Consider the following 54,942-nt stretch of genomic DNA (forward strand, 5'->3'; position numbering starts at 1 on the left):
TCGTTGCCGAGCAGCCAGTCGAAGGACTCGGTCTGCAGGGCGAGAAGGTCAGGAACTTCGAGGGGCTCCTGGATGCGCGAAAAAGAGACGCGACGGGGACCGGCGGGTACGGCGGAGGCGTTGCGCGAGGCTGCCAACAGATGTCCTTCCGAGGGCTCGCGGCGGACTGACTACACGCACGCCAGACAACCTCGCAACGTGAGCAAGCGGAGCGGGTCGTCAAAGGGCAGCGCAAAGGGGCAGTGTAGCCGAACGGCACACGCCTGTCCACTTCGCTCTCGCTGCATGCTTCACGTTGGTCGCAGCATCGCCCGTTCGAGCGGATACGTCAAGCCCGCTAGCCGTACTTTTCGCCGACTATGGGCCCGGACGCTGGGTTTTCTCCCCTGTGTGACCGGGCGCCTACCGTCAGGCCCAAGACGATACCCGCGAACGGGGACGGCTAACGCTCCGTCACACCGAGGGTCGAACCCATGCCGACAACCGGTGTGGTCGTGACTCAGGTACCCCTTGCATGGCGTTCACCAAACTCGTTTTTTGGTAACAATTGGAGGACGCGGCACGCCCGAGGCCCTCATGCGGTGCCGATCAGCGTCGACAGGTCGGCCACGAGCCAGCGGGCCTCCTGCCGGACCATGACGAACCTGGCTCGGTTCTGACTGATCTGCCGCTGGGGCTCCGCCTTGCCCGGGACCTCCTTGACGGTGCCCGTGTTCACGAAGAGCAGAATCTCCGCCCGGTCGGCTTCGGCCCGCTCCACGGCCGCCGCGATGACGGCCGCCGTCTGCACCGTCTTCTGTGCCCTGGCCTTGCTCCCCAGGGTCGCGACGAGCTCTCTGTACTGGGCGGTCAGCGGGCCCGTGGTGTGCCCGGCCGCCCGGGCCAAATCCTGCTCGATCGTCCGGAAGTCGTACGAGAGCAGGTCGGGCGCCATCGAGCGGGCCGCGGCCAGCGCCTCCACCCCCGCGGCGTCGGCGTCGCGCATGGCCTTCAGGTCGAACCACATCATCCCCACCACCACGCCCAGAACCGTGACGACGGCCATCAGCGCGATCGTGACCGCCCTCACGGCACTTGCACCGCCTTCGACACCAGCCAGACGCCGCCGACCTTGGTCAGCTCCATCGACCACCGGTAGAACCGGTCCTGCGGGGGTGTCCTGGACCCCTCCCACCGGATGTCCACGTCGGCCACGACCAGCACCCTGGCGCTGCCCTCCGACAGCGAGACCAGACCGGTCGCACGCAACACGCCGTTCTGCGTCACCTTGTTGGCGACCGTGGTGCTCTTCAGGCGCTGGAGGTTGCTCTCGTACTCATCGCGGGCTCCGCCGGTCGAGGTGGCCAGAATGCGTCGTACGTCGGTGTCGATGGTCTTGTAGTTCAGTGAGAGCAGGTTGACCGCGTGGGTGCCCGCCGCGTCGAGGACGGCCCGCCGGTCGTCCGCCCTCGCCTGCTCGTCGCGCGCCTGCGCGCCGAGCCACACACCCGCCCCCACCAGCAGCACCGCGAGCACGGTCAGCACGGCGACGAGCACCCGAGCCGGCCGAGCGGGGACGTCTGTCACGTTTGCTCACCCCTTCCGGCCGGTCGCCGGGATCATAACGCGCGAGCCGCCCCCAGACCGGCATTCTGCCGAGGTGGTAAGAGAGGCGGCGGCTACCTGACGCCGTTGAGGTGAGCATTGATCAGGCGGGGATACTCCTCCAGCCAGTTGCGACCGCGGTCGTCCACGAACGAGCCCTGGGGCGGGATCACCCCGTTGGCGGCCAGCCAGGTGCCCGGCGGACGCTGGGTGCGGCGCAGCCGGTTGCCGCTCGGCATCAGCTGCGGCGGGATCGGCGGCAGCGTGCCCGGGTCATGGCCCTGCTGCGCCTCCGCCTCCAGCTCGGAGATGTCCTTCTCCTCCGACATGCCGATGGGCCCGTGCTTGCGGGCGTTCAGGAACTGCCGCACCACCGGCTCGTCGCTGGACAGCAGCATCTCGCGCGGCCCGAACATGACCAGCTCGCGTCTGAACAGCAGCCCGATGTCGTCGGGGACCGTGCGCGCGGTGTTGATGTCGTGCGTGACGATCAGGAACGTCGCCTCGGTCTCGGCGTTGAGGTCGACGATGAGCTGGTTCAGGTACGCGGTGCGCACCGGATCGAGCCCTGAATCCGGCTCGTCGAACAGGATGATCTCCGGGTCGAGCACCAGCGCCCTGGCCAGACCGGCCCGCTTGCGCATCCCGCCGGAGATCTCGCCGGGCAGCTTGCCCTCGGCCCCGACCAGGCCGACGAGCTCCATCTTCTCCATCACGATCTGACGGATCTGGGACTCGGACCTCTTGGTGTGCTCGCGCAGCGGGAAGGCGACGTTGTCGTACAGGCTCAGCGAGCCGAACAGGGCGCCGTCCTGGAACAGCACGCCGAACAGCCGGCGCAGCTCGTAGAGCTTGTTCTCGTTGCAGTTGGCCAGGTCGTGGCCGTCGATCCAGATGTGCCCGCGGTCCGGCCTGAGCAGCCCGACCAGCGTCTTCAGAAAGACCGACTTGCCCGTGCCGGACGGGCCCAGCAGCACCGAGATCTCACCCGCGGGCAGGGTGAGCGAGACGTCCTCCCAGATGACCTGCCGTCCGAACGACTTGGTCAGCCCGTCGACCACTACTTCGACGCCCACCGGTCACCTTCCCGTCGCGGGGGATACAGGTTGCCATCACGCTAGCGACGTTCGAGGAAATTGGAACCTATTCTAATAACTTGTTGCTGGGTGGTTATCAGGCGTCTCAGGGCCGGCCCGAACGGGCATTGAACGGCCCGCGGAAATCCGGGCACGCAAAAGGGGCGGCACACCCGGCACCTGGGTGTGACCGCCCCTCCTGGATGAAACGATCTCGGTGAGCGCCGGGAAACGGCGCCGCGAGAGGTGTTACTTGACGGTGACGGTCGCGCCGGCGCCCTCAAGAGCGGCCTTGGCCTTCTCCGCCTGCTCCTTGTTGACCTTGCCGTCGAAGACGTTCTTCGGAGCGCCGTCCACCAGGTCCTTGGCCTCCTTGAGACCGAGGGACGTGAGGGCGCGGATCTCCTTGATGACCTGGATCTTCTTGTCGCCGGCGGCCTCGAGGATGACGTCGAACTCGTCCTGCTCCTCGGCGGCGGCGGCCTCGCCACCGGCAGCGGCCGGGGCGGCGGCGGCGACCGCGACGGGGGCGGCGGCCTTGACGTCGAAGACCTCCTCGAACTGCTTCACGAACTCGGAGAGCTCAAGGAGGGTCATCTCCTTGAACGCGTCGAGCAGCTCGTCGGTGCTGAGCTTCGCCATGATGATTTCCTCCGTATGGGACTTGCGAAATTTAGGAACGGGACCGCGGAATCTGCGGCAATCCCCGTGTTACTCGCCCGCCTCTTCGCGCTTGGCGCGAAGGGCGTCGGCCAGCTGAGCCATGTTGGTGGGCAATGCGGCGAACATCGCGGCAGCAGCGCTCTGCTTCGCCTTGATCGCGCCAGCAAGCTTCGCGAGGAGGACCTCGCGGGACTCGAGGTCGGCGAGCTTGGTGATCTCGGCTGCGTCCAGCTTCTTGCCGTCGAGGACGCCGCCCTTGATCACCAGAAGGGGATTGGCCTTGGCGAAGTCACGCAGACCCTTGGCCGCCTCGACAACGTCGCCGTTGACGAAGGCGATCGCGGTGGGACCGGTGAGCAGGTCGTCGAGACCCGACATACCCGCCTCATTGGCCGCGATCTTGGTCAGGGTGTTCTTCGCCACGGCGAACTTCGCATTCTCACCGAGAGAGACGCGCAGCTGCTTGAGCTGGGCGACGGTGAGACCGCGGTACTCGGTCAGAACGGCGGCAGCGCTGCCTTCGAACTCGTTCTTGAGCTCGGCAACCGCTGTCGCCTTATCCGCCCTCGCCATGGGCCTCCTTCCAGATGTGCCGCCGGCGAAGTCCCGAGAATGAGAACAGCCCCGGGCGCAGGGCGCACACGGGGCTCGTACGCATGGATCACCATGCGGGAAACTCGTATTCACACCTGCGTGGGCCGTCCGCAGAAAGCGGATCCTTCGGTCGCCAGGTCATGAGGCACCTGACGACGACCGACGGTCTTTGGCATCGACCAGACTACGGCCTGGTCGCCGAGTTTCCAAATCGTTCTCAGTTGGTGGTGCCCTTCGGCAGCTCACCGACCTGGTCGGCAGGCGGAGCCTCGATCTTCACCGGCTCGTTGAAGCCCTTGAAGAACAGGGTGGCGTTGAGCGTGGCGCCCTCCTTGGCGCCGCTCAGCGCGAGCTTGCGGGGCAGGCCGTCACCGTCGACCCAGATGTCGAACTTGACGTCCTTGAGCTCCGCGAGGTTGCGGCTCGCCTGCTCCCGCTGGTCGGCGGGGAGCTGCTGGACCGCCACGTCCACGGGGAACGTGCCGCTGTAGTGGGTGGTGTCGGCGCCGTCGACGCTCTCGGTGCCGACGGACTTCACGTCCTTCGACGCCGTGACCATCTTGGTGACGCTGGCCAGGTCGAACTGCTGGATCTGGTCGAGGTACTGCTTCACCTCACCGGAGCCGCCCATCTCGGAGAGCGACACCTTGATCCACGGCTTGGTCGCGCCGACGAGCTCCTTGAGGGCCTCGACCTTGACGTAGACGACGTCGCCCTGCAGGACGGCGCGCACGCCGCCGGGCAGGCCCTTGCCGCCCATGTCGAGGGTGTCGAGGGTGAGGTCGGCGGCGAGCTGCGGCTTGCTCTGGTAGAGCATCCGGCCCTGGACCTTGCCCTTGCTCTCCTGGGGATGCGCCGTTTCGACGACGGCGTCGACGGTGTAGCTGGTGACCTCCGCGGTCTTCTGCGCGGCCTGCGCGAGCACCTCGGAGGCGGCCAGGTTGACCTGGATAGGTTGCGCGTTCGACCCGCAACCGGCTACGGCGACCGCGACCAGTGCGGCGCCGGCCGCGGCGGTGGCGAGATTAATCCTGCGCTTCAGCATGTTTTGACCCTACGTGTAGGCGCTCGGAACATGGCGACTTCCCGCAAGATCTCGGGGAAAACCCAGGGTCATCCCGGACCGCCGGGATGCCGGGGAACGCGAACGGCCCCCGCCCGGACGATCGGGCGGAGGCCGTTCAGGGGAGCGCGTTGACCCGCTCACGCCTCCAGGTCGGCGGTGAGGCCGCGGGTGGCGTTGGGGTCGACCGGGACGCCGGGGCCCATGGTCGTCGAGAAGGTGACCTTCTTGACGTAGCGGCCCTTGGCGGCCGACGGCTTGAGCCTGAGCACCTCGTCGAGGGCGGCGGCGTAGTTCTCGATGAGCTGGCGGTCACCGAACGACGTCTTGCCGATGATGAAGTGCAGGTTGGCCTGCCGGTCGGTGCGGAACTCGATCTTTCCGCCCTTGATCTCGGTCACGGCCTTGGCGACGTCAGGCGTCACGGTGCCGGTCTTGGGGTTGGGCATGAGACCGCGGGGGCCGAGGACCCGGCCAAGACGGCCGACCTTGCCCATGAGGTCGGGCGTGGCCACGACCGCGTCGAACTCGCCCAGGCGGTTGCCCTTGGCGATCTCGTCGATCAGCTCGTCGGCGCCGACGATGTCGGCGCCCGCCTCGCGGGCCGCCTCGGCACGGTCACCGGTCGCGAAGACCAGGACCCGGGCGGTCTTGCCGGTGCCGTGCGGAAGGTTGACCGTGCCGCGCACGATCTGGTCGGCCTTGCGAGGGTCGACACCCAGTCGCAGCGCCACCTCAACGGTGGCGTCGAACTTGGTGGCCGAGGTCTCCTTGGCGAGCTTCGCCGCCTCGGCGGGTGAGTAGAGCTTGTCGCGGTCGATCTTCGCCGCGGCGTCCTTGTGCGCCTTGCTGCGCTGCATGTCTGTCTCCTAGTGGTGCGCGGGCCGTGCCGGCCCTCCCACGGGTCGAAAAAGTCTCAGTCGGCGACGGTGATGCCCATCGACCGGGCGGTGCCGGCGATGATCTTCTCGGCGGCCTCGACGTCGTTGGCGTTGAGGTCGGGCATCTTGGTCTCGGCGATGCTGCGAAGCTGCTCGCGGCTGAGCTTGCCGACCTTGTCCTTGTGCGGGACCGCGCTGCCCTTGTCGATGCCCAGTGCCTTCTTGATCAGCTCGGGCGCCGGCGGCGTCTTCGTGACGAAGGTGAAGCTACGGTCTTCGAAGATGGTGATCTCAACGGGGATGATGTTGCCCCGCTGGGCCTCCGTCGCAGCGTTGTACTGCTTGACGAAGTCCATGATGTTGACGCCGTGCGGACCGAGGGCGGTGCCGACAGGCGGAGCGGGCGTGGCCTGGCCAGCGGGAAGCTGGACCTTGACCAGGGCCGCCACTTTCTTCTTTGGAGGCATGGCTGAACTCTCCGGGTCCTGGATTACATGAAACCCCCACAGGCGTGGAGTGAGGCCGGGAGCCGGACGTTGGCGACGCCGAACTCGGCTCACTCCCACGGGCGTGAGGACGACTAACTAGTGTATGTGATCGTCTTAGATCTTTGAGACCTGGTTGAACGACAGCTCCACCGGGGTCTCGCGGCCGAAGATCGAGACGAGCACCTTGAGCTTCTGCGACTCGGGGCTGATCTCGCTCACTGAGGCGGGCAGCGTGGCGAACGGGCCGTCCATGACCGTGACCGACTCGCCGATCTCGAACTCGACCGTGGGGCCGGTGGCGGTCTTGGCCGCGGCCTTCTTGCTCTCCTCGGAGGGCTCTGGGGCGAGCAGCTTGGCGACCTCGTCGATGCTGAGCGGGCTCGGCTTGTTGGACAGGCCCACGAAGCCGGTCACACCGGGCGTGTTGCGCACCGCGGCCCACGACTCGTCGGTCAGCTCCATGCGCACCAGCACATAGCCGGGCAGCACACGCTCCTTGACCGGCACCTTCTTGCCGCTCTTGAACTCCTGGACGGTGTGCGTCGGCACCTCGACCTGGTAGATGTAGTCCTCCATGTTGAGCGACACGTTGCGGCTCTCGATGTTGGACTTCACGCGGTTCTCGTAGCCGGCGTAGGAGTGGATCACGTACCACTCGCCGGGCTGGCCGCGCAGGGAACGCTTGAACTCTTCGATCGGGTCGACGTCGGGCAGGACGTCACCGTCTTCGTCGACGGCGGGAGCCTCGTCGGTGGCCTCGTCGCTCTCCGCGACCTCGGCGTCGACGGTCTCCTCAGTGGCCTCGACGGCCTCTTCCGACTCGTCGCCCCACTTGTCGCGGGGCTCCTCCGCCGGCACTGAAGACTCGGACACGGTGACTCTTCCTCTTTCGTCGAATCGAACGGCGACTCCGTCAGGTGTCTCCGGCGGCGTCAGGTCAGGCCCCGCCGAAGATGCGGAGCACGGCCCACCCGAGAGCGCTGTCGAGTCCGTACACGATGGCAACCATGATCAGAACGAATATCAGAACGACCGTGGTATAGGTGATGAGATCCTTGCGTGTCGGCCAGATGACCTTGCGGAGCTCGTTGACGACCTGCCGGTAGAAAAGGGCAGGGGTCGTGCGAGTCTTCTTCTCGCCACTAGGCTTGTCTGCGGTCTCGCCGCGCGTGTCGATCGCCACAGTCCTCACCTGAATCTGTCGGTATCCAACGCAGGTTGCGGCGCGCTTACACGCCTTCATTGCGCGGACCGCACTCGCAGGGCACGAGGGACTCGAACCCCCAACCGCCGGTTTTGGAGACCGGTGCGCTACCAATTGCGCCAGTGCCCTATGTCGCCAACCACATTACCCTGATCGGCTCACTGCCTGGACCGAACCGCACGTCGACATGCGGCGGCACGACCAGGCCAAAGTGTATCGGGGTAAAGGCCGTTCCGTCGAACCAGAACCGATCGCGCAGGTCATGCCGCTCATGAGGGCCGCGTGGGAGCATGGAGACATGTCCACTCGACCCCGTGTCTCCACACGGATCTCCGCGATTTCCGAGTCCGCCACGCTCGCCGTGGACGCCAAGGCCAAGGCGATGAAGGCGGCGGGCCGCCCGGTCATCGGTTTCGGGGCGGGCGAGCCCGACTTTCCGACACCCGGCTACATCGTCGAGGCGGCGGTGGCGGCGGCGCGCGAGCCCCGTTTCCACAAGTACACCCCGGCCGGCGGGCTGCCCGAGCTCAGGCAGGCGGTGGCCGCCAAGACGCTGCGCGACTCCGGCTACCGGGTCGAGCCGTCCCAGGTGCTGATCACCAACGGCGGCAAGCAGGCCGTCTACGAGGCGTTCGCCACGCTGCTCGACCCGGGTGACGAGGTCCTGGTCGTGGCGCCCTACTGGACGACCTACCCTGAGGCGGTCAAGCTGGCCGGGGGCGTCCAGGTCGACGTCGTCACCGACGAGACGACCGGCTACCTCGCGAGCGTCGAGCAGCTGGAGGCGGCGCGCACCGCGCGTACCAAGGTGCTGTTGTTCGTCTCGCCGTCCAACCCGACCGGCGCCGTCTACTCGCCCGAGCAGACCGCGGCGATCGGCCGCTGGGCGGCAGAGCACGGCCTCTGGGTCGTCACCGACGAGATCTACGAGCATCTCGTGTACGGCGACACCGAGTTCACCAGCATCGCCACGGTCGTTCCCGAGTTGGGCGACCGGGTCGTCATCCTCAACGGAGTGGCCAAGACCTACGCGATGACGGGCTGGCGTGTCGGCTGGCTGATCGGCCCGCCCGACGTCGTCAAGGCGGCGACCAACCTGCAGTCGCACGCCACCTCCAACGTCGCGAACGTGTCCCAGATGGCCGCGCTGGCCGCCGTCTCGGGTGACCTGTCGGCCGTGGAGCGGATGCGCGAGGCGTTCGACCGGCGCCGCCAGACGATGGTGCGCATGCTCAACGAGATCTCGGGCGTGTTCTGCCCCGAGCCGAAGGGCGCGTTCTACGCCTACCCGTCGGTCAAGGAGCTCATCGGCAAGGAGCTGCGCGGCAGGCGTCCGCGATCGTCGGCGGAGCTGGCCGAGCTGATCCTGGAGGAGGCCGAGGTCGCGGTCGTCCCGGGCGAGGCGTTCGGCACTCCCGGCTACTTCCGCCTGTCCTACGCGCTGGGCGACGACGACCTGGTCGAGGGCGTCAGCCGGCTGGCCAAGCTGCTCGCCGAGGCGCGCTGACCGCTCAGGAGTCCTCCTTGGGGGCGACCCCCGCGGCGACGCGGTCCAGCTCGCGGGCGAGCCCTGGTGTGACCGAGACGTAGACGGCGGTGCCGGGCCGTTCGAGCCACATGTAGTTGCGCACGTCGCCGCGCGTGTGCCAGCGCAGCGCGGGCTTGCCCAGGTGGGCGGTGAGGGCGGAGCGGGTGACCAGCGAGGCGAACCTCTCGGCCGAGCGCACCCCGCACACGACGCCGACGCGCAGCTCCTCGCCGCCGCCACGCCAGGACGCTCCCCGCACCTTGAGTCGTTCGGTGAGCGAACTGATCTGCGCGAACCCCCGGCCCCGGGTCAGCCCTTCGGGCAGGTAAGTGATCGTCAAGGGCCCGGACCCGCAGGTCAGGGCGGGCCCCTCCTCGGCGGCGGGTGCCGGGACGGGGCTGGAGCGGGCGAGGCTGGGCTCGGCCGCCGGCGCGCCGCATCCGGACAGTGCCAGCACGAGAACGACCGGTGCCAGGCGCCGCATCAGCCCCCCTTGGCTATACGAGTGGGTGACCAGGGAAAAGCCTTAGTCTCCTACAGGAGCCCGCACCGAGGCGGCAAGAGGGAGAAGCTCCCTGCCGAGTGATTCGCTCACCCGGATCCACGCTCCGGTGCCGACCCGCTCCAGCCAGACGATCATCCGGCCACCGCTCGGGGGCCGGCCGACCATGGCAGGGCGGCCGCGGATCGTGGTGCCCCTGGCGTCCGCCAGGGAGACCCGCTCGCGGTAGGACTCCCAGTCCGCTGCCACCGTACCGCGCTCGACCTGCGCCTCGACGTACCTGCCGGCGGAGCCGAACCTGGCCCAGGCGCCTTCGACGCCTGGGCCGGGCGGGATCGCTCCCCCGCCCGTACGCCGCAGACCGGCGGGCAGATAGGTGAGCCAGAAGTCACCGGCGACCACCGCGAGCGTGGCCTTCGGGGCGGCGACGCCGCCGGGCCGCCCCACCGCGGCCCTGCCGGGACCGCCGGTCGCCGCCGGAACCGGCTCGACGGCCGGTACGGGCGTGGGCGACGCCGCGACCGTCGGCGTGGGCCGCCCGAACCCCGAGGAGAACAGCCCGTAGATGATCAGGGCGGTGACGCCGAAGGCGCCGGACGCGAGGGCGGCCCGCCGCCACTCATCACTCCTCGGCCCCTCAGGCGTCATGGACGACCGATCCCCCGGCTTGACATCAACTGCCCCAGGAGTTTACTCGCGCAGTTCGATCCCTTCGGCGACCTTCCTCAGTTCGGCGGGTCCGTCGACCGTTCCGGCGTACATCGGGCTCATGTACACCTCGACGGCCAGCCCCGCGCGCGGCACCCAGCCGATCGTGAGCGTCGTGTCGTCGGCGGCCTCCGGCACGGGCTTGCCGCCCTCGGTGACGTTCGTCAGGTAACCCTTCTCGCCGCCGATGTCCACGCGGCCGGGGAAGGTGCTGAGCCGCTGCCGGACGGAGCGGGCCGCCTGGCCCTCGAACACCACGACCTGGATGCCGTAACCGTCCTTCTCGTCACCGCCCGGGGCGAACGAGGTGGTGTAGCTCTTCTTCCCGAACCCGTCCTTGCCCGACCACCTGCTCCAGGCCAGGCCCTCGGGCAGGTAGCCGAGGTGGATGCCGCCGAACGTCCGTCCGTCGCCCAGGTCGCCCAGGTCCTGTGGCATCGAGCTGGGCGGCTCGACGGTCAGCATGACCACCTCTCCCTTGCCCACTTCGGTCTCCGGGGCCGGGTCCTGCCGGCTCACGTTCCCCTTGGCTGTCTCCGTCTCGGGGTCGTTCACCACCAGCCCGGCGTCCCTCAGGGTCCTGACCGCGTCGGCGACGTCCATGCCCACGACTGACGGCACCTTCACCGGCGCGACCACCGCCCGGTTCTCGCCCGTGGTGAGCGGCGCGGTGGCGGGCCGCGCCGCCGGCTGGCCGGTGGTCAGCACCAGCGGGACCGCCACGGCGACGGCGGCGGTGGCGAGCGCGGCGCCGGCCGTACGGAATCTGACCACGTGCGCGCGGTGGCCGCGGCGCACGGCCCCGCCCAGCGTGGGAGAGGCCTGCACGTCGGCGACGTGGTCGGCCATGGCCTGCGCGAGCGCCTCCTCTGCCTTCATCGCAATGCTCCTTCTGTGATGTCCATGCGTTCGCGGATCCGGGCCAGGCCACGCGCGGCCTGGGACTTCACGGTGCCGACCGAGCACCCCAGCTGGGCGGCGGTCGACGCCTCCGACTGGTCCTCCCAGTAGCGCAGGACGAGCACGGCTCGCATCTTCGGTGGCAGCCTGCGCAGCTCCTCGATGAGCGCGTCACGCAGGTCGAGGTCGGGAGAGTTCGCGGGGGTGTCGGGTGGCCGGGCGAACGTGATCTCCCGGATCACCCGGTTCCGGCGCGCCCTGCTGATGGCCGCGTTCACCACGATCCTGCGGGCGTACGCCTCGGGGTTGTCGCGCCGGATCCGGGACCAGTGCCGGTAGGTCTTCTCCAGCGCGTGCTGGACGAGATCCTCGGCGTCATGCCTGGTCGCACCGCAGACCAGGATCGCCGTGCGCAGGAGCGAGGTGCTCCGCGCGGCGAGGAACTCGTCGAATGCCGCTTCGTCTTCGTCCGTCATAGGCAAGGGTCCCCTTTCGCCCTCCCCAACGCACGAATCCTCCCCCGGGTTGAGTGGCAGGATATGGAAATGCCACGTCCGCTAGACAAGCTGCCCAAGGCACATCTGCACCTGCACTTCACCGGGTCCATGCGGCACTCGACGTTGATCGAGCTGGCCAGGGAGCAGGGGCTGCACCTGCCCGACGCGCTCGAACAGGACTGGCCGCCCCGGTTGCGGGCCACCGACGAGCGGGGCTGGTTCAGGTTCCAGCGGCTGTACGACATCGCCCGGTCGGTGCTGGCCAAGCCCGAGCACGTCTACCGGCTGCTCCTGGAGACGGCCGAGGACGAGGCGACCGCCGGGTCGAGGTGGCTGGAGATCCAGGTCGATCCCTCGGGCTACGCGCAACGCTTCGGCGGGCTGACGGCCACGCTGGAGCTGGTGCTGGACGCGGCGGCCAGGGCGGCCGAGCGGGCGGGCATCGGGGTGGCCGTGGTCGTCGCGGCCAACCGGACCAGGCATCCGCTCGACGCCAACACGCTGGCCCGGCTGGCCGCCCAGTACGCCGGCAAGGGCGTCGTCGGGTTCGGGCTGTCCAACGACGAGCGGCGGGGGCAGGCGCGCGACTTCGACCGGGCGTTCAGGATCGCCAAGCGGGCGGGGCTGCTGGCCGTGCCGCACGGGGGCGAGTTGCTCGGGCCGCGCAGCATCGCGCAGTGCGTCGACGACCTGGAGGCCGACCGCGTGGGCCACGGGATCCGGGCGGCCGAGGACCAGCGGCTGATGGAGCGGCTGGCCGACCGGCAGATCTGCTGCGAGGTCTGCCCCACCTCCAACGTCGGGCTCGGGGTGGCCGAGCGGGCCGCCGACGTGCCGGTGCGGCGGCTGTTCGACTCGGGGGTGCCGATCGCGCTGGGCTCCGACGACCCGCTGCTGTTCGGTTCGCGGCTGTTGCGGCAGTACGAGCTGGCACGCGACGTGTACGCCTTCCGCGACGGCGAGATCGCCGAGCTGGCGCGGCAGTCGATCAGGTCGTCGTCCGCGCCGGAGGCGCTGCGCAAGGAGCTGATGAAGGAGATCGACGACTGGCTGATGACTCCCCCACCGGAGTCGTCAGCCGAGTCGTCACCCGAGTGAGGCGGCTCGTCAGCGGAGTGAGGCGGCGATCTCAGCGGCTCGTTCCTTGGTCCCGGCGCCTTCCAGGCGGTAACCGACGGCGCCCGACTGCCAGATGAGGGTGGGGGCCGCCTGACGCAGCGGGACCGAGGTGCCGTCCTCGCGCTCGATGTAGCCGAGCGGGTGGCTGCCGCCGATCCACCAGGCCGTGGTGGTGCCGAGCGGCACGTCCTGCGGGTGGGGCGGGCCCAGCCGCTTGAAGAAGAAGGGCTCCATGGTGCCGTCGAACTGGTCGAGCCGGATGCCGTCCGGCCAGAACATCGACGCCACCCGCCCGTCGTCGCCGACCGTGGCCGCGGTGGGCGGGCCCAGGGCGGCCGGGGTCCTGACGGTGAAGGCGACCAGGGAGCCCAGCCTGCCCGGCTCGACCTCGCGCTCCCCCGGCAGCGTGGTGGGGGTGATCACCGGTGCCGGGGTCTCGCCCAGGCGCAGCTCGATGCCGGCGTACCTGAGGATCGCGGCGACCGCCGCCCGCCCCTGGGGGGTGGCGGCCGTGACGGCGACGACGGCGAGCACCACGGCCACGACGACCGTCCACCTCCTGCGCCGGACGCCGGGCCGAGCCGGCCGCCGCTTCCGGGCAGGTTCACGAGCGGGTTTGGGCGCGGGTGTCTCGGGAGCGGGCGTCTCGGGAGCGGGCGTCTCGGGAGCGGGCGTCTCGGGAGCGGGCGTCTCGGGAGCGGGCGTCTCGGGAGCGGTCCCGGAGGCGCTCTCCGGGGTGGCGCCGGTGGCGAGGCGGGCGCGGACCGCGGCGGCCACGTCGGCGGGCGGCGGCGCGGGGACGTCGAGTGAGGCGCCCAGGTCGAGAAGCCGGGCTTCGAGGTCGTCGAACGACTCATGCGAGCTCACCGCCCACCCCCTCTCTGAGCCGGGCCAGACCGCGATGGGTGCTGGACTTGACGGTGCCCAGGGGCCAGTCGAGCACCTGGGCGGTCTCCGCTTCGGACAGCTGTAAGAAGTACCGGCAGACCACGGCCTGGCGTTCCCGTTCGGGCAGCCGGCGCACCGCGTCCAGGAGGCGGGCGCGGCGGTCGGTGGCCACCGCGGTGCCCGCCGGGTCGTCCGGGGCCGCGACCTCGGCCGTGGCGCCGAGGCGCGCGGTCAGCTCGGACCTGCGCCCGCGCGAACGGTTGAGGTTGTGGGTCTCGTTGGCCACGATGCGCAGCAGCCACGGCCGGAACGGCGCGTCGCGGCGGAACGACGACAGGTGCCTGAACGCCTTGACGAACGCCTCCTGCACCACGTCCTCCGCCTCGTCCCCCGCTCCCAGCAGGGCGGCCGTACGGTGGGCGAGCGCGCTGTAGCGGGTGACCAGCGCCTCGTAGGCGCTCAGGTCACCGGCGAGTGAGCGGCCGATCGCCTCGTCGTCGTCCATGGCGAGTCAGATTCCATCCCAGAACAGGCCACCATGGGAAGGGCGTCGAGTCGATCAGGTGAGCCCGAAGCCGCGCCGGGCACTAGACTCTGGCAGATTCACGAGCCCTCGAAGGAACGGGACTATGTCTTCTGGGTATGACCGCGTAGTGCAACCGGCGGCCGGTGACGAGGCCCTGGAGAACCACCTCGGCGGGGACGAGGCGAAGAACTACCGGCAGTACGAGTTCGACATGGTCGCCCCGCATGTCGGCCGTTCGATGCTGGAGATCGGCTCGGGGCTGGGCCACTTCGCCGAGCAGTTCCTGCCGCGGCTCGACCGGCTCGTGGTGTCCGACTTCGACCCCTACTGCGTCGAGCAGCTCCGGCAGCGGTTCGCCGGGCGCGACGACATCGACGTGCTGCAGTTCGGCCTGCCGACCGACATCCCCCTTGAGGACAAGGTCGACACGGTCGTGATGATGAACGTCCTGGAGCACATCGAGGACGACGCCGAGGCGCTGCGCTCGCTGGCCCGCGTCACCCAGCCGGGCGGGCGCATCATCATCTGGGTGCCCGGCTACATGCAGCTCTACGGAGACTTCGACCGCAAGGTCGGCCACGTCCAGCGCTACACCCCCAAGACCCTCTCCGCGACGGTCGCCAGGGCGGGCCTCGACGTCGACGTGCTCAAGCCGATCAACTTCCTGGGCGGCATCGCCTGGTGGGCCGCGGTGCGGCGCGGCGGGGTCGGCTATCCCGACCCGCGCCTGGTCAAGATCTACGACCGCACGGTGGTGCCCGCGACCCGGCTGATCGAGCGGTTCATCCGGCCGCCGTTCGGCCAGACGGTCTTCTGCGTGGCCCGGGTGCCCTCCTGAGCACCCGGGGCCTGCCGGTCACTTGATGGAGCCGGCGGTCAGGCCGCCGACGACCTTCCGCTCGATCAGGGCGAAGAGGATGATCACCGGGATGGTGGCGATCACCGAGCCGGCGAACAGGTTCTGCCAGTCGACCTGGTACTGCCCGATGAACGAGTTGAGCGCCACGGTCAGCGGCTGGTTGGCGGGAGTGGTGGTCAGGGTCAGGGCCACCACGAACTCGTTCCAGGCGGCGATGAACGTGAAGATCAGCGCGGTGATCACGCCGGGCATGGCGAGCGGCAGCGTGATCCGGAACAACGCCCCGAACCTCCCGTTGCCGTCGATGAACGCGGCCTCCTCCAGCTCACGCGGGATCGACGAGAAGTACGCGTTGAGGATCCACACCGCGAACGCCAGGTTGAACCCGCCGTTGACCAGGATCAGCGACCAGATCGAGTCCACCAGCCCGAACTGGAAGAACTCCCGGTAGATGCCGACGAGCATGGCCGTCGGCTGGAACATCTGGGTGATCAGCACCAGGATCAGGAAGGCCGTACGCCCCCTGAAGTTGTGCCGGGCCGAGTAGTACGCCGCCGGCAGCGCGACGAGCAGCACCAGGATCGTCGACCCGGCCGCCACCTGGAGCGTGACGACGAGGTTGCCGGCCAGGCCGCTGCTCCAGAAGTTGGCGAGGTTGGACCACTCCCACTCCGACGGGAGGAGCGTGGCGTCGCGCAGTGAGTCCTGTGGCCGCAGCGAGGTGAGCAGCATCACCAGGTACGGGAACAGGAAGATGAACGCGACGACGTACGCCAGGCCCGCGACGAGCACGGTCCTGACCCTGGGCAGCCGCCGGGCGGGCGGGGGCCGGAGCCGGGCGTGGTGGTGCGCGGCCGGGCGGGAGGCGGTCTTGACGGCCATCACGCCACCTCCTTGTTCCAGCGGGACACCTTGAGGAAGATGACGGTCAGGATGATCACCATGCCGAAGTTCACGACCGACATGGCGGCGGACTCGCCGATGTCGGAGCTCTTGAGGATGAACATGAAGATCGTCGAGGTGGCCGTCGAGTAGCCGGGCTGGCCGTGCGTCATCGCCCAGATGATCGGGAAGCTGTTGAAGACGTTCATCACGTTGATCAGCGCGGCCACGGTGAGCGCCGGGCGCAGCAGCGGCAGCGTGATCGACCAGTACGTGCGGATCCGGGAGGCGCCGTCCATCTTGGCCGCCTCGTAGACGTCGGCCGGGATCGTGGCCAGCCCGGCCAGCAGCGCGTACGTGGTGAACGGCACCGACACGAACACCGCGACGAACACCAGCCACGGCATCGCGGTGGAGGCGTCGCCCAGCTGGTCGGCCGAGGCCCCGCCGAGCGCGTCGATGAGCCCGAGCTTGAGCCGGATCTGGTTGATCACCCCGACTTCGGGGTCGAGCATCCACTTGAAGATGATCGCCGTCATCAGCACCGAGGCGGCCCACGGCGCGATCAGCGCCCAGCGGGCGAACTTGCGGCCGGGGAAGCTTTGGTTGAACAGCTGGGCGAGGGCCAGCGAGATCAGCACGGTGAGGACGACGACGGCCACCACCCAGATCACGCTGCGGAGCATGATGTCCGCGAAGTCCTTCTCGCCGAACAGCTTCTCGTAGTTGGCCAGGCCGTTGGAGCCCTGCACCACGCCGAACCGGCTGATCTTCAGGAACGACGACCTGATCATCTCGACGACCGGCCAGAGCACCACCACCGCGATCAGCACGATGGCGGGCCCCACCCAGACGAGGGGCTCCAGGGGGCGCAACCTTCTCATGCGGAACCTTCCATGAACGGTACGGCCGGCGGCCCCGGGAAACTGGGCGCCGGCCGTACGGATCCCCGTTGGATCAGCTGCTCTCGGCGGTCTTCTGGAGCTCGCCGAGGACCTTGGCCGGATCGTCCTTGACGGCCCCGCCGATGGTCTGCTTGATCTGCGGGTTCACCACGGCCCACTTCGGGTCCTGGAACGGGTAGAAGCTGGCGTTGGGCAGCGCGTCGAGGAACGGCTTGAGCTTCTCGTCGCCCGACAGCTTCTCGATGCCGCCGTTGGTGACGGGCAGCAGCTTGTAGGTGTCGCTGATCTTCTGCGCGGCGGAGCCGGTGTAGAAGAAGTCGAGGAACTTCTTGATCTCGGCGGGGTGGCCGTTCTTGTTGAACGCCATGATCCAGTCCATGACGCCGAGGGTGGTGTCGAGCGGTCCGGCCTTGCCGGGGATCGCCGTGACGCCGTAGTCCTTCAGGCCGGCCGCGTCGAAGATCGGGATCGACATGGGGCCGCCGTTGACCATGCCGACCTTGCCGGCGCCGAAGTCCTCCCAGACCGTCTTGCGGTCCTTGGTGCCGGGGTTGGGGGTGGTCAGGCCGGCGTCGACCAGGCCCTTGACGTAGGTGAAGGTCTCGACGTTCTGGGGGGAGTTGATCGCCCACTTGCCGGAGGCGTCCTTGTAGCCGCCGCCGTTGCCCAGCATCCACAGGAACGACTCGCCCTGGGCCTCCTCCTGGCCGAGCGGAAGGCCGAACGGCTGGCTCACGCCGGCCGCCTTCAGCTTCTCGGCGGCGGCCTTGAGCTCGTCCCAGGTCTTCGGCGGCTCGGCGATGCCGGCCTTGGAGAACAGCTCCTTGTTGTAGAACATGGCGCGGGCCGAGGAGACGAACGGGATGCCGTAGGCGGTGCCGTCGACCTTGCCGAAGTCGGCGAACTTCTGCAGCAGGTCACCGGAGACGTTCGGCGAGAGCACCTCGTCGACCTTGTGCAGCAGGCCGTCCTGGACGAAGCCGGAGTAGTCGCCGGTCTGCAGGATGTCGGGCACCTGGCCGTTCTGGACCATGGTGGCGACCTGCTTGTCGATGTCGTTCCAGTTGATGACCTGGACGTCCACCTTGATGCCGGGGTTGGCCGCCTGGAACTCGTCCACGACGCCCTTCCAGAACGTCTCACCCGAGTTGGGCTTGCCGGGGCCGTCGCCGTAGTCGGCGGCGACCATCTTCAGCGTGACCTGGCCGCCGTCCGCGGCCTGGTCGCCGGTCGCCGTGCCGGAGTCGCCGGAGCCGCAGCTGGACAGGACCAGCATGGTCGCCAGGCCGAGAGCGGCGCCGCCCACAAGCTTGATGTTCACCGTTAAGTACCGCCTTCTCGTCGGACGGGTCCCCGCTGGTCCGTACCAGCTGCCGACGCCGCCCCGTGGAACTGGGGGCGTGTGGAGCCGTGGCCCCACACGTGTGCGCCAGAGTAAGCCTCTATTCGGCAGCCGGTCTATACCGGCTGGTTGCGGTTCCACAACATCGAGGCGGTTCCGGCCGCACATCCGGTCTAGACCACATGTCAGATGATCGTACGACGGAGGTTCTCCCCGCTCTCCGGCACGCCGATCCACGGGCCCTCGATGGACGGGTCGAGAATGCCCTCCTCCACGAAGGTGTATCGGCCCTCCAGCACGTACCGGGCGAGCCGCGCGTCCTCGCTGTCGCTGTTGTCCCAGAGCCGGTCGAACAGCGTGGCGACCCGTCGTCTGGCCTGCCCGCAGAACGTGTCGGCCAGCTCGTACGGCCGGCGGCCGAGGTCGCCCGAGTCCTCGTCGGCCCTGACGCACACGGCCGTCATCGCGAACAGCTCCGCCCCGATGTCGACGATCCGGCCGAGGAACGCCTGCCGGTGCTCCAGCCGCCCCTGCCAGCGGGACATGCCGTAGAAGATGGACCGGGCCAGTTTCCTGCTGGTCCGCTCCACGAAGCGCAGGTGAGCCGCCAGCGGCCCGAACGAGGCGTAGGCCGTGGGCAGGTTGCCGCCGCCCGCCAGCAGGGTCGGCAGCCAGCGGGCGTAGAAGCCGCCGGCCCGCCTGAGCGCCTGGGCGCGTTCCTGGCGGGACGCCTCCGGGTTGATCAGCTCCCCTGCGGCCGACAGGTGCGCGTCGACCGCCTCGCGGGTGATCAGCAGCCGCATGATCTCGGAGGAGCCCTCGAAGATGCGGTTGATCCGGGAGTCGCGCAGCATCTGCTCCACCGGCACGCCCCGCTCACCGCGCGCGGCCAGCGACTCGGCGGTCTCGTAGCCGCGCCCGCCCCTGATCTGCACCAGCTCGTCGAGCGCCTGGTAGGACAGCTCGGTGGCGTACAGCTTGGCCAGCGCGGCCTCGATCCGGATGTCGTTGCGCTGGTCGTCGGCCATCCGGCCGGTCAGGTCGCTGACCGCCTCCAGCGCGTAGGCCGTGGCCGCGATGAAGGCGATCTTCGTGGCCACCGCCTCGTGCTCGCCGACCCTGCGTCCCCACTGCACGCGCGCGTTGCCCCACTCGCGGGCGATCTTCACCGCCCACTTGGCGTTGCCCGCGCAGGTAGCGGGCAGGGACAGGCGGCCGGTGTTCAGCGTGGTGAGGGCGATCTTCAGCCCCTCGCCCTCACGGCCGATGAGGTTGCGCGCCGGCACCCTGACCTGGGCGAACTCGGTCACGCCGTTCTCGATGCCGCGCAGGCCCATGAACTGGTTGCGCCGCTTGACCGTGATGCCGGGAGAGTCGGCCTCGACGACGAAGGCGCTGATCTTCTTGCCCGTTCGCGCCATCACCACCAGCAGGTCGGCGACGACGCCGTTCGTGGTCCACAGCTTGACGCCGTCGATCACGTACTCGTCGCCGTCCCTGACCGCGGTGGTCGCCAGCCTGGCGGGGTCGGAGCCGACGTCGGGCTCGGTCAGCAGGAACGCCGAGATCTCCCCGCGCGCGCACCGGGGCAGGAACTCACGCTTCTGCTCCTCGGAGCCGAACAGCTTCAGCGGCTGCGGCACCCCGATCGACTGGTGCGCCGAGAGCAGCGTCGCCAGCGCCGGGCAGTAGGAACCGACGAGCATCAGCGCCCGGCAGTAGTAGAGATACGGCAGGCCCAGCCCGCCGTACTCCTCGCTGATCGTGATCCCGAACGCGCCGAGCCCGGCCAGCCCCTTCACCACGTCGTCGGGCACCTGCGCGGTCCGCTCGATCGCGGCCGGATCGACGTGCGCGTCGAGGAACCTGCGCACCGCCCTGACGAACTCCTCACCCCGCTTGGTCGCCTCGTCACCCAGCGTGGGCGCGGGATGGACCAGATCCAGCCGGAAATCCCCCAGGAACAGCTGTTTCGCGAAGCTCGGCCGCGTCCACTCCTGTTCGCGGGCCTGCTCGCCGAGCTCTCTTGCCTTGGCGTACTCGCTCATGGCATCCTCCCGCCGACGCTACGCGTCCCGAGCTTTCCTGTGTAGACAGGATTAATCGGTTGCGCTCTGTCGAAGCGTGTCCGTAGTGTCTGGGACATGCGCCTTTACCAGTAGAACGCCGGGGCTGACCTGGATCAGCCCGGTTACTCAGCCGAACCGCCCGGCGGTGTTCACACCCCGCCGAAGTCCGTCCCGACGCGGCAGCTGAGCTTGTCGACCGGCCCCGGCCGCGTCACGAGTCACGTAAAGGAGCACTCCATGCGAGTACGCGCAGGCAACAAGAAGAATGGCAAGAAGAACATCCCCGGAGTTCCCGGACGGAACCTGCCCCCGGCACCACGGCAGCTGCCCCAGCGGCCGATCGCCCCGCCGAGGCGCATCCCGCCCAAGGGACGCTAGACCACTGCCAGGATGGTGGTGAGTGCGGCGCGCGGCCCCCATACGCCCGGGCCCCCGCACACCCCGACGCCCCGGTTCCTCATCCCCGAGGAACCGGGGCGTCCTCGTACCCTGAAAACCAGCCGACATGGAGGCTACCTACGCCGCGCCTCGACACCAGGGCGCTCGGCACCGAGGCCACTGAGGCGACTGAGGCGACTGAGGCGACTGAGGCCGTTCAGGCGGCCCAAGAACACGCCGGTCGGATCACCGACGAGGTGGCGCCCCGGCCCTCCTGATTCGGAGGGCCGGGGCACCGTCACGCCAGGGACGGTCCGGGCGAACCCGGCGCGAGGGGAGCCCGCCGGAGCCCCCGGCGAGGGCGCCCGCTCCGCCCTGACGAGCCTTCGCCCGAGGTCAGAGACGCTCGATGATGGTGACGTTGGCCTGGCCGCCGCCCTCGCACATCGTCTGCAGGCCGTACCTGCCGCCGGTGCGCTCCAGCTCGTGCAGCAGCTTGGTCATCAGGATGGCTCCGGTGCCGCCGAGCGGGTGACCGAGGGCGATGGCGCCACCGTTGGGGTTGACCTTGGCCGGGTCGGCGCCGAGCTCCTTGATCCAGGACAGCGGCACCGGCGCGAACGCCTCGTTGATCTCCGTCACGTCGATCTCGTCGATGGACATGCCGGCCTTCTTGAGCGCCTTCTGGGTCGCCGGGATCGGCGCCGTGAGCATGTACACCGGGTCGTCGCCGACCAGGGCCAGCTGGTGGATGCGGGCCCGCGGCGTCAGGCCGTGGTCGCGTACGGCCTGCTCGGAGGCGATCAGCACCGCGCCCGAGCCGTCGGAGATCTGCGAGGAGGTGGCCGCAGTGATCTGGCCGCCCTCCTTCAGGGTCTTGAGCGAGGCCAGCTTCTCCAGCGTCGAGTCGGGCCGCGGCCCCTCGTCGTCGGAGACCCCGTTGATCGGGGCGATCTGGTCCTTGAAGTAGCCGTTGGCGATGGCCTTCGCCGCCCGCTGGTGGGACTCGTAGGCGAACCTCTCGAGCTCGTCGCGCTTGAAGCCCCACTTCTCGCACATCAGCTCCGCGCCGCGGAACTGCGAGATCTCCTGCTTGCCGTAGCGCTCGACCCATCCCTCGCCGAACGGGAAGGGCATGCCCTTCTCCAGCGCGGCGGTGATCGAGGCGCCCATGGGCACGATGCTCATCGACTCGACCCCGGCCGCCACGACCAGGTCCTGGGTGCCGGACATGACGCCCTGCGCGGCGAAGTGGATCGACTGCTGCGAGGAGCCGCACTGCCGGTCGATCGTGACGCCGGCGGTGGTCTCCGGCAGGCCCGCGGACAGCCACGCGTTGCGTGCGATGTCCATGCTCTGGGGCCCGAACTGCATGACGCAGCCCATGATGACGTCTTCGACCGCCGCCGGGTCGACGCCGGTGCGCTCCATCAGCGCCTTGAGTGTGTGAGCGGCAAGATCAGTGGGATGGACGGTGGAAAGGCCGCCCTTCTTCTTGCCGACGGGGGTCCGGACGGCCCCGACGATGTACGCCTCTGCCACAGTGCCTCCTGAAACCGAGCATTATTCGGTTATTAAGGGAGAGACTACAACAGAACGATGCTCTGTGCCCTCTCACGTCGGCGGTAGAACATCCTCCGCCGCGTCCACCCGGAACCGCCACCGGTCCACGACCAGGCCGTTCAGGCCGTCGGCCAGCCGCAACGCGAGCGCGCCGAGCCGGGCCGGATCGTCACCGCGCAGCTCGATCGCGGTCAGCTCGGTCGCGAACGGCAGCAACTCCCGCGCGGCCGGCGGCCGGCCCTTCTCCGGCACGACCAGGACCCGGACGCCGTCGACCGTGTAGACGAACTCCTCCTCCTGCTCGACCTCACCGTCGAGCAGCGGCAGCAGCTCCTCGTCGGTCGGGCGCACCGGCAGGATCACCGCGGGCCCGCCCCGGTCGGCCTCGCCCGGCTCGGCCGGATCGGTCACCTCGCCCCTGCAGACCGACAGCCCGCCGAGCCGGAACGCGATGCCCTCGGCCAGGTAGCGGTCGAAGAAGTCGAACGGCATCGGGCCCTCGGCCGTCACCCGGCACGCCCAGACCTTCTCCAGCTCGCCGCCCACCAGCTCGGGCTCAGCCTCGACCGGGGCATGGACCCGGACGTCCACCGCCAGCACGTCGTCGCCGTCGGTTCGGGCGTCGGGATCGGCCAGCCGTACGATCCGCAGGAGCTCCGACTGGCTCGGCTTGGCGGGCAACGCCGCCGTGGGGCCAGTCCGCAGTCTCCGCTTCGCCATCCAGCCCATGCGCGCCTCCGCGATCAGCTTCGATAGGAGCTCGTCATCGTCGCATACACGATGACGTTGTCGGTGTAGTGACCGGTGTTGCGGTTGTACGTGCCGCCGCAGGTGATCAGGTGGAGCTGGGCGTTGGCCTGGGTGCCGTAAACGCGCTGGGTGGGGAACGTCTGCTTGCTGGCCTGCTCCACGCCGCCGACCGTGAACACCGCCGTCGTGCCGTCCTGGCGCTTGACCTCGATGGTGTCGCCGTGGCGCAGCTCGTGCACCCGGCTGAACACTGCGCTGCGGGTGCGGGTGTCCTTGTGGCCCAGGATCACCGCCGGGCCCACCTCGCCTGGGGTGGACATGTTGCGGTACCAGCCCGCGAGGTTGGGATTGTCGGCCGGCGGCACCTGGATCGTGCCGTTCTTGGCCAGGCCGACCGACTTCACGGGGGCGTTGACGCCGAGCTTCGAGATCACGATGCGCATCGGGGTCGAGGGCTGCATCGGCGGCGCCGCCTGGATCTGCGGCAGCGGCGGCGGCACCGTGGGCGCCGCCTGGAACAGGGCCTGCGCCGGCTGCCCTCCGCCGGGCTGCGCGTCGACCGTCAGCTGGTCGCGCTGACTGGCCAGGCCGTACTCCTCGGGCGAGCTCACCACGATCAGCATCCCGGCGATGACCGTCACCACTCCGGCGACCGCCGCCAGGATCAGCACGGACCTGAGTGCGGTGCCGGACTTGGGGTCGGGCCCGCTGTCATACGGATACTGGGGCGCCATCACCGGTCAGCCCTTGCCGATCGTACGGCGACGCATCATCAGGCCCCCCGCCCCGGCGGCCACGATCAGCAGCGACCCGGTCAGGACGAACAACCTGCCGTCAGGCCCCGTCTCTCCGCCCGCCCCGGTGTCGGCCCCGGCCTTCGGCGTCTTCGACGACCGCGTCGGCGTCTCGTCGGCCGGCGTCTCGGTCACCGTGACCGTCGTCGTCTTGGTGGGCTTCGGGCTGTTGCTCGTCGAAGGACTCGGCGACGGGCTCGGCGAGGGCGACGGGCTGGGCGAGCCGTTGCCCACGGTCAGGGTGTAGGTCTTGAGCCCGGTCGTGGGCGCCGTGCACTTGAGCGCCGGCGCGGTCGCGGAGGTGCCGAATGCCAGGTCGCCCGGCGTGATGGTGACGCTGCCCGTGGTCGTCGGCCTCAGCTTGACCGTGACGGCCGGGAGGGTCGTGATGTCCTGGCCCGCCGTGGTGGCGGGCATCGCCACCTCCCCCGTGGCCGTCGCGGGCGCTCCGGCGCCGCTCGCCTTCAGGGTGGCGAAGAGCTTGCTGCCCGTGGGAAGGCCCGCGGCGGGCGCCTTCAGCGGGTCGCCCGTGGTCTGGATCGTGCTGGTCCAGGTAATGGACGCGTCCTCGTTGGCCTTCGCGCTGGTCGGCACCGTCAGCACGACCTTGATGTCGACGGTCGCCGGGTCGGTGTCGGTGACGCCGAGAGAGCAGGTGTAGGCGAGGATGTCGGTCCCCGTGCCGCCCCCACCGCCGCCCTGCTTGACCTCGATGGCCAGGCTGGCGGGGGTGGCGCCGCCGGTCTTGAACGTGCAGCTGGTCGTCTCGGGCGTCGTGCCTCCGGCGGTCGGCGTGTAGGCCAGGGTCAGGCTCGGAGTCGTGGGCACCGGGGTCAACGTGAGGGTCCCCGCCGTGGCCGGGGCGGTCAGAGTGCCCGTCATCTCCGGCGGGGTGTAGGTGCCGGACGCGGCGACGGTGACCGTGGGCGACTGCGTCGCGCTCAAGGTCGCCGCAGAGCCTCCGGCCACCGCCAGGCTGCCGTCGATCTTCAACGTGCCCGCCAGGGCCTTGGAGGCGGTCAGCTGAGGAAGCTTCCACTTCACCGCCGCGGTCCCGCTCAGCGCGGCGGACTCAGGGGCGGTGATCGTCACCTTGAGCTCCGCCGGGGTGAACGTGGTCCCCGTGCACGTGTAGGTGACTTCCATCGTCTTGTCGACCAGCGCGGAGGCGGGAGACGAGAGGGCGACGACCGCGCCCACGAAGAGGACCAGTGTGGCCATCAGTCCCAGGGCGGATGTCTTGGGGGCGAGGCGGCGACACCGCGCCTTGGACGTCAGCACTGTCCTTCTCCGTTTCAGCGGGCAGGTTCCAACAGGCGTACCAGACTCGCAGCCATTGGTCACGGTTAGGTTGAGATCTTACGAGGTCTCTCTGTGAATCTCCTGCAAACGGCAAAAACTACATTAACTTCCCATCAGCCCTTTTTCTTGGACAACGTCGCGTACACCACGATGTTGTCGGTATAGCTGTGGGCCTTCTTGTTGTAGATGCCGCCACAGGTGATGAGCCGGAGCTGGGAGCCGTCGGTGTTGCCGTAGACCCGGGCCGTCGGGAACGTCGACTTGCTGACCTGCTCGATCCCGCTCACCGTGAAGCGGGTGACCTTCTTGTCCGACCGGTAAACGTAGATGTGGTCACCCTTGGCCAGCTCCCGGAGCCGGCTGAACACGGCCGCGCCCTTGCGGGTGCTGACATGCCCGTTGATCACTGACGGGCCCAGCTCGCCGGGCAGCGGCGAGTAGCGGTACCAGCCGGTGCGGTTCGGCTTGCTCAGGGGCGGGGTGGTCAGGTTGCCCTTCTTGTCGAGCGTGACCGCGCCGATCACCGCGTTGACCTTGAGCTTGGGGATCTTGATCCGGGTCGGCCTGACCTTCGTGGCCTTGACCCCCACCTTCTTGGGAGCCGGGATGGGGGCCACGAGCGGCTCCGCGGCCAGCGGTGGCGGCGCGTCCAGACGGGCCGGGGTCAGCGGGGTGTTCTTGCCGCCCGGGCCGACCGTGGGCGGGAGCACGAACGCGCCCGCGTTCTGGATCTGGACGGTGCTGGGCTCGGGCTGCGCGACCGGGCCGGGGCCCGAACCGTCGTCGACGGCGGGGGCCAGCGACAGCAGCCCCACCATGATGGCGCCCACGCCGCCCAGCGAACCGGCGATCAGCAGGGCCGGCATGGCCCTGTTCGTCGGCGACTTCTGCTCGGTCATCGGTTCGCTCCTCCCGCGTGTGCGGCACGCCGCCGCCGTAGCAGCAGCCCGCCGGTGGCACTGCCCATCAGGAGCAGCGACCCGCCCGCTATCAGCCCGTACGACCCGTTCTCCGGCTCCTCAGGCGCCTGTCCGGTGTCCACCCCGCCCTTGGGGGTCTTGACCACCTGCGGCTTGACGGTCTTGGTCACCGTGGTCGTCGGCTTCGGCGAAGGGCTGACGGTCGTCACTCCCCCGATCACCACGCCGACATGGTCGCCGATGGGCTGGCCCTGCGACGTCGTCGGCGTGGCACTGCCGCTGGTCGTGGGCGTGCCGCTGGGAGTGCTGGTCGGGTCGTCGGTGGGGTCGTCGGTGGGGTCGCCGGTGCCGGTGGGAGAGCCCGAGGGCGTCGGCGAGGTCGCACCTCCCACGGTGATCTCGACCGCGCCGGGGTTGTTGGTGACCACACAGGTGGACCTGTGCTCGGTCGGCGGGTCGATCATCTCGCGCGTGTGCAGCTTGAAGGCGTCCAGGTGGACCGGCTTGCCGTCGTCGATGCTCCTGATCCGGAGCGTGTGCTGCCCGTAGGACAGGTCCTTGCGCTCCCAGAGGGAGATGTTGCCCTTGGTCGCGTTGGTGGGGTTGCCGTTGCCGTCCTTCGTTGGGTCCACGATCGCCGAGGCGTCGTGGCCGTCGACCCCGTCGATGATCACCCGCACCCGGCCCACGTCGGGCATCTCCCGTCCGATGTACTCGAACCCGGTACCCCGGAAACGGATGATCGCCTCGTCCGAGCGCGTGGTGGTGGTGTGGACGTCGCGCAGCCAGTCGCCGTACTCGGGACGGGTGGCCTTGTCGTGGACCCACGAATCGCGGTAGATCACGCGGGGGTCGTCGTTGTTGACCACGACCTCTCCGGCGGGCGGGACGAAGTCGACGGTCATCGCCTGCGGCCTGAGCTTGATGACCCCGGTCTCGGTCATGTGCGCCTCGGAGGACATGCCCTCCGGCGAGGTGAGCGGCTGGTTGGGCTTGAGCGCCCCCTGGTCCTTGCTGCCGTGCGCCTCAAGTGTGCCGTTCCACGCCCCGTCGAGCTTGACGTTGCCGATCAGTGAGACCTTGGCGCCCTCGGCGTAGTAGTCGGGCGACTTGAACCTCGGCGCGTTGACGTGCTCGATCGCCCAGCCCAGCTTGAGCATGCCGCCCTGCTGGACCGTGGTCGGGATCTGCACCCGGGCCCGCAGCTTCACCTCGTCCGACCCGGCGATGCCGCCCGTGCAGCTGTAGTCGACCACGAGGCTGAACGTGTCCGCTCTCGCAGGTATCGCCACCAAGGCGGCGGATGCCGCCGCTCCGACCGATGCGGCGATCAACGCCTTGCGCCACCGTTTCACCGGACACTCCGCTCACACCTAGACCGAAGGTAGATCTTAGGGCCCTCAAGTCCGACGATCAGAGCGCCTCGGGACACTTGTGATGAACCCGTGTCCCCTGCGAACCCGTACCGGAAACCGGGTATACCTCGCAGTAACAGAATCGTATTCTGTCGTCCATCACACCCCTGCTTGGAGGCGACCGATGGAGCGAGACCTCTTCGACGAGGAGCACCTGCTCTTCCGTGAGACCGTGCGCGAGTTCATGGCCCGTGAGGTCATGCCCCACCACGGTGGCTGGGAGAAGGACGGCGTGGTCCCCCGCGAGGTCTGGAAGAAGGCCGGCGAGATCGGCATGTTCGGATTCTCCGTCCCCGAGGAGTACGGCGGAGCGGGCATCACGGACTTCAGGTACAACACGGTGATCGTCGAGGAGATCATGCGGAACGGCGCCTCCGGCCTCGGCTTCACCCTGCACAACGACGTCATGGCCCCGTACTTCGTGGACCTGACCAACGAGGAGCAGAAGCAGCGCTGGCTGCCCGGGTTCGTGAGCGGCGAGCTCATCACCGCGATCGCGATGACCGAGCCGGGCGCCGGGAGCGACCTGCAGGGCATCCGGACCACCGCGGTCCGCGAGGGCGACCACTACCTGGTCAACGGTCAGAAGACGTTCATCACCAACGGCATCAACTCCGACCTGGTCGTGGTGGTGGCCAAGACCGACCCGGACGCCGGGGCGCGGGGCACCACGCTGCTGGTCGTCGAGCGCGGGATGGAGGGGTTCGGCCGCGGCCGCAACCTCGACAAGATCGGGATGAAGGCCCAGGACACGGCCGAGCTGTTCTTCGAGAACGTCCGGGTGCCGGTGGCCAACCGGCTCGGCCCGAACGACGGCGAAGGCTTCTTCCAGCTGATGCGCAACCTGCCCCAGGAGCGCATGTCGATCGCCGTGGCCGCGGTGGCCGCGGCCGAGGCCGTGCTGGAGCAGACCATCGAATACTGCAAGACCCGCCAGGCGTTCGGACGCACCATCGGGTCCTTCCAGAACACCCGGTTCGTCCTCGCGGAGCTGGCCACCGAGACCGAGATCGCCCGCCACTACGTGGACAAGTGCGTCCGGGCGCTCAACGCCGGCACGCTGACCGTGGTCGACGCGGCCAAGGCCAAGTGGTGGACCACCGAGCTGCAGACCAAGGTCATCGACCGCTGCCTCCAACTGCACGGCGGCTACGGCTACATGATGGAGTATCCGGTCGCCAAGGCCTGGATCGACAGCCGCGTCCAGACGATCTACGGCGGCACCACCGAGATCATGAAGGAGATCATCGGCAGGTCCTTCGGCTTCTGAGAGCGCGGGCCGCGACCCGACGACGCATACTGGTCAGATGGACAGCGGCCTGATTCTCCTTGTTTTCCTGGCCTTGTTGTTCGCCTGGGGCCTCAACCGGGTGCGCCGTGCGCTGCGACTGGGGCCCGTGGGCTACGCCGGGGTAGTGATCGTCTTCGTCATCGTGATGCTGCTCATCTATGGCCAGCAGTACGCCTAGCCCCCAGACCGGCTAACCGGCACTGCCCTCCAGCAGCACCTTCGCCACCAGCTCGGGGTCATCGCTCATCGGCACGTGGCCGCAGCCCTTGAGCAGCTTGACCCGCTGCCCCGACCACTTGGCGGCCCGTACGGCCTGGCGGCGCAGGAGCAGCCGGTCACGCTCACCCCAGGCGATCGTGATGGGCGCCTTCGGCGGCGCGGGCGGCATCATGCCGGCGAACGACTCCAGCGTCTCGTCGAACCCCGCCGAGGCGCCGAGCGCCTGGGTGGCCGCGAGCAGCGCGGTCGGCGGAAGCCGGGACGGGTGGGCGACCAGCAACGCCGAGGACAGCGCCCGGCCGATCGGGTTCTCGGCCACCTTGATGGCCTGCTCGGGCGGCATCGATGTGGCGGAGGCGCGCACCCCGCGCAGCACCGTCTGACAGTAGAGCAGCTCCGGACGCGACCAGAAGCCCGCGGGCGACAGCGCGGTCGCCGTGCGGACGACCCCGCGCGAGGCCAGCTCCAGCGCGATGTAGCCGCCGAGCGAGTTGCCCGCCACATGCGGCTCGCGCACCCCGAGCAGCGCGCAGAACGACTCGACCGCGTCGGCCAGAGTCTCCGCGGTGTAGGGGGTGCCGTGCGGCAACCCTGGCGAGACGCCGAAACCGGGCAGGTCAAGGGCGATCACCGTACGCGAGGCGGCGAGCCGGTCGAGGACCGGGAGCCACGCCTGCCAGTGATGCCCGATGCCGTGAATGAGGATCAGCGGCGCGCCGGCGCCACGCCGTTCGAAGGCCAGGTCCATGGCGACGAGTGAACCACTAACGACTGCGTGTGGGAATCTCGAACCAGACGGCTTTGCCTTCCCTGGTGGGTCGCGAGCCCCAGCGCCGGGCGAGCTGGTCGACCAGGTAGAGCCCGCGGCCCCCCTCGTCGTTCTCGCCCGCGCTGCGGATGCGCGGCAGGCGGAGGTCCTGGTCGAACACCTCGACCCAGACCGACTCCTCGCCCCTGCGCAGCCTCAGCGTGAACTCCTTGTCGCTCACCACCTCGTCCTCGAAGCCGGGCACGTCCCAGGACTCCTCGAACGGCAGCGGCGGCCCCTCGACGACCAGCTCCCGGCGCGGCACGCTCGCGGTCGCGGCGTGCAGCACCACGTTGGTGACGACCTCGGAGACGAGCAGGCAGGCCAGCTCGGCCCGCTCCTCGGCCACATTCCAGCTGGAGAAGGCCTCGGACGCCATCCGGCGGGCCTCGCCGACCATGATCGGCTGGGCGGGGAAGGTGCGCTCCTCGACGTCGAGGTCGGTCTGGGTGGAGCGGACCACCAGGATCGCCATGTCGTCGTCGATCTCGCCGGGCACCGCGACCGTGGCGGCCTCGGCCACCCGCTCGACCTCGGCGTCGGCCACCCTGGCCAGCTTCTCGCGGAGCACCGCGAGCGTCTCGGCGTCGCTGGGCATCCGGCCGTCGCGACCGGGACGCCGGTCGATCAGGCCGTCGGTGTAGAGGAGCAGCGCCGCGCCCGGTGGGAGGGTCCGCGTCTCCTCCTTGTAGACCAGATCGGCGTGCAGGCCCTTGGCCCGCACGCCGAGCGGCTGGCCGACCTCCTCGATCTCCAGCTCCACGCATTTGCCGTCGACCAGCAGCAGCGGCGGGGCGTGGCCGGCGTTGGCGAAGGACAGCTGCCGCGACCAGGCGTCGTAGACGAGGTACTGGCAGGTCACGATGGGCGGGATGCTGACGTCGGCGCCGCTGTCGTCCTTCTCGGGAGTGGCGATGATGCGGGTCCACTCGTCGAGCCTGGCCAGGATGTCGGCGGGTGACTTGTCGTCCTGGGCGAAGGCCCGCAGCGCCGCCCGGAGCTGGCCCATGATGGCCGCGGCCTTGGCGCCTCTGCCCTCGACGTCGCCGATGACGATGCCGACCCGGCCGGCCGAGAGCGGGATCACGTCGTACCAGTCGCCGCCGACCTGGGTCTGGATGCCCTGCCCGTGGGAGGCGAGCGGCGCCGCAGGATAGTAGCGGACCGCGATGTCGAGGCCGTCGAGCTGCGGCAACGCCCGGGGCAGCAGGTGCTTCTGGAACGACTCGGCGGTGTGTCGTTCCTCCTCGAACAGCAGCGCGTTGTCGATGGCGAGCGCGACCCGGGTGGCGATGGCGCCGACGAAGTCGCGGTCGAACGCGTCGTAGTGGGGGCTGCGCCGGTCGGTGAGGTTGGACAGCCCGAGATACATCTGGCCGAGCGTCTCGCCCCGCACACAGAGCGGGGCCACGATGGCCGAGGTCATGCCGACCTCGCCGCACAGCTTGGCGCCGCTCTCGGAGGGGCTGGGGTAGTTGCTGGTGGCGAAGTCCTCGACCAGGATCGTCTCCTGGCGGCTCATCGCGGTGCTGGCGTAGTGGGCCGGCGGGTAGCGGATCTCCGCGCCGACCGGCTTCCACGTGCCGGGCGGAGGCGTCCAGCCTTGTACGTGCTGCGACACCCGGCGGACCAGCCGGTCGCCCTCCATCAACTCGATGAAGCAGTGGTCGGCGAACTGCGGGACGAGCATCTCGGCGACGCGCTTGAGCGTCTCCTCGACGTAGAGGGAGCCGGCGAGCCGCTCGCCGATGCGTTCGAGCAGGCCGAAGCGGTCCTTCTCGCGCTCGTTGCTGCGCAGCGCCTCGCGGGCGGTGATGACGATGCCGGTCACCGAGCCGGAGGGGTGGCGCAGCGGCACCGCCTGGGCGCGCACGTAGACGATGGTGCCGTCGCCGCGGCGCACGTCGAAGGTGCCCTCCCAGACACCGCCCTTCAGCACGTGCTTGGCCAGCTCGACGGCGAGCGGGTGGTCCTTCTCCATGATCCCGAGAGACAGCACCTTCGTCTCCCGGGAGGGCGACTTGCCGGAACGGCCGAACAGCTTTTCCGCGAAGGGATTCCAGTAGAGGAGGTTGCTGAAGCGGTCCGTCACGACGACGGCCATCTCCGCATGATCAAGTACGGATGCGGCGGCGAGATGATCAGCCGCATCCTGTGACAGATCCCCCCAACGCTTCATCCGGAGACCACTCCTAGGGGAGGCATGTGCGCAAAGCGAACCACGGGCGCTCCTGCAACAGTCTTGACCGGCGGGGAGTTGGGGGTCTCCCTGGAGGAATTCAACCAAGCAGCAGCGCTGGCGTCACCGCTTGGAGACGAAAACGTGCGCGGCGACATCCCGCGGAAGCTCCGCAGGAGTGTCCTTTGCGTCTCCGTCACCTGTCACCCGCACACCGTCGTCGCTCGCCGCGAGCGTGACCTCGCGTCCGGGTTGTATCCCAACTTGCTTGAGTTTAAGCATCACGGCGGGATCGCTTTGCACTTGTTCGCTAATTCGTCGCACCACCACCGGGATGTCACGCGGCCCGGCAAGGTCGGACATCGACATCAGCACACCGGTGCCCCCCTCACCCGCCTCGGCCACGCCCAACTCGGCCAGCCCGGGAATGGGGTTGCCGTGCGGGCAGACCGTGGGGTTGTTGAGCAACATCACCAGCCGCGCCTCCACGGACTCGGACATCACGTGCTCCCACCGGCAGGCCTCGATGTGCACCTCCTCCCAGGGCAACCCGACAACGTCGATCAGCAGGCACTCCGCGAGCCGATGCTTGCGCATCACGCGGGTGGCGAGGACGCGTCCGAGGTCGGTCATCGACAGGTGCCGATCACCTTCGACCCGGACCAGGCCGTCGCGCTCCATGCGGGCCACGGTCTGGCTCACGGTGGGGCCGCTCTGCTGAAGCCGCTCGGCGATGCGCGCGCGGAGGGGGACGATGCCCTCCTCCTCGAGCTCGTAAATCGTACGGAGGTACATCTCCGTCGTATCGATCAGGCCGTGTGCGGTCAAGGCTCCTCCCAACTCAAATGCTACGCCGCTGGTGGCAGGGACTGGGCCCGTCCGCCTCGGGCACAGGGGTCACCCGAGACCCTACTTGTGAGAAGGACCCACGATGGCACCGGACGAGAACAACGCGGCGGCCCGGTTCCTTCCCCGCCACCTCGCCTGACCCCGCCGGTACGGGCTCAGCGCGACCGGTACTCCCGGAACCGGGTGACGGACAGGCCCACCGCCAGCACGACCGCCGCGCACGCGAGGCCGCCTCCGACCCAGGCGCCGGTCACGCCGAACGCCACGGCCGAGGCGCCGGCCCGCAGGTCGCCCAGCCTGGGGCCGCCGGCCACGACCACCATGAAGGCGCCCTGCATCCGCCCGCGCATCTCGTCGGGCGCGTACAGCTGCAGGATGGACTGCCGCCACACCGAGGACACCACGTCGGCCGCGCCGCCCACCGCCATGAACGCCACCACCAGCCACAACGCCTGGGCGAGCCCCGCCGCCGCCACCGCGAGCCCCCAGACGGCGATGACGACGACCAGCGCGAGCCCCTGCCGGCTGACCCGGCCGACCCAGCCGGAGAACACCGCGCCGGCGACCGAGCCGATCGCCATGGCGGAGTTCAGCCAGCCGAGCGCGATCGGGGAGCCGCCGAAGCGCTCGGCGACCAGTTCGGGGAACAGGGCCTTGGGCATGGCGAGCACCATCGCGATGATGTCGACGACGAACGACATCAGCAGCACCGGGCTGGCCAGGATGAACCTCAGGCCCTCCAACACCGACCTGGCGCCCGGCCTGGCGACCTCGCCGAGCGGGGGCAGGGCGGGCAGCCGCAGCGCGGCGTACAGGCTGGCGCTGAAGAGCAGGGCGTCGACCGCGTAGGCCGCCGCGAAGCCGGCGACGGCCAGCACGACCCCGCCGATCATCGGCCCGACGACCGCGCCCATGCTGTAGACCAGCGAGTTGAGGGCGTTGGCGGCCGGCACCTGCTCCGGGCTCAGCAGCCTGGGGATGATCGCGCCCCGGGCGGGCGAGGTGATCGCGAAGCCGGTGGCGCCCAGCGCGACCGCGCCGAGCAGTACGTACACGTTGTCCAGGCCGAGCAGGGCCTGCGCCAGGATGAACAGTGTGCTCGCCCAGGCGATGAGCGAGCCGACGATCAGCAGCCTGCGCCGGTCGACCGCGTCGGCGATCGCGCCACCCCACAGCCCGAACACGACCAGCGGGATCAGGTTGGCCAGGCCCAGCAGGCCGACCCAGAGGGAGGAGTGGGTGAGCTCCCAGACCTGCTGGCTGACGGCGACGACGGTCACCGCCAGGCCGGCGTGCGAGACGGCCTGGCCGAACCAGAGCCGGCGGTAGGCGGGGACCGCCAGGGGCCGGGTGTCCACCAGGTGTCGTTTGACCAGTTCGGCTAAATGCACCTAGGCAGGTTAGGGGGCGAGTCTTTCCAGGATCCAACCGGAGTCGGCCCGCCGGTAACGGAGCCGGTCGTGCATCCGGTCGAGCTGTCCCTGCCAGAACTCCAGCTCGGACGGCACGACCCGGAAGCCTCCCCAGAAGTCGGGCACCGGCGGCTCCTCCGGCCAGCGGGCCGCCAGCTCCTCGTAGCGGGCGTCGAGCTCCTCCCGCGAGCTCACCACCTCGGACTGGCGCGACGCCCAGGCCCCGATCCGCGACCCGTACGGCCTGGAGTGGTAGTAGTCGGCCGACTCCTCGCGCGCGAGCGTCTCCACCGAGCCCTCCACGCGCACCTGGCGGCGGATCGGATGCCACGGGAACAACAGCGAGGCGTACGGGTTGGCGGCCAGGTCGCGGCCCTTGCGCGAGGCGTAGTTCGTGTAGAAGACGAAGCCGCGCTCGTCGTAGCCCTTGAGCAGGACGGTCCTCGCGCTGGGGCGGCCCTGCGCCGAGGCGGTGGCCAGCACCATCGCGTTGGGCTCCGGCAGCCCGGCGGCCAGGGCCTCCTCGAACCACACGGTGAACTGCGTGACGGGGTCGGCCGCCATTCCGGACTCGAGCAGCGGCTGACCTTCGTAGGTGCGGCGTAGCCCCGCCAGGGAGGGCGGCCGAGAGGATGTATCCACGAGAGGGTATTGTGTCGCGCTTAGTGGCAGATCCCACGCAACGCCTCCTACCAGCGGTTATGCCGTTCGGCCGGGTCCGGAGACCGAGCATGAACTGGCAGGGGGTTAAATTGACCCGCCGGTATCTCGACATCAAGGCATTGCCGGAACATGGCAAGAAAGGGAGGCGGCCAGACATGTCCGACTTCAAACCCGGCCTCGAAGGTGTTGTGGCTTTCGAGACCGAGATCGCGGAACCGGACAAGGAAGGGGGCGCCCTGCGTTATCGGGGCGTCGACATCGAGGAGCTGGTCGGTCGCGTCCCCTTCGGGCACGTGTGGGGCTTGCTGGTCGACAACAAGTTCCAGCCGGGCCTCCCCCCGGCGGAGCCGTACCCCATTCCTGTCCACTCCGGTGACATCCGGGTAGACGTGCAGAGCGCGCTCGCCATGCTGGCTCCGGCCTACGGCTTCCAGGCGCTGCACGACATCAGCGACGAGGAGGCCCGCGACCAGCTCGCGCGCGCCTCCGTGATGGCGCTGTCGTTCGTGGCGCAGTCGGCCCGTGGCCTCGGCCTGCCGATGGTGCCCCAGAGCCGCGTCGACGAGGCCAGCACCATCGTCGAGCGTTTCATGATCCGCTGGCGCGGTGAGCCTGATCCCAAGCACGTCAAGGCCATCGACGCCTACTGGACCTCCGCCGCCGAGCACGGCATGAACGCCTCCACGTTCACCGCCCGCGTCATCGCCTCCACCGGCGCCGACGTGGCCGCCGCGCTCTCGGGCGCGGTCGGCGCCATGTCCGGCCCGCTGCACGGCGGCGCACCGGCCCGCGTCCTGCACATGATCGAGGGCGTCGAGCAGATGGGCGACGCCAAGAAGTACGTGCGGAGCGAGCTCGACAAGGGCCAGCGCCTGATGGGCTTCGGCCACCGCGTCTACCGTGCCGAGGACCCGCGGGCCCGGGTGCTCCGCCGCACCGCCAAGGAGCTCGACGCGCCTCGCTACGAGGTGGCGGCGGCGCTGGAGCAGGCGGCGCTCGAGGAGCTGTCCGCGCGCAAGCCCGACCGTGTGCTGGCCACCAACGTCGAGTACTGGGCCGCCGTGGTCCTGGACTTCGCCGAGGTGCCCTCGCACATGTTCACCTCGATGTTCACCTGCGCCCGCACGGCCGGCTGGGCCGCGCACATCCTGGAGCAGAAGCGTACGGGCCGGCTCGTCCGTCCCAGCGCCGACTACATCGGCCCGGCCTCGCGGCCGCTGTCCGACGTGCCCGGCGCCGCCGAGGTCGCCGGCACCGTCTGATTCACGCGTCTGATTCACGCGTCTGAATCCCCCGCCTGACTTCGACCCCGCGAACGGCCCGCCGACCCATCGGCGGGCCGTTCTCGTACGTCCGGCTGTGAAAGTTTCACGCCACGCGTCTCACAATCCGGACTTGGTCCAAGGCACCAGCGGCACGTCAGTACCCTGGTCAGGTGGCTGACATCGTGATTCCCGCTGACATCAAGCCCGCCGACGGCCGCTTCGGCTGCGGGCCCTCGAAGGTCCGTACCGAGCAACTGGCCGCGCTCGCCGCCTCCGGCGCGAGCCTCATGGGCACCTCCCACCGCCAGAAGCCGGTCAAGAACCTGGTCGGCCGGGTGCGTTCCGGGCTCGCCGACCTGTTCTCGCTGCCCGAGGGCTACCAGGTCGTGCTGGGCAACGGCGGCACCACCGCGTTCTGGGACATCGCCGCCTTCGGGCTCATCCGCGACAGGTCGCAGCACCTGTCCTTCGGCGAGTTCTCCTCGAAGTTCGCCACCGTCGCCAAGAAGGCGCCGTGGCTGGGCGAGCCCACGGTGATCGCCTCCGAGGTCGGCACCCACCCCGCCGCGGTGGCCGAGGACGGCGTCGACGTCTACGCGCTCACCCACAACGAGACCTCGACCGGCGTCGCGATGCCGATCACGCGGGTGGGCTCCGACGACGCGCTGGTGCTCGTCGACGCCACCTCCGGGGCGGGCGGCCTGCCCGTCTCCGTGTCGGAGACCGACGTCTACTACTTCGCGCCGCAGAAGAGCTTCGCCTCCGACGGCGGCCTGTGGATCGCGCTCATGTCGCCGCGCGCCCTGGCCAGGGTCGAGGAGATCGCCGCGTCGGGCCGCTACGTGCCCGAGTTCTTCAGCCTGCCGGTCGCGATCGACAACTCCGCCAAGGACCAGACCTACAACACCCCGGCCGTGGCGACGCTGTTCCTGCTGGCCGACCAGCTCGACTGGATGAACGGCAACGGCGGCCTGGCCTGGACCACCGCCCGCACCGCCGACTCCGCCCAGCGCCTCTACACGTGGGCCGACAAGACGTCCTACACCACGCCGTTCGCGGCACCCGAGTTCCGGTCCCAGGTGGTCGGCACGATCGACTTCGCGGACGGGGTCGACGCGGCGGCCGTGGCCAAGGTGCTGCGCGCCAACGGCATCGTCGACACCGAGCCCTACCGCAAGCTCGGCCGCAACCAGCTGCGCATCGCGATGTTCCCGGCGATCGACCCGGCCGACGTCGAGGCGCTGACGGTCTGCGTCGACTACGTGGTCGAGCGCCTCTGACGCGTCTCGCGTGACGACTCATCGAGGAGGGTGACGCGTCGCCCTCCTCGACGTCCCGCGTGAGGAAGGCTCCTGGCGGCCCGCCACGGGGCGCGTACGGCGCCTCCGGCTCCACGCCGCCCCTCAACGCGCCCGGCGGCGGCGCCTCGCGCCGCAGGTGGATCAGTAGGCGGGATAGGGGCTCTCGGACCGCTTGCGCCGCAGGAACCAGGCGGCGATGACCCCGCCGATCAGCCCGAACAGGTGGCCCTGCCACGAGATGCCCTGCTGGTTGGGCAGCAGGCCCCACAGGATCGAGTAGTAGGCGATCGCCACCCCGATGGCGATCACAATGTCGAGGATGCGGCGGTCGAACAGGCCACGGGCCACGACGAAGCCGAAGTAGCCGAACACCAGCCCGCTTGCCCCGACCGTGATCACGCCGGGGCTGGTGAACCAGGTGCCGAAGCCGCCGACGACGATGATGACCGCGCTGGCCGCCAGGAACTTGCCGACGCCGCGGAGCGCCGCTAGGAAGCCGAGGATGAGCAGCGGCAGCGAGTTGGCCATGAGGTGGCCGAAGCCGACGTGCAGGAACGGCGCGAAGACGATGCCGAGGAGCCCGTCAGGATCCCAGCCGACGATGCCGAACTGGTGGTCGAGGGTGCCGTTGAGCATGTAGTCGACGATCTCGACGCCCCACATGACACCCAGCACGCCGACCATGATGACGAGCGCGCTCACGGCTCCCGTCAGGAGGGTGCCCGCGCCGCGCTTGGCTGACTCGAACGCGGACCTCGAATAGTCGCTCATGCGCTCCTCCTGCTAGACCGTCCTCTCTTTTACCGTACGGGCCGCAAGTCATGCATGCGTAAAAGAAACCCCCTCCCCGGCAGGGAGGGGGTATGGCGTGGCTACTCGCCCTTCCATTGGGGGGCACGCTTTTCGGCGAAGGCCGCCGCGCCCTCCATGGCGTCCTTCGTCCCGAACACCGGGTTGACGATGGCGCCCTGCTTGCTGAACATCTCCTCCAGGGACCAGTCCTGGGACTCGATGATCACCTTCTTGGTGGCGGCGACCGCCAGCGGCGCGTTGGCCGCGATCCGGCGAGCCAGCTCGATCGCCCCGTCCAGCGCCGCGCCCGGCTCGGTGATCCGGTTGACCAGGCCCAGCTCGTACAGCCGGGCGGCCGAGTAGTGGTCGCCGGTCAGGGCGATCTCCATGGCGACGTGGTAGGGGATGCGGCGCGGCAGTCGCATGATGCCGCCCGCGCCGGCCACCAGGCCCCGCTTGGGCTCGGGCAGACCGAACTTGGACTCCGAAGACGCCACGATGACGTCGCAGGCCAGAGCCAGCTCGAACCCGCCCGCCAGGGCGTAGCCCTCGATGGCCGCCACCAGCGGCTTCTTAGCGGGCGCCTCGGTCAGGCCGCCGAAACCGCGCCCTTCGACGATGGGCACGTCGCCGGTCAGGAACCCCTTGAGGTCCATGCCCGCGCAGAACGTGCCGCCCGCGCCGGTCAGGACGTAGGCGGAGACGTCGGGGCGGGCGTCGAGCGCGTCGACCGCTTCGGCGATGCCCCGTGCCACCGCCCCGTTCACGGCGTTGCGCGCCTTGGGACGGTTGATCGTGATGATGGCTACGCCGTCGGACTCTTCGACGAGTACTTCGTCAGACACGGGACCTCACTTGGGCTGGAAGCGGATGCCGCCGTCGAAGCGGATGACTTCGCCGTTCATGTAGTCGTTCTCCACCAGGGAGCGCACCAGGTGCGCGAACTCGTCGGCCCGGCCCATGCGCTTGGGGAACACCACGGGCGCCACCAGCTTGGCCTTGAACTCGTCGGCGTTGGCCGAGAAGCCGTAGATGGGGGTGTCGATGATGCCGGGGCAGATCGTGTTGACCCGCACGCCGATCGCCGCCAGGTCGCGGGCCGCGGGCAGCGTCATGCCCACGATGCCACCCTTGGAGGCGGAGTAGGCCAGCTGGCCGGTCTGCCCTTCGAGGGCGGCCACGGAGGCGGTGTTGACGACCACGCCCCGCTGCCCGTCGGCGTCGACCGGCTCGGTCTTGGAGATCGCGGCCGCGCCGATGCGCATCAGGTTGAACGTGCCGATCAGGTTGACCTCGATGACCTTGCGGTAGGAGGCCGGGCTGTGCGGGGAGCCGTCACGGTTGACGGTGCGCTCGGCCCAGCCGATGCCCGCACTGTTGACGACCACGCGCAGCGGCTTGCCGGTGGCGACGGCGGCGTCCACGGCCGCCTGCACCTGCTCGTCGTCCGACACGTCGGTCTTGGCGAAGACCCCGCCGAGCTCGTCGGCGACGGCCTTGCCGCGCTCCTCGTTGAGATCGGCGATGACCACTGTCGCGCCCTGTCGCGCGAGCTCACGGGCGGTGGCCTCACCGAGGCCGCTGGCACCGCCGGAGATTATTGCTGCAGATCCGTTCACGTCCATAACCGGGACCCTAACCCGCGTACCGAATGAAGTTCTACTCGGGGGCGGTTAAATCTCACCCACGGCACTGTCGACGTCGGAGTAGACCTTGATGCGCCGGTCGAGCCCCGTCGTGCGCAGGATGCGGGCCACCGGTGCCTGCGGAGCGGCCAGCGAGACCCCGCCGCCCTCTCCGGTGGCCAGCCGCCACGCCTCGATCAGCACGGACAGGCCGCTGGAGTCCATGAACGACAGTTGCTGGAGGTCGAGGACGAGCCGGGCGCTGTCCTGTTTGATGGCGTCTCGGACCTCGTCGCGGAGGAACGGGGCGGTGAACAGATCGAGCTCGCCCTCAACGGCGACCACCACGGCGTCGCCCAGGGCATGTCGCGCAAGCCGCAGCTTCATTGGGCCCCTCCTCGATGAGCCACTGTACTTCGACATCCCCGGATACCGGGCATGCACAACTACGATCAGTCGCATGCGGGAGGACGAGTCGGAGACGGGAGTGCGCCTTCCGGTCATCCCGTTGAGCCCGCTGCGAGCGGTGTTGCGCCGCATGGCGATCGCGGCGGCGATCGTCCTGGCGATGTTCGCGCTGGTGGCGATGGATCTGGACGGCTACCGCGACACCGCCGACGGCAAGGTGTCGCTGCTGGACGCGCTCTACTACGTCACGGTGTCGATCTCCACCACGGGTTACGGTGACATCACCCCGGTCAGCTCCGAGGCCAGGATCATCAACATCGTGGCCGTGACGCCGTTGCGCATCGCCTTCCTCGTCGTCCTCGTGGGCACCACGCTCGAGGTTCTCACCAGGCGCACCCGTGATGCCATCAGGATCGAACGCTGGAGGGCCAGGTTGCACGATCACACGGTGATCATCGGCTACGGCACCAAGGGCCGGGCGGCGATCCGCACGCTGCTGGAGAACGAGCGGACCCGCGACTCGATCGTGGTGGTCGACCCCCAGCCGGCGATGATCGACGAGGCCACGGCCGACGGGTTCGTCGGGGTCGTCGGCGACGGCACCCGCAGTCACGTGCTCAACCGCGCCCGCATCGGCACCGCCAAGGAGATCATCGTCGCCACCCAGCGCGACGACACCTCGGCTCTGGTGACGCTCACGGCCCGCAGCCTCAACCCCACCGCGACGATCGTGGCCGCCGTCCGCGAGGCCGAGAACGACCCGCTGGTACGGCAGAGCGGCGCCGACGTGGTGATCACGTCATCCGAGGCCGCCGGCCGGATGCTCGGCGTGGCCACCCAGAGCCCCGCGGTCAGCACCCTGATTGAGGACTTCCTCGCCTACGGCCGGGGCCTCGACCTGTTCGAGCGCGCGGTGGCGCCCGAGGAGGTCGGCAGGCCGCCGTCCGCGTGCGAGGAGATCGTGGTGGCCGTGGTCAGGGGCCGTGAGGTCATGACCTACGCCGACCCTCGTGTGTCAACCCTCCGGGCGGGCGACCGGGTCGTGGTCATCCACGTTCCGGCGCCGGGATAGCGAAGCCGTACGGCAGCTCCAGGCGGTGGGCGGCGAGCAGCTCGGCGTCGGCCAGCAGCTCGCGGGTGGGCCCGTCGGCGGCGATCACGCCGTCCGACAGGATGAGCGAGCGGTCGCAGAGCTCCAGCGCGTACGGCAGGTCGTGGGTGACCATGAGCACGGTGACGTCGAGCGAGCGCAGGATCTCGGCCAGCTCCCGGCGGGCGGCCGGGTCGAGGTTGGACGACGGCTCGTCCAGCACCAGGATCTCGGGCGCCATCGCCAGCACGGTCGCCACGGCCACCCTGCGGCGCTGGCCGAACGACAGGTGGTGGGGCGGCCGGTCGATGGCGTCGAGCATGCCGACCCGGTCGAGGGCCGCCTTGACGACCCGTTCCAGCTCCTCTCCGGCGACGCCGGAGTTGGCCGGGCCGAAGGCGACATCGTCCCTGACCGTGGGCATGAAGAGCTGGTCGTCGGGATCCTGGAAGACCAGGCCGACGCGCTGCCTGATCTCCTTGAGGGTGTCCTTGCGCACCGGGGTGCCGGCCACGGTGACCGCGCCGTGGCCGGCGGTGAGGATGCCGTTGAGGTGCATGACCAGCGTGGTCTTGCCGGCGCCGTTGGGGCCGAGCAGGGCGACCCGCTCTCCCCTGCCGATCGTGAAGTCGACGCCGAACAGGGCCTGGGTCCCGTCGGGGTAGGCGTAGGCGAGACGGCTCACTTCGAGAGAGTTCACGTTGGGAGAGTTCCGTTGAGTCACGTTCAGAGAGTTCACAGCGACAGTCCCAACACCGCCAGCGCGAGGATCGGCAGGGCGAGCGCGGTGCCCCACTGCCTAGCAGACGCCGAAATTTCGCCGATTATCGGCATCTGGCCTGAATAACCGCGGCTCAGCATCGCCAGATGCACCCTCTCACCCCGCTCGTACGAGCGGATGAACAGGGCGCCGGCCGACCGGGCGATCACCGGGATGTGCCGGAAATTTCGTGCTTCGAAGCCCCGGGACTCCCGAGCCACCTTCATCCGCCGCATCTCGTCCAGGATCACGTCCAGATAGCGGAGCATGAACATGGCGATCTGCACCAGCAGGCTCGGCAGCCGGAGCCGCTGCGCGCCGAGCAGGATGACGCGCGGCTCGGTCGTGGCGGCCAGCAGGATGGAGGCGACCACGCCGAGGGTCGCCTTGGCCAGGATGTTCCACGCCGCCCAGAGCCCTTCGACGCTCAGCGAGAGCCCGAGCACCGTGATGCGCTCCCCCATCCCGATGACGGGGATGAGGAAGGCGAACAGCACGAAGGGCAGCTCGATCACCATCCGCCGCAGGACGTAGGGCAGGGGCACCCTGGCGAGCAGCGCGACCGCCACCAGCATCACGGCGTAGACCGCGAACGCCCAGAACCGCTCCCTCGGCGTGGCCACGACCACGAGGGCGAAGGAGAAGACGGCGAGCAGCTTGCACTGCGGCGGCAGCCGGTGCACGGCCGAACCACCCGGCAGATAGAGCTGATGCCGATGCCCCGCGCCCACCACTCACCGTCTCTCGTTCACGTGCTCAGACCCTGACCCTGTCGCGACCACGCGCGGCGTAACCCACGGCTCCGGCGATGAGCAGCACCAGCCCCACGCCGAGGATCCCCGCGACGCCCACCGGGATGCCGCCCACGTCACCGTAGTCGGCCAGCGCCCATGAGCCGAACAGGTGGTCGGTCGCCTGGCCGAGGAAGCCCTTCTCCTCGGCGACCGACTCCAGCCCGTCGGGGCTGGAGGAGGCGAAGAAGGACACCACCCCGGCCAGCAGCGCCGTCACACCGAGGCCACCGAGCAGGAACGGCCTGATCCCGCCGCCCGTGGCCACCGGCCGCTCGGGCCGCACCGTCGTGGCGCCCTCGGGACCCCGCAGCACCAGCGGAGCGGCCACGCCGCGCGCGCCGTACACCAGGTCGGGCCGGACGGCCAGCACCGCGCCCACGGTGAGGGCGGTGATCACGGCCTCGCCGACGCCGATCAGCACGTGCACCCCGCCCATCGCGGCGGCCACCGCGGACACCTCGATCGGCGCGGTGCCACCGATCCAGAACAGCAGCGTGAACGCCAGCGCGGAGGCGGGCACCGAGACCAGCGCGGCGAGGAACGCGGCCACCGTGATGGCGCCCTTGCCCCTGGCCACGCGGCTGACCAGCAGGAAGACGCCCCAGCCGACCAGCACGGTGACGATGCCCATGATCGTGATGTTGACGCCCAGCGCCGTCAGCCCGCCGTCGGCGAAGAACACGCCCTGCACGAGCAGGACCACGGCCATGCACAGGACACCTGTGTACGGCCCGACGAGTATCGCGGCCAGCGCGCCTCCGAGCAGGTGGCCGCTGGTCCCCGCGGCGATGGGGAAGTTGAGCATCTGGACGGCGAAGATGAACGCGGCGACGAGACCCGCCATGGGAGCGGTGCGGTCGTCGAGTTCGCGCTTGGCGCCGCGCAGACAGACCGCGACCCCGGCGGCCGCGACCGCTCCGGCCGAGATGGACACGGCGGCGTTGAAGAAGCCATCGGGTACGTGCACGACATCCTCCGAAAGAGGCGAGAAGAACAGGGCCTACTTTAGGACATCGCCTTGCAGTTGCACATAGATGGCAATTAGCGAAAGAACCTTCTCACCAGCGCACGAGCCGTGATTTTGCGCACAACGGCGCTCAACTTCCCCTTACCCGGGGTGGCGTAGGGCCGCACGCTCCTGAGCAGGGCCGCTGCTCGCAACCGGCACGGCTTGGCGACCGTCGCGGCGTCGGCCTCGATCCTGAACCTCGCCGGCGGCCCGCCCAGCTCCACCTCCAGATAGGCGTCCCAGGTGCCGGGCGCGAACCTGCCGACCGCCGGCCGGGCCGCGAAGCCGCCGCCCGTCAGGGCGACCACCGGCTCGGCGTACTCGCCGCCCGTGCGCCGCTCGCGCCAGACCACCCGGCGCACGACCGACGCCTCGGGAATCGCCCCCGCGACCGTGACCTCGCCCTCCATCACCAGCCGGTGGCCGAGCGACCATCTCGTCCTGGTCAGCCGCGCGTTGCCGGGCACCGTCCGCAGGTGCCCGCCGATGTCGACGCTGAGGTTGCCGTTGTCCCTGGTGAAGTACGGCATGGCAACGACGCCGTCGATGAGCCGGGGCGCGGGCCGGGCCACGTCGTCGTCACGGTCGGCGCCCAGCCGGCCGGACCTGACGACGCCCTCCAGCTCGATCGCGACGCGCAGGTCCCAGATCCCGGAGTCGAGCGCGCCCACGTCGACCAGAGCGGTGAACTCGTCGCCGTCGTAGCCGGCGGGCACCACCACCTCGGCCGCCGGGTCTCTCCGGGCCCGCAACACGAGGTAGATGCCGTGGTGCACGCGCATGCCGTCGAGTGCGGCCGTGCCGGAGACCACCAGCCGGTCGGCCTCCCAGCGCAGCCCCGTGAGGCGGCGGCGCACGGCGGCGTTCTCGATGCGGGCCAGCCGCGCCAGCCGGTCGACGTCGCCGAGGGCGGCCAGCCGTTCCCGGTCGGTGCGGTGGAGCCGCTCGTAGACGCCGGGGGTCAGCCACTCGTCGCAGAGCGCGGCCACGCCTTCGGCGATGTCCTTGCGGCGTACCTCGTCGGCCGCCAGGAACGGGGCGCCGAGCTGGGCGAACGCGTCGAGCCGGAAATGCCGGCCGAGCAGGTGGTCGCGCAGCGGGCCGGGCGGGATGTGCTCGGTCATCAGCCGGATCGGGCCCCTGATCATCGCCAGCCAGGCGACCGGGTCTCTGCTGTCGGGCTGCTGCATGACGCTGCTGCCGTCGGGCCGGGCGACCAGGTGGTAGCAGTCGTAGTCGGCGACCACGGAGATCACGCCGGCGTGGCAGTAGGCGTGCACCGTGAAGTGGAGGTCCTCGCCGACGAGCACTCCCTCGGCGAACCTGATGCGATGCCGTTCGAGCAGGTCGCGGCGGTAGAGCTTGAAGCAGCACAGGCTGTTGTAGACGGCGCTGTCGGCTAAGCCGGCCCGCTCGGTGTTGCGGGTGAACATTGAGACCGGCGCCCGGCGGCCGTGGCCGGCGATCCGGCCGAGCACGATGTCGGAGCCGTTGCGGTCGGCCATGGCGACCATCCGCTCCAGGGCTTCGGCGCCGAGATAGTCGTCGGCGTCGCAGAAGAAGACGTAGCGGCCGGTGGCGTGCTGGAGGCCGACGTTGCGCGGCCGTCCGGCGCCTCTGCCGGCGAGGCCGTCGAGGCGGACCACCCTGACGGCGTCGGGGTGGTAGGCGGCGTAGAGCTCCAGCAGCTCCGCGGTGCCGTCCGTCGACCCGTCGTCGACGACCACGATCTCCTTGCGCACCCGCTGGACGAGCGCCGAGGTAAGGCATCGGTCCAGGTAGGGGCGGGCGTCACGGGCCGGGATGACGATGCTGACATCCACTGCCTCCTCGCCTTTCCCAGATGTCGTCACAGTCACAGCCGCGCCCCTCAGCCGTTACGATTCGCTCCCGACTCGTTTCAGTATGTGACCAACGCCGGTTCCCGGGGGGCCGATCGCCGGTCTTCGTCCGCCCCATTTCCCGTCCTGCGCGATTCGCCACGAAGCGCAGACAGTGCAGGTAAATCCGCCAAGCACCACAATTAGTGACCAGCGAATCACCTGAGGGGGCGCTGTTTTCCCACCTGGAGTGGAGAACTTTCTCCACCGGGAGGGGTGCCTTACCCTCCGAGGGTCGCGGGTGATCCATTGGGGGCCCCGGCGCGTCTACGCTTAGGCGACCTTGACCGGAGAGGGGGCGGATTTGGGACCTGATCCGCGTAGCCGGATGGCGTCCGGCTCGGCCGTGCACACTGCCGAGTTCATCGTCTCCTCAGCACGACTGGCAGAGCTCTACGAGTGCTCGGCGCTGCTCCGCCGTACGAGGGTGCGGGCGGAGGAGATCGTGGACGAGGCGCGAGCGCTGCTCGCCGAGGCCGAGCGGGAGGGCGATCCGGTGCGGATCCTCATGCTCACCTCCCAGCTCGACGAGGCGCGCCAGGCGTACCGCAAGGTGCTCAACGCCTACGTGACGATCTGCCGCAGGATCAACGAGGAGCGCCAGGAGATCATCCAGGCTCAGATGGAACGCGAGCGGGCGACCCGCTTGTCAGGCGTGGCCTGACGCCCTACCGTCAGGACATGCCTGACTGGAAGGAAAAGCTCCGCTGCTCGTTCTGCCACAAGAAGAGCGCGGAAGTCGCCAAGCTGATCGCCGGGCCCGGCGTACACATTTGCGACCAGTGCGTCGGCCTGTGCTCCGAGATCCTGAAGGACGAGCGGCTCTCCGCCTCCACCGAGCCACGGCTCCCACCGTGGGAGACGCTGACCGACGACCAGGTCCTCGACCATCTCCCCAAGATCGTCGCCGTGCAGGCGCAGATCGACGACAACCTGCACGACTGGGTGCGCCACCTGCGCACCCGCGACGTCAGCTGGGAGCGCATCGGCGCCTCCCTCGGCATGACGCGACAGTCGGCCTGGGAACGCTTCCGGTAATGACCTCGTCCGGCGGCGGTAAACCGATGTGACTCATGGGACGTCCCATAACCAGGGAGGCCCACCATGCGCGTCCTAGACGGCCTCGCGGGGTCCGATCTCGAAGCAATCCAGCTGGAGCTGGTCCTGATCGTGGCCCTGCACGAAGAGGCGGAGCGGCTCGCCGCTGAATGAAACGGGCTCCAGCTCCCCGGCCGCACTCCGGGGAGCTGGAGCAGGGGGCCCGGTCACGCTCTGCCCCTGGCCCGGAAGGCCGCCGTCTTGACCCGGTTCTGGCAGGTCGTGGAGCAGAACCGGCGGGTGCCGTTGCGGGAGACGTCCACGTACACGCGGTCGCAGTGCGGTGCCGTGCACACGCCGAGGCGGTCGCCGAACTCACTGCCCAGCACCATCGCGAGCCCGGTGGCACAGCTCGCCGCCCAGTCGCCGGCCATCGTGCCGCCAGGCCCGTGGAAGTGCAGGTGCCAGGGCTCGCCGTCGTGCCGTTCGAGCATGGGCCGGGCGCGGGTCTCCGTCAGCAGGTCGTTGACCTGCCGAGCCGCCGCGTCGAGGTCGTCCCGCGCGACCGCCTCGAAGACGGCGCGGAGCCGGGCCGCGGTCGCGGCCAGCTCGTCGGCTTCCGCCTCGGTGACTTCGCGATGACTCGGATAGACGGCACGCAGGGCGCTGTCAGCGGCCGCGACGCGATCGCCGCGCGGGGGGACGGTCCGGCCATGCCTCTCGCCTGGGGTCAGCGCGTTGACCAGCTCCACCGCCACCCGCACGACCAAGTCCGTGTGACTGTTGAAGTTCAATTGACTGGTTACACCTTTGTGTTCTAGCTTGTGACTGTCGAAATTATAGATGACAGTTACAAGGAGACGATTGTGCTCACCCACGATGCCGCACTCGACTGGATCGCGCGCTGGGACCGCCAGCAGGAGGGTTACCTGCCCGATCGCGAGGAGCGCTTCACCGCGCTGATCGACGCGGTCGAGGCCCTTGACCGCCCCGATCCGCTGGTCATCGACCTCGGCTGTGGCCCCGGGTCACTCTCCGCCCGCCTGCTCGACCGGCTGCCCAAGGCCACCGTCATCTCGGTCGACGCCGACCCGCTGCTGCTCGGGCTCGGGCGGGCCGCCTACCCGCGGCTCACGTTCGTCTCCGCCGACCTGCGCCGCCCCGGCTGGTCACGCTCGCTCGGCCTGGACCGGCCCGCCGACGCCGCGGTGAGCACCACGGCACTGCACTGGATCTCCGAGCAGGACCTCCGGCCCATGTACGCCGAACTGGCCGGCGTCCTGCGTCCCGGCGGTCTGCTGCTCAACGGCGACCACCTCGACAGTGACGACACCACCCCGGCCATCGCCCGTCTCGAACGCGCCGTACACGATCGGGAGACCGAGCGCAGGTTCGCCGGCGACCGCCCCGAGGACTGGCGCCAGTGGTGGGACGCGGTCGCCGCCGACCCCGCCTTCGCCGACCTCCACGTGGAGCGCGTCACCGCGGGCGCCCACCACCACGGCTCCGAGTCGCACCTGCTCTCCACGCACGTCGAAGCCCTCCGCGACGCGGGGTTCCGGGAAACCGGCACCCTGTGGCAGCGCGGCAACAACCGCCTGCTGTGCGCCATCCGCGACTGATCGGGACATCCGCACCGTCCCACCCTCACCCACGTCCCAAGCAGCCACCAAGAATCGGCCCCGGCACGCGCGTCCGGGGTGAGGCCGGCCATCGGGGTGACTACAAGCAAAGGACATGAACGGAAATCTCATGCCCGTGCTTACCAGGGTCCTCGGCGCCGTCGTGCTCACCTCCTGCGCCGTCCCCGGCCTCGGAGCCGGCAGCGCCGCCTATGCCCAGGCCCGCGGCCCCGTGTGCGCGGGCGCGGCTCCACAGCCGGCGTCCACCGTGTCCGACCGTGACCACGACCACGACCGAGGCCGTGACCACGACCGGGGCGGTGACCATGACCGAGGCCGTGACCACAACCGGGGCCGTGACCACGACCAGGACCATGACCGCGACCCCAACCGGGGTCGTGACCACGACCACGACCGTTCGGGCCCCGACTCCGAGAAGATCGCCGCGTGGCGGGCGGCGGAGCGCACCTGCGTCCGCGCCTTCAGGCAGGACAGGTCCGCGCGGGGACGTGACTGCTACAAGCGCTACCAGTCCTTCATGGTGGCCCGCGGCGGCGCGAAGACCCAGGAGACCAACGACACCAACTGGGGGCAGATGACGCCGGAGCAGAAGCAGGCCGCCCGGCAGGCGACGTTGAAGAGGTTCAAGGACTTCCAGCTGAAGTGCTGCCCGGACGCACAGTTCCCCGGCGTGTGAACGGCTGACACCCCGTCGGCACGGCCCGGATCTGCGGGCCGTGCCTCCATCGGACACGGCGAACATGCGAAACGCCCTCCGGGAGGATCTCCCGGAGGGCGTTTCGATTGGTAGCGGGGGCAGGATTTGAACCTACGACCTCTGGGTTATGAGCCCAGCGAGCTACCGAACTGCTCCACCCCGCGTCGCTGAGATAAGACTACCCGACTTCTGGACCACTCGCGCCAGGCACGCGGACATCAGGGGGTGGGCACGATCATGGGGGTGCCGACGACGGGGTCGGGCACGACGACGCACGGCAGGTCGAACACCTCCTGGATGAGCGCCGCGTCCACGATGTCGGCCGGTGCGCCCTGGGCGACGACCCGCCCGTCCTTCATGGCCACGAGATGGTCGGCGAACCGGCATGCCTGGTTGATGTCGTGCAGCACGGCGATGACCGTGCGCCCCTCGTCACGCAGCCGGGCGAACAGGGCGAGCAACTCGTACTGGTGCGTGATGTCGAGGAACGTCGTGGGCTCGTCGAGCAGGAGATAGGGCGTCTCCTGGGCCAGCACCATCGCGACCCACACCCGCTGGCGCTGGCCGCCGGACAACTCCTCCACCGGCCGCTCGGCCAGCTCCTCGACGCCGGCCGCGGCCAGAGCCTCGTCCACAGCCCGCTCGTCCTCGGCCGACCAGGTGGACAGCAGCGACTGGTGCGGGTAGCGGCCACGGGCGACCAGCCGCCTGACGGCGATGTTCTCCGGGGCGGCGAGCTGCTGGGGCAGGAATCCGATCTCCCTGGCGATGGCCTTGGGCTTGTAGCCGAAGACGTCGCCGCCGTCGAAGGAGACCGTGCCGGTCGTGGGCCTGAGCAGCCGCACGAAGGACCGCAGCAAGGTCGACTTCCCGCAGGCGTTCGGGCCGATGATCGCGGTGAACGCGCCGTCCACGACGTCGAGGTCGACGTTCGCCGACACCACCCGCTCGCCGTACGCGAGCGTGATGTCCCGGGCGGTGAGCCGGGTGGCCGGAGGTGCGGCCGGGCGTCCGGTCGGAGGTGCGGTCACGGTCGCTTCACTTCCCTGAAGAGCAGCCAGATGAGATAACACCCGCCGATCGCGGTCGTCACCACGCCGACCGGCAGCGCCATCGGCGCCAGCAGCAGCTGGGCGACGAGGTCGGCGGTCAGGAGCAGCACCGCGCCGGTCAGCGCGGCGGGCACCAGGGGCACGCCGGCGGCACCGGTGAGGCGGCGGCCGATCTGGGGGGCGGCGAGCGCGATGAACACGATCGGCCCGGCGATCGCCGTCACGGTGGCGGTGCAGCCGACACCGACCAGGACGATCAGCAGCCGGAGCCGGTTCAGGCCCACACCGGAGGTGACGGCGAGCTCGTCGCCGAGAGCGGACTGGTGCATGGCGTGCGACAGCGTGACCAGCGCCAGCATGAGACCACCGATGATGAGGAACGGCAGCCGGACCTCGTCCCAGTCGACGCCGTTCAGCGAGCCCGCGCTCCACCCGGTGGCGGCGATCGCCACCTCCAGCTCGGCTCGCAGCTCGATCCAGGAGTTGACCGCGGTCAGGATGGCGTTCATGGCGATGCCGATGACGATCAGCCGCAGCCCGCTGAGCCCGGATTTCAGCGACAGGACGTAGATGGCGAGCGCGGCCAGCAGGCCGCCGGCCACCGATCCGATGGCGAGCTGCGCGGCGGTCCCGCTCAGCACGGTGATCGCGACCAGCGCGCCGGTGTAGGCGCCGGCGTCGAGGCCGATGACGTCCGGACTGCCGAGCGCGTTGCGGGTGAGGTTCTGGAAGACCGCGCCTGCCAGCCCCAGGGAAGCACCGAAGACCAGCGCGGCGGCCACGCGGGGCAGCCGCCAGTCACGGATCACCACCACCGAGTCGCCCTGGCCGGCGAGCGCCGAGAGCACCTCCGACGGCGTGGCCCAGGAGGCGCCTCGGCAGAGCCCGGCGAGGGCGAGGGCCAGCCCGGCGCCGACCAGCGCGAGCGACACCAGCACGGTACGCCGTTCGACCATGACCGAGAACGGGCCGGCGCGCAGCACGAGGGAGCTCACAGGGACACCGCCCCGTAGCGCCGGACGACCCAGATCAGTACGGGGCCGCCCAGGAAGGCGGTGACGACGGCCACGGGCACCTCACCGGTGGGCAGCAGGACCCGCGAGGCGATGTCCGACACCAGCAGCATGATCGGGCCGAGCAGCACGGTGTGGGCCATCAGCCAGGGGATGGATCCGGCGGACAGCCGCCGGGCCAGGTGCGGGACCATGAGGCCGACGAAGGCGATCGGCCCGGCCACGGCCGTGGCGGCCCCCGCGAGCAGGGTGACGATCACCAGCACGCCGACCCGGGTCCGGCCGGTGTGACCGCCGAGCGCGTGGGCGACCTGCTCCCCCAGCACCATGGCGTTCAGCGGCCGGGTCACCAGCAGGGCGGCGACCAGCGCGACGGCGATCGCGGCCAGCGGGAGGGTGAGGGAGACCTGCTCGCGGCCGGCCAGCGACCCGACGGTCCAGAACCTGAACTTGTCGAACACGTCGGGCAGCATGAGCCGCAGGCCGAGCGAGAGGCCGGCGAGCACGGAGCTGAGGGCGACGCCGGCCAGCACCAGCCGCAGCGGCGAGGTCCGGCCGACGGCGTAGACCACGAGCGCGGCGAGCGCCGAGCCGAGGGCCGCGAGCAGCAGTTGGGCCGGCTGCGACCCGGCGAGGCCGAGCACGCCGCCCAGGGTGATCGCGAATCCGGCGCCCGCGGTCACGCCGAGGACGCCGGGCTCGGCCAGCGGGTTGCGCGTCAGCGTCTGGATCAGGGTGCCCGAGGCGCCGAGGGCGGCGCCCACGCAGATGCCGAGGACCGTCCGCGGCACGCGCACGTCGCGGACGATCAGGTGGTCGTCGGTGCCGGCGAAGTCGGCGAACGCTCGCCAGATCTCCGCCGGCGGGACCGCGTGCGCGCCGACGCTCACGCTGGCGCCGGCCACGGCGACGAGCAGCACGGCGGACCCGACGAGGATCGCGGCCTGCCTCGGAGCGTCAGTCCTCAAGCCCGGCCACTCCACGCTTCCAGTAGCCGGTGAAGAGCGAGTCGAGCCTTCCCCTGCTCCACGAGCGCAGCGGTTTGATGTCACCCGCCTCACCGGCCGCGAACAGGAAGGCCGGCCGCTCGGGCAGACTCAGCCCCTGTACGGTCTCGGCCAGCGAGGAGCGCGTGCCCTCGCGGACGAGCCAGGTGACCCGCACCCCGTCGCGCGGGGCCAGCGGGTAGCCGTGCTCGGCGGCGTCGTCGGTCTCGATCACGACCTCGGCCGACACGTCGGCCGGCGACTCCTCCAGCCAGCGGGCGACCGCCGGCAGCGCGGTCGCGTCGACCGCGAAGACGTAGTGGCCGTAGGTGTGCGGGAAGGCCTTGGCTCCGGGCGGGCCGGCGATCACGATCCGGTCGCCCACCTCGGCGGAGGTCGCCCAGGTCGAGGCGAGTCCGCCGTCGTGGAGCACGAAGTCCAGGTCGAGCTCGCCGGCGTCGGCGTCGAAGCGCCGCACGGTGTACTTGCGCGAGGCGGGCGACGGCTTGGGCCAGTCGAGGGACAGCTCGTCGTTGGGCACCGGGACCCGGCGGGTGCCGTCGGGGTCGGGGAACACGAGCTTGACGTGGTCGTCGGCCTGGTAGGTGTGGAACCCGTCGAGCTCCGGCCCGCCGAGCGTCAGGCGCAGCATGCGCGGTGTCACGTGCCGCCGGGCGAGGACGGAGACCTCGCGGACTCCGATGGGGTAGCCGATCCGGGTGGTGCCCTTGCCGTCGCGGTGATGGGCCGCCACCCGTTCGCCCGGGTCGTGCCGGTCGATGCTCATTCTCGCGGGGCCCGTTCCAGCAGGGCCCGTTCCAGCAGGGCTCATTTCGCGAGCACCGGCGCGAACGCCTGGTCGATCGCGTCCAGCGTCTTGAGCGCCGAGGGGTACGTCGCGGCCTCGGTGTAGCGCAGCGGGAAGACCTTGCCGGCCTTGACCGCGGGCAGGTTCTTCCACAACTTGGAGTCGAGCACGTACTGGACCTGCTCGCTGACCGAGCCGTCGGGCTCCACGGTGTAGGTGATGGCGTCGGCCTCGCCGAAGCTGTCGGGCAGTTCCTCGATCGAGGGATACTCCGAGACGTCGCGGGCGTTGCCGCCCTTCTCCTTGACCTCGCCGTAGTAGGTGACGCCGACGTCCCCGGCGATGTTGGTGCCCCACGACCTGGCGAACTCCCGCTGGAACGTTCCCTTGGCGACGTCGCCGTAGGCGCCCACATGGCCGAACTTCAGGCCGGCCAGGGCCGTCCTGTACTTCTCGGTCAGCTCGGCCGCCTTCTTCTCGTACTCGGTCTTGGCGGTCTCGAAGGAGCCGAGCGCGCCCGCCGCGTCGGACTGGCGTCGCGACAGCTCGCGCCACGCGTCAGGGGTGCTCGGCCCGATGGCGACGACGGGAGCGATGGACTTGAGGCGGTCCATGTCGATGTCGGCGAGCGCCGGTTTGGGCACGCCGATGACGATTAGGTCCGGCTTGGCCTGGGCGACGGCCTCGTAGTTGGTCTCGGCGGCCGTCTCTCCTGCGATCTTGGTGAGGGAGTCGTACTTCGCGCGATCCTCGTCGGTCATCATCGCGAGCCCGCGCTGCCAGCTGGAGATGCCGACCAGCGGGGCCTCGACCTCGATGAGCACCGGCACCGAGTAACCGGTGGCCACGACGCGCTGCGGCTTGGCCGGGATCGTGACGTCGCCGTTGTCGGCGGTGAAGACCCGGGTCTCGGCGACGCCGGCCTCGGCCTTCCCACCGGATTCCTCTCCGGAGCCGGTGGAACCGCAACCGGTCACCAGGGCGAACGTGAGCGCCAGGGCGGCCAGGCGTCTGGGCTGTCGTGAGGACATGGTGGTTCGTTCCTTCAGGGGAGTCGCAGGTCAGGAGGGGGCTGATCTCATCAGCGAGATGTACTTAGGTTACCCTTCCCTAAGTTTCTGGTGATGTCGCTGGGAGGACAGCCAATGTCGACGGGAAGTCACTACCGGCCGGATCCACTGAAATGCGAGGAGTACGGCTACGGCCTCGGAAGGCTCGACGGCATCCTGGTGCTCAAGTACCACTCCGCCGCCGTCCTCGAGTTCGGCGAGACCCGGCAGGACTTCCTGCACCAGCTCTACTGGTCTCCGGACGGCATCCTTTCGACCAGGTACGGGGCCGACGCGCGGTTCGTCGGGCCAGGCGAGTCCTTCTGGGCGCAGCGCGCCGTGACCCACGACGTGCGCGCCGCCGACCGGCAGACCGTCTACCGGATCTGCCTGCGCCAGGTGCCGCCGGCGCTCGTCGGGCTACGAGCGGGGGCGGTGTCCATCGACGACGAGGCGGCGCGACTCGTCGAGGCCATCGCCACCCCGGGATACGACGAGCACGACGCGCTCGCCGCCCGCGAACGGATCCTGGCCGGCCTCGGCGCCTCCACCCGCGACTACGTGCGCCACCACGCGACCGGCACCGGCTTCGCCATGGCGGTCGCCCGCGCCCTGTCGCACGACCCCGGCGCCCAGGTCCGCCTCGACGAGTGGGCCGAACGCCTGCACGTCAGCGTCAAGACGCTGCAGCGCGACTTCCTCCGAGAGTTCGGCATGCCCTACTCGCGGTGGCGCACCAAGCTACGGCTGCGCACCTCACGGGTGCTGCTGAAGACCCGACCGGTGACCGAGGTCGCGCACCGCGTCGGCTACGCCACGCCGTCGGCCTTCATCGCCGCCTTCGCCAAGGAGTACGGCCACACCCCCGGCCAGCACGCCGCCCACCCCACCGACCTCGCCTGACCGATCAC

General features: G+C 69.7%; 59 protein-coding genes and 2 tRNA genes. 14 read left to right on the forward strand and 47 right to left on the reverse strand.

Features of this window, described 5'->3' with window-relative positions; translation table 11 throughout:
- Positions 1-574 precede the first annotated feature (574 nt).
- From AC5L3X_RS37340 to AC5L3X_RS37390, 11 genes are all read right to left on the reverse strand, one after another.
- A complete protein-coding gene (locus AC5L3X_RS37340; protein WP_494863405.1) occupies positions 575-1,069 on the reverse strand; it encodes an Rv1363c family protein in 495 nt (164 codons plus the stop codon).
- On the reverse strand, positions 1,066-1,566 hold the full coding sequence (locus AC5L3X_RS37345) for an Rv1363c family protein (RefSeq protein ID WP_189124278.1): 501 nt from the start codon (positions 1,564-1,566) through the stop codon (positions 1,066-1,068). The genes AC5L3X_RS37340 and AC5L3X_RS37345 overlap by 4 nt, the downstream gene beginning before the upstream one ends.
- Positions 1,567-1,658: 92 nt before the next feature.
- Entirely contained in the window at positions 1,659-2,660 is a 1,002-nt protein-coding gene (locus tag AC5L3X_RS37350; RefSeq protein WP_494863407.1) for an ABC transporter ATP-binding protein, read from the reverse strand.
- A 249-nt stretch (positions 2,661-2,909) separates the two neighbouring features.
- A complete protein-coding gene (rplL, locus tag AC5L3X_RS37355; RefSeq protein WP_189124280.1) occupies positions 2,910-3,302 on the reverse strand; it encodes a 50S ribosomal protein L7/L12 in 393 nt (130 codons plus the stop codon).
- A gap of 69 nt (positions 3,303-3,371) precedes the next feature.
- Positions 3,372-3,896 (reverse strand): 50S ribosomal protein L10, encoded by a 525-nt coding sequence (gene rplJ, locus AC5L3X_RS37360; protein ID WP_189124281.1) that lies wholly within the window; start codon positions 3,894-3,896, stop codon positions 3,372-3,374.
- 238 nt (positions 3,897-4,134) lie between these two features.
- Positions 4,135-4,962: an SCO4651 family lipoprotein gene (locus AC5L3X_RS37365; RefSeq protein WP_494863409.1), complete on the reverse strand. Its 828-nt coding sequence runs from the start codon at positions 4,960-4,962 to the stop codon at positions 4,135-4,137.
- A 158-nt stretch (positions 4,963-5,120) separates the two neighbouring features.
- A complete protein-coding gene (gene rplA, locus AC5L3X_RS37370) occupies positions 5,121-5,840 on the reverse strand; it encodes a 50S ribosomal protein L1 (RefSeq protein ID WP_189124282.1) in 720 nt (239 codons plus the stop codon).
- A gap of 56 nt (positions 5,841-5,896) precedes the next feature.
- Positions 5,897-6,328 carry a 50S ribosomal protein L11 gene (rplK, locus tag AC5L3X_RS37375; RefSeq protein ID WP_189124283.1) on the reverse strand — a complete coding sequence of 144 codons (432 nt, stop codon included), beginning with the start codon at positions 6,326-6,328 and terminating at the stop codon, positions 5,897-5,899.
- Positions 6,329-6,463: 135 nt separating this feature from the next.
- Entirely contained in the window at positions 6,464-7,222 is a 759-nt protein-coding gene (gene nusG, locus AC5L3X_RS37380) for a transcription termination/antitermination protein NusG (RefSeq protein ID WP_189124284.1), read from the reverse strand.
- A gap of 64 nt (positions 7,223-7,286) precedes the next feature.
- The gene (gene secE / locus AC5L3X_RS37385; RefSeq protein ID WP_189124285.1) at positions 7,287-7,532 is read right to left on the reverse strand and encodes a preprotein translocase subunit SecE; all 246 of its coding nucleotides are present in this window, start codon (positions 7,530-7,532) and stop codon (positions 7,287-7,289) included.
- A 77-nt stretch (positions 7,533-7,609) separates the two neighbouring features.
- Positions 7,610-7,682: transfer RNA gene (locus AC5L3X_RS37390), tRNA-Trp, on the reverse strand.
- Positions 7,683-7,851: 169 nt separating this feature from the next.
- Between AC5L3X_RS37390 and AC5L3X_RS37395 the strand changes: the two genes are divergently transcribed.
- The gene (locus tag AC5L3X_RS37395; protein WP_494863411.1) at positions 7,852-9,060 is read left to right on the forward strand and encodes a pyridoxal phosphate-dependent aminotransferase; all 1,209 of its coding nucleotides are present in this window, start codon (positions 7,852-7,854) and stop codon (positions 9,058-9,060) included.
- A 4-nt stretch (positions 9,061-9,064) separates the two neighbouring features.
- Here AC5L3X_RS37395 and AC5L3X_RS37400 read toward each other — a convergent pair whose 3' ends face one another.
- From AC5L3X_RS37400 to AC5L3X_RS37415, 4 genes are read right to left on the reverse strand one after another with little or no spacing between them, the layout of a single operon-like run.
- Positions 9,065-9,565: a hypothetical protein gene (locus AC5L3X_RS37400; RefSeq protein WP_494863413.1), complete on the reverse strand. Its 501-nt coding sequence runs from the start codon at positions 9,563-9,565 to the stop codon at positions 9,065-9,067.
- Between the two features lie 42 nt (positions 9,566-9,607).
- On the reverse strand, positions 9,608-10,231 hold the full coding sequence (locus AC5L3X_RS37405) for a hypothetical protein (protein ID WP_494863414.1): 624 nt from the start codon (positions 10,229-10,231) through the stop codon (positions 9,608-9,610).
- Positions 10,232-10,273: 42 nt separating this feature from the next.
- Positions 10,274-11,170 carry a PASTA domain-containing protein gene (locus AC5L3X_RS37410; RefSeq protein ID WP_494863415.1) on the reverse strand — a complete coding sequence of 299 codons (897 nt, stop codon included), beginning with the start codon at positions 11,168-11,170 and terminating at the stop codon, positions 10,274-10,276.
- A complete protein-coding gene (locus tag AC5L3X_RS37415; protein ID WP_494863416.1) occupies positions 11,167-11,667 on the reverse strand; it encodes a SigE family RNA polymerase sigma factor in 501 nt (166 codons plus the stop codon). The genes AC5L3X_RS37410 and AC5L3X_RS37415 overlap by 4 nt, the downstream gene beginning before the upstream one ends.
- A 69-nt stretch (positions 11,668-11,736) precedes the next feature.
- Between AC5L3X_RS37415 and AC5L3X_RS37420 the strand changes: the two genes are divergently transcribed.
- Entirely contained in the window at positions 11,737-12,786 is a 1,050-nt protein-coding gene (locus tag AC5L3X_RS37420; protein WP_494863418.1) for an adenosine deaminase, read from the forward strand.
- A gap of 9 nt (positions 12,787-12,795) precedes the next feature.
- Here the strand turns inward: AC5L3X_RS37420 and AC5L3X_RS37425 are convergent, their stop codons facing one another.
- A complete protein-coding gene (locus AC5L3X_RS37425; RefSeq protein ID WP_494863419.1) occupies positions 12,796-13,674 on the reverse strand; it encodes a hypothetical protein in 879 nt (292 codons plus the stop codon).
- Complete coding sequence (locus AC5L3X_RS37430; protein WP_189124293.1) at positions 13,661-14,200, reverse strand: RNA polymerase sigma factor; 540 nt, start codon at positions 14,198-14,200, stop codon at positions 13,661-13,663. Before AC5L3X_RS37430 ends, AC5L3X_RS37425 begins: the two co-directional genes overlap by 14 nt.
- A gap of 124 nt (positions 14,201-14,324) precedes the next feature.
- Here AC5L3X_RS37430 and AC5L3X_RS37435 point away from each other — a divergent pair, with 124 nt between their 5' ends.
- Positions 14,325-15,059, forward strand: a complete 735-nt coding sequence (locus AC5L3X_RS37435; protein ID WP_189124294.1) for a class I SAM-dependent methyltransferase — start codon at positions 14,325-14,327, stop codon at positions 15,057-15,059.
- An 18-nt stretch (positions 15,060-15,077) separates the two neighbouring features.
- On the opposite strand, the gene AC5L3X_RS37440 is transcribed toward AC5L3X_RS37435, so the two are convergent.
- From AC5L3X_RS37440 to AC5L3X_RS37455, 4 genes are all read right to left on the reverse strand, one after another.
- Positions 15,078-15,962, reverse strand: a complete 885-nt coding sequence (locus AC5L3X_RS37440) for a carbohydrate ABC transporter permease (protein ID WP_494863480.1) — start codon at positions 15,960-15,962, stop codon at positions 15,078-15,080.
- Positions 15,962-16,846, reverse strand: a complete 885-nt coding sequence (locus AC5L3X_RS37445; RefSeq protein ID WP_494863422.1) for a carbohydrate ABC transporter permease — start codon at positions 16,844-16,846, stop codon at positions 15,962-15,964. Before AC5L3X_RS37445 ends, AC5L3X_RS37440 begins: the two co-directional genes overlap by 1 nt.
- A 73-nt stretch (positions 16,847-16,919) precedes the next feature.
- Entirely contained in the window at positions 16,920-18,188 is a 1,269-nt protein-coding gene (locus AC5L3X_RS37450) for an extracellular solute-binding protein (protein WP_494863424.1), read from the reverse strand.
- Between the two features lie 206 nt (positions 18,189-18,394).
- On the reverse strand, positions 18,395-20,257 hold the full coding sequence (locus AC5L3X_RS37455; protein WP_494863426.1) for an acyl-CoA dehydrogenase family protein: 1,863 nt from the start codon (positions 20,255-20,257) through the stop codon (positions 18,395-18,397).
- A 258-nt stretch (positions 20,258-20,515) separates the two neighbouring features.
- Between AC5L3X_RS37455 and AC5L3X_RS37460 the strand changes: the two genes are divergently transcribed.
- Positions 20,516-20,656 carry a hypothetical protein gene (locus tag AC5L3X_RS37460; RefSeq protein ID WP_494863428.1) on the forward strand — a complete coding sequence of 47 codons (141 nt, stop codon included), beginning with the start codon at positions 20,516-20,518 and terminating at the stop codon, positions 20,654-20,656.
- Positions 20,657-21,052: 396 nt separating this feature from the next.
- On the opposite strand, the gene AC5L3X_RS37465 is transcribed toward AC5L3X_RS37460, so the two are convergent.
- From AC5L3X_RS37465 to AC5L3X_RS37490, 6 genes are all read right to left on the reverse strand, one after another.
- Positions 21,053-22,198, reverse strand: coding sequence for an acetyl-CoA C-acetyltransferase (locus AC5L3X_RS37465; protein ID WP_189124301.1), 1,146 nt, complete (start codon positions 22,196-22,198; stop codon positions 21,053-21,055).
- 72 nt (positions 22,199-22,270) lie between these two features.
- Complete coding sequence (locus tag AC5L3X_RS37470) at positions 22,271-22,939, reverse strand: hypothetical protein (protein WP_494863430.1); 669 nt, start codon at positions 22,937-22,939, stop codon at positions 22,271-22,273.
- Between the two features lie 23 nt (positions 22,940-22,962).
- On the reverse strand, positions 22,963-23,703 hold the full coding sequence (locus tag AC5L3X_RS37475; protein ID WP_494863482.1) for a class F sortase: 741 nt from the start codon (positions 23,701-23,703) through the stop codon (positions 22,963-22,965).
- A gap of 6 nt (positions 23,704-23,709) precedes the next feature.
- Complete coding sequence (locus tag AC5L3X_RS37480) at positions 23,710-24,984, reverse strand: hypothetical protein (RefSeq protein ID WP_494863432.1); 1,275 nt, start codon at positions 24,982-24,984, stop codon at positions 23,710-23,712.
- Between the two features lie 194 nt (positions 24,985-25,178).
- Positions 25,179-25,964, reverse strand: a complete 786-nt coding sequence (locus AC5L3X_RS37485) for a class F sortase (RefSeq protein WP_494863433.1) — start codon at positions 25,962-25,964, stop codon at positions 25,179-25,181.
- Positions 25,961-27,241: a hypothetical protein gene (locus AC5L3X_RS37490; protein ID WP_494863435.1), complete on the reverse strand. Its 1,281-nt coding sequence runs from the start codon at positions 27,239-27,241 to the stop codon at positions 25,961-25,963. Before AC5L3X_RS37490 ends, AC5L3X_RS37485 begins: the two co-directional genes overlap by 4 nt.
- A 283-nt stretch (positions 27,242-27,524) precedes the next feature.
- Here AC5L3X_RS37490 and AC5L3X_RS37495 point away from each other — a divergent pair, with 283 nt between their 5' ends.
- Both AC5L3X_RS37495 and AC5L3X_RS37500 read left to right on the forward strand, forming a co-directional pair.
- Entirely contained in the window at positions 27,525-28,670 is a 1,146-nt protein-coding gene (locus AC5L3X_RS37495; protein WP_494863436.1) for an acyl-CoA dehydrogenase family protein, read from the forward strand.
- A 37-nt stretch (positions 28,671-28,707) separates the two neighbouring features.
- Complete coding sequence (locus tag AC5L3X_RS37500; protein WP_189124307.1) at positions 28,708-28,869, forward strand: hypothetical protein; 162 nt, start codon at positions 28,708-28,710, stop codon at positions 28,867-28,869.
- Between the two features lie 12 nt (positions 28,870-28,881).
- On the opposite strand, the gene AC5L3X_RS37505 is transcribed toward AC5L3X_RS37500, so the two are convergent.
- From AC5L3X_RS37505 to pdxH, 5 genes are all read right to left on the reverse strand, one after another.
- Positions 28,882-29,658, reverse strand: a complete 777-nt coding sequence (locus tag AC5L3X_RS37505; RefSeq protein WP_494863437.1) for an alpha/beta fold hydrolase — start codon at positions 29,656-29,658, stop codon at positions 28,882-28,884.
- A gap of 16 nt (positions 29,659-29,674) precedes the next feature.
- Complete coding sequence (locus tag AC5L3X_RS37510; RefSeq protein WP_494863438.1) at positions 29,675-31,897, reverse strand: ATP-binding SpoIIE family protein phosphatase; 2,223 nt, start codon at positions 31,895-31,897, stop codon at positions 29,675-29,677.
- Between the two features lie 123 nt (positions 31,898-32,020).
- Positions 32,021-32,725, reverse strand: coding sequence for an iron-dependent transcriptional repressor DtxR (locus AC5L3X_RS37515; RefSeq protein ID WP_189124310.1), 705 nt, complete (start codon positions 32,723-32,725; stop codon positions 32,021-32,023).
- Positions 32,726-32,901: 176 nt separating this feature from the next.
- Positions 32,902-34,137: an MFS transporter gene (locus AC5L3X_RS37520; protein ID WP_494863440.1), complete on the reverse strand. Its 1,236-nt coding sequence runs from the start codon at positions 34,135-34,137 to the stop codon at positions 32,902-32,904.
- Between the two features lie 9 nt (positions 34,138-34,146).
- The gene (gene pdxH, locus AC5L3X_RS37525) at positions 34,147-34,800 is read right to left on the reverse strand and encodes a pyridoxamine 5'-phosphate oxidase (protein ID WP_494863442.1); all 654 of its coding nucleotides are present in this window, start codon (positions 34,798-34,800) and stop codon (positions 34,147-34,149) included.
- Positions 34,801-34,976: 176 nt separating this feature from the next.
- On the opposite strand from pdxH, the gene AC5L3X_RS37530 reads away from it, so the two are divergent.
- The gene (locus AC5L3X_RS37530) at positions 34,977-36,083 is read left to right on the forward strand and encodes a citrate synthase 2 (protein WP_494863444.1); all 1,107 of its coding nucleotides are present in this window, start codon (positions 34,977-34,979) and stop codon (positions 36,081-36,083) included.
- 173 nt (positions 36,084-36,256) lie between these two features.
- Positions 36,257-37,366: a phosphoserine transaminase gene (gene serC, locus AC5L3X_RS37535; RefSeq protein ID WP_189124313.1), complete on the forward strand. Its 1,110-nt coding sequence runs from the start codon at positions 36,257-36,259 to the stop codon at positions 37,364-37,366.
- Between the two features lie 162 nt (positions 37,367-37,528).
- On the opposite strand, the gene AC5L3X_RS37540 is transcribed toward serC, so the two are convergent.
- From AC5L3X_RS37540 to AC5L3X_RS37555, 4 genes are all read right to left on the reverse strand, one after another.
- Entirely contained in the window at positions 37,529-38,158 is a 630-nt protein-coding gene (locus AC5L3X_RS37540; protein WP_494863446.1) for a rhomboid family intramembrane serine protease, read from the reverse strand.
- A 101-nt stretch (positions 38,159-38,259) separates the two neighbouring features.
- Positions 38,260-39,024, reverse strand: coding sequence for a crotonase/enoyl-CoA hydratase family protein (locus AC5L3X_RS37545; protein WP_189124315.1), 765 nt, complete (start codon positions 39,022-39,024; stop codon positions 38,260-38,262).
- Between the two features lie 6 nt (positions 39,025-39,030).
- A complete protein-coding gene (locus tag AC5L3X_RS37550; RefSeq protein WP_189124316.1) occupies positions 39,031-39,804 on the reverse strand; it encodes an SDR family oxidoreductase in 774 nt (257 codons plus the stop codon).
- A gap of 48 nt (positions 39,805-39,852) precedes the next feature.
- A complete protein-coding gene (locus AC5L3X_RS37555) occupies positions 39,853-40,191 on the reverse strand; it encodes an STAS domain-containing protein (RefSeq protein WP_101785558.1) in 339 nt (112 codons plus the stop codon).
- Positions 40,192-40,264: 73 nt separating this feature from the next.
- Between AC5L3X_RS37555 and AC5L3X_RS37560 the strand changes: the two genes are divergently transcribed.
- On the forward strand, positions 40,265-41,284 hold the full coding sequence (locus AC5L3X_RS37560) for a potassium channel family protein (protein ID WP_189124317.1): 1,020 nt from the start codon (positions 40,265-40,267) through the stop codon (positions 41,282-41,284).
- On the opposite strand, the gene AC5L3X_RS37565 is transcribed toward AC5L3X_RS37560, so the two are convergent.
- The 4 genes from AC5L3X_RS37565 to AC5L3X_RS37580 all read right to left on the reverse strand — a co-directional run bounded on the left by AC5L3X_RS37565 (position 41,259) and on the right by AC5L3X_RS37580 (position 45,688).
- Complete coding sequence (locus AC5L3X_RS37565) at positions 41,259-42,002, reverse strand: energy-coupling factor ABC transporter ATP-binding protein (protein WP_494863449.1); 744 nt, start codon at positions 42,000-42,002, stop codon at positions 41,259-41,261. The genes AC5L3X_RS37560 and AC5L3X_RS37565 overlap by 26 nt on opposite strands.
- A 35-nt stretch (positions 42,003-42,037) precedes the next feature.
- Positions 42,038-42,793 carry a cobalt ECF transporter T component CbiQ gene (gene cbiQ / locus AC5L3X_RS37570; RefSeq protein WP_189124319.1) on the reverse strand — a complete coding sequence of 252 codons (756 nt, stop codon included), beginning with the start codon at positions 42,791-42,793 and terminating at the stop codon, positions 42,038-42,040.
- A gap of 25 nt (positions 42,794-42,818) precedes the next feature.
- Positions 42,819-43,823 carry an energy-coupling factor ABC transporter permease gene (locus tag AC5L3X_RS37575; protein WP_494863451.1) on the reverse strand — a complete coding sequence of 335 codons (1,005 nt, stop codon included), beginning with the start codon at positions 43,821-43,823 and terminating at the stop codon, positions 42,819-42,821.
- Between the two features lie 74 nt (positions 43,824-43,897).
- Positions 43,898-45,688, reverse strand: a complete 1,791-nt coding sequence (locus AC5L3X_RS37580; RefSeq protein WP_494863453.1) for a glycosyltransferase family 2 protein — start codon at positions 45,686-45,688, stop codon at positions 43,898-43,900.
- A 385-nt stretch (positions 45,689-46,073) separates the two neighbouring features.
- Here AC5L3X_RS37580 and AC5L3X_RS37585 point away from each other — a divergent pair, with 385 nt between their 5' ends.
- Together AC5L3X_RS37585 and AC5L3X_RS37590 are read left to right on the forward strand one after the other, a co-directional pair.
- Entirely contained in the window at positions 46,074-46,409 is a 336-nt protein-coding gene (locus AC5L3X_RS37585; protein WP_494863455.1) for a hypothetical protein, read from the forward strand.
- A gap of 17 nt (positions 46,410-46,426) precedes the next feature.
- A complete protein-coding gene (locus AC5L3X_RS37590) occupies positions 46,427-46,783 on the forward strand; it encodes a ClpX C4-type zinc finger protein (protein WP_494863457.1) in 357 nt (118 codons plus the stop codon).
- A 227-nt stretch (positions 46,784-47,010) separates the two neighbouring features.
- On the opposite strand, the gene AC5L3X_RS37595 is transcribed toward AC5L3X_RS37590, so the two are convergent.
- Complete coding sequence (locus tag AC5L3X_RS37595; RefSeq protein WP_494863459.1) at positions 47,011-47,577, reverse strand: CGNR zinc finger domain-containing protein; 567 nt, start codon at positions 47,575-47,577, stop codon at positions 47,011-47,013.
- 72 nt (positions 47,578-47,649) lie between these two features.
- On the opposite strand from AC5L3X_RS37595, the gene AC5L3X_RS37600 reads away from it, so the two are divergent.
- Together AC5L3X_RS37600 and AC5L3X_RS37605 are read left to right on the forward strand one after the other, a co-directional pair.
- Entirely contained in the window at positions 47,650-48,405 is a 756-nt protein-coding gene (locus AC5L3X_RS37600) for a class I SAM-dependent methyltransferase (RefSeq protein ID WP_494863461.1), read from the forward strand.
- Positions 48,406-48,535: 130 nt separating this feature from the next.
- Entirely contained in the window at positions 48,536-49,102 is a 567-nt protein-coding gene (locus AC5L3X_RS37605; protein ID WP_494863463.1) for a hypothetical protein, read from the forward strand.
- 108 nt (positions 49,103-49,210) lie between these two features.
- On the opposite strand, the gene AC5L3X_RS37610 is transcribed toward AC5L3X_RS37605, so the two are convergent.
- The 6 genes from AC5L3X_RS37610 to AC5L3X_RS37635 all read right to left on the reverse strand — a co-directional run bounded on the left by AC5L3X_RS37610 (position 49,211) and on the right by AC5L3X_RS37635 (position 54,013).
- Positions 49,211-49,287: transfer RNA gene (locus AC5L3X_RS37610), tRNA-Met, on the reverse strand.
- A 54-nt stretch (positions 49,288-49,341) separates the two neighbouring features.
- On the reverse strand, positions 49,342-50,154 hold the full coding sequence (locus tag AC5L3X_RS37615; RefSeq protein WP_494863464.1) for an ABC transporter ATP-binding protein: 813 nt from the start codon (positions 50,152-50,154) through the stop codon (positions 49,342-49,344).
- Entirely contained in the window at positions 50,151-51,170 is a 1,020-nt protein-coding gene (locus tag AC5L3X_RS37620; RefSeq protein WP_494863466.1) for a FecCD family ABC transporter permease, read from the reverse strand. Before AC5L3X_RS37620 ends, AC5L3X_RS37615 begins: the two co-directional genes overlap by 4 nt.
- Positions 51,167-52,156, reverse strand: coding sequence for a FecCD family ABC transporter permease (locus AC5L3X_RS37625; protein WP_494863468.1), 990 nt, complete (start codon positions 52,154-52,156; stop codon positions 51,167-51,169). The genes AC5L3X_RS37620 and AC5L3X_RS37625 overlap by 4 nt, the downstream gene beginning before the upstream one ends.
- Positions 52,146-52,961, reverse strand: coding sequence for a siderophore-interacting protein (locus AC5L3X_RS37630; protein ID WP_494863470.1), 816 nt, complete (start codon positions 52,959-52,961; stop codon positions 52,146-52,148). The genes AC5L3X_RS37625 and AC5L3X_RS37630 overlap by 11 nt, the downstream gene beginning before the upstream one ends.
- Positions 52,962-53,002: 41 nt before the next feature.
- Positions 53,003-54,013, reverse strand: coding sequence for an ABC transporter substrate-binding protein (locus tag AC5L3X_RS37635; protein ID WP_494863472.1), 1,011 nt, complete (start codon positions 54,011-54,013; stop codon positions 53,003-53,005).
- Between the two features lie 114 nt (positions 54,014-54,127).
- Between AC5L3X_RS37635 and AC5L3X_RS37640 the strand changes: the two genes are divergently transcribed.
- Positions 54,128-54,934, forward strand: coding sequence for a helix-turn-helix transcriptional regulator (locus AC5L3X_RS37640; protein WP_494863474.1), 807 nt, complete (start codon positions 54,128-54,130; stop codon positions 54,932-54,934).
- The last annotated feature ends 8 nt before the right edge of the window (positions 54,935-54,942 follow it).

Source organism: Nonomuraea sp. CX421, assembly GCF_059358955.1.

Excerpts from the sequence above, each read along its gene's own strand:
- AC5L3X_RS37585 (WP_494863455.1), top strand. The coding sequence starts at position 46,074 with ATGGCGTCCGGCTCGGCCGTGCACACTGCCGAGTTCATCGTCTCCTCA.
- AC5L3X_RS37460 (WP_494863428.1), top strand. The coding sequence starts at position 20,516 with ATGCGAGTACGCGCAGGCAACAAGAAGAATGGCAAGAAGAACATCCCC.
- AC5L3X_RS37560 (WP_189124317.1), top strand. The coding sequence starts at position 40,265 with ATGCGGGAGGACGAGTCGGAGACGGGAGTGCGCCTTCCGGTCATCCCG.
- AC5L3X_RS37415 (WP_494863416.1), bottom strand. The coding sequence starts at position 11,667 with ATGACGGACGAAGACGAAGCGGCATTCGACGAGTTCCTCGCCGCGCGG.
- AC5L3X_RS37480 (WP_494863432.1), bottom strand. The coding sequence starts at position 24,984 with ATGGCCACACTGGTCCTCTTCGTGGGCGCGGTCGTCGCCCTCTCGTCT.
- AC5L3X_RS37475 (WP_494863482.1), bottom strand. The coding sequence starts at position 23,703 with ATGGCGCCCCAGTATCCGTATGACAGCGGGCCCGACCCCAAGTCCGGC.
- AC5L3X_RS37505 (WP_494863437.1), bottom strand. The coding sequence starts at position 29,658 with ATGGACCTGGCCTTCGAACGGCGTGGCGCCGGCGCGCCGCTGATCCTC.
- AC5L3X_RS37445 (WP_494863422.1), bottom strand. The coding sequence starts at position 16,846 with ATGAGAAGGTTGCGCCCCCTGGAGCCCCTCGTCTGGGTGGGGCCCGCC.
- AC5L3X_RS37455 (WP_494863426.1), bottom strand. The coding sequence starts at position 20,257 with ATGAGCGAGTACGCCAAGGCAAGAGAGCTCGGCGAGCAGGCCCGCGAA.
- rplL (WP_189124280.1), bottom strand. The coding sequence starts at position 3,302 with ATGGCGAAGCTCAGCACCGACGAGCTGCTCGACGCGTTCAAGGAGATG.
- AC5L3X_RS37530 (WP_494863444.1), top strand. The coding sequence starts at position 34,977 with ATGTCCGACTTCAAACCCGGCCTCGAAGGTGTTGTGGCTTTCGAGACC.
- AC5L3X_RS37635 (WP_494863472.1), bottom strand. The coding sequence starts at position 54,013 with ATGTCCTCACGACAGCCCAGACGCCTGGCCGCCCTGGCGCTCACGTTC.
- AC5L3X_RS37400 (WP_494863413.1), bottom strand. The coding sequence starts at position 9,565 with ATGCGGCGCCTGGCACCGGTCGTTCTCGTGCTGGCACTGTCCGGATGC.
- AC5L3X_RS37510 (WP_494863438.1), bottom strand. The coding sequence starts at position 31,897 with ATGAAGCGTTGGGGGGATCTGTCACAGGATGCGGCTGATCATCTCGCC.
- AC5L3X_RS37590 (WP_494863457.1), top strand. The coding sequence starts at position 46,427 with ATGCCTGACTGGAAGGAAAAGCTCCGCTGCTCGTTCTGCCACAAGAAG.
- AC5L3X_RS37485 (WP_494863433.1), bottom strand. The coding sequence starts at position 25,964 with ATGACCGAGCAGAAGTCGCCGACGAACAGGGCCATGCCGGCCCTGCTG.
- AC5L3X_RS37430 (WP_189124293.1), bottom strand. The coding sequence starts at position 14,200 with ATGGACGACGACGAGGCGATCGGCCGCTCACTCGCCGGTGACCTGAGC.
- AC5L3X_RS37540 (WP_494863446.1), bottom strand. The coding sequence starts at position 38,158 with ATGAGCGACTATTCGAGGTCCGCGTTCGAGTCAGCCAAGCGCGGCGCG.
- AC5L3X_RS37640 (WP_494863474.1), top strand. The coding sequence starts at position 54,128 with ATGTCGACGGGAAGTCACTACCGGCCGGATCCACTGAAATGCGAGGAG.
- AC5L3X_RS37630 (WP_494863470.1), bottom strand. The coding sequence starts at position 52,961 with ATGAGCATCGACCGGCACGACCCGGGCGAACGGGTGGCGGCCCATCAC.
- AC5L3X_RS37555 (WP_101785558.1), bottom strand. The coding sequence starts at position 40,191 with ATGAAGCTGCGGCTTGCGCGACATGCCCTGGGCGACGCCGTGGTGGTC.
- AC5L3X_RS37365 (WP_494863409.1), bottom strand. The coding sequence starts at position 4,962 with ATGCTGAAGCGCAGGATTAATCTCGCCACCGCCGCGGCCGGCGCCGCA.
- AC5L3X_RS37405 (WP_494863414.1), bottom strand. The coding sequence starts at position 10,231 with ATGACGCCTGAGGGGCCGAGGAGTGATGAGTGGCGGCGGGCCGCCCTC.
- AC5L3X_RS37395 (WP_494863411.1), top strand. The coding sequence starts at position 7,852 with ATGTCCACTCGACCCCGTGTCTCCACACGGATCTCCGCGATTTCCGAG.
- rplA (WP_189124282.1), bottom strand. The coding sequence starts at position 5,840 with ATGCAGCGCAGCAAGGCGCACAAGGACGCCGCGGCGAAGATCGACCGC.
- AC5L3X_RS37500 (WP_189124307.1), top strand. The coding sequence starts at position 28,708 with ATGGACAGCGGCCTGATTCTCCTTGTTTTCCTGGCCTTGTTGTTCGCC.
- AC5L3X_RS37495 (WP_494863436.1), top strand. The coding sequence starts at position 27,525 with ATGGAGCGAGACCTCTTCGACGAGGAGCACCTGCTCTTCCGTGAGACC.
- AC5L3X_RS37410 (WP_494863415.1), bottom strand. The coding sequence starts at position 11,170 with ATGAAGGCAGAGGAGGCGCTCGCGCAGGCCATGGCCGACCACGTCGCC.
- AC5L3X_RS37550 (WP_189124316.1), bottom strand. The coding sequence starts at position 39,804 with ATGGACGTGAACGGATCTGCAGCAATAATCTCCGGCGGTGCCAGCGGC.
- AC5L3X_RS37435 (WP_189124294.1), top strand. The coding sequence starts at position 14,325 with ATGTCTTCTGGGTATGACCGCGTAGTGCAACCGGCGGCCGGTGACGAG.
- rplK (WP_189124283.1), bottom strand. The coding sequence starts at position 6,328 with ATGCCTCCAAAGAAGAAAGTGGCGGCCCTGGTCAAGGTCCAGCTTCCC.
- rplJ (WP_189124281.1), bottom strand. The coding sequence starts at position 3,896 with ATGGCGAGGGCGGATAAGGCGACAGCGGTTGCCGAGCTCAAGAACGAG.
- AC5L3X_RS37440 (WP_494863480.1), bottom strand. The coding sequence starts at position 15,962 with ATGGCCGTCAAGACCGCCTCCCGCCCGGCCGCGCACCACCACGCCCGG.
- AC5L3X_RS37605 (WP_494863463.1), top strand. The coding sequence starts at position 48,536 with ATGCCCGTGCTTACCAGGGTCCTCGGCGCCGTCGTGCTCACCTCCTGC.
- AC5L3X_RS37470 (WP_494863430.1), bottom strand. The coding sequence starts at position 22,939 with ATGGCGAAGCGGAGACTGCGGACTGGCCCCACGGCGGCGTTGCCCGCC.
- AC5L3X_RS37420 (WP_494863418.1), top strand. The coding sequence starts at position 11,737 with ATGCCACGTCCGCTAGACAAGCTGCCCAAGGCACATCTGCACCTGCAC.